This is a genomic window from Polynucleobacter brandtiae, assembly GCF_002797575.1.
GTDB lineage: Bacteria > Pseudomonadota > Gammaproteobacteria > Burkholderiales > Burkholderiaceae > Polynucleobacter > Polynucleobacter brandtiae.
The window spans coordinates 1-57,671 of the sequence record NZ_PGTX01000004.1 but is presented as its reverse complement, the minus strand read 5'-3'; the positions used below and the strand labels follow the sequence as shown (position 1 = coordinate 57,671).

Here is a 57,671-nt window from a genome sequence, read left to right as displayed (position 1 = left end):
CGATCTAAGGCGCCTGGGCCAAAGTTCTCCACCATTACATCGGAAGTCTTGATCATCTTCTCTAAAACTTCTTTACCCTCTTGAGTCTTGGTGTCCAAAGTCAAAGAACGCTTATTACCGTTCAACATCGTGAAATACAACGCATCCACATCTGGAATATCGCGTAACTGACTACGTGTTACGTCACCAGAACCTGGACGCTCTACCTTGATCACATCAGCACCGTACCAAGCCAACAACTGGGTACACGCAGGACCTGCTTGTACGTGTGTGAAATCGATGATGCGAATGCCGTCTAATGGTTTTGTCATTTTTAATTCTCCTTAAGTTGCTACTTATTTATTGCCTAATTTAGCTCAAAAATATTACTGATTCATTACTCTAAAATACTTAATGCTTTGCGGCTGCGGTTGATGGGTTCAGATTAGTTAAACGTCCACTTTCTGTTCCGGCAGTTTCGTCAATCACAGCATTAATCAATGCGGGCTTGCCTTCCGCAATAGCCTTAGTCAGGGCTGTCTCCAGCTCTTCTGGCGTAGTAACGTAGTAACCCACACCACCAAACGCCTCTATCATTTTGTCGTAACGTGCATTCTTAACGAATACAGTTGGTGCGACATCAGCCCCACCAGTTGGGTTGACATCAGTACCACGGTATACACCGTTGTTGTTGAACACAATGGTTGTAATAGGTAGGTTATAGCGGCAAATGGTTTCTAATTCCATACCGCTAAATCCAAAGGCGCTATCGCCCTCAACTGCAATCGTTGGTAAACCACTAGTTACTGCAGCACCGATTGCGTAACCCATACCAATACCCATGATGCCCCAAGTACCCGAGTCAAACCGCTTACGTGGCTTGTACATATCTACAATGGCGCGGCAATAGTCGAGGGTGTTTGCGCCTTCGTTTACCAAATTGAGATCTGGGTTTTTCTTAACAACATCACGAATAGCACGCAATGCGCCATGGAAGTTCATTGGAGAGGCTTCTTTAGCAAGTGTTTCTGCCATCTTCGCCATGTTCTTGTCTTTTTTCTCATTGATGGCATTAATCCATTCAGCACTTGGCTTGGGAACTACTGCAATACCTTTCAAGAGCTCACCAACGCAAGAACCGACATCACCAATCAATGGGGCATCAATTTGCACGTTGCTATCAATTTCATTTGACTGAATATCGATCTGAATAAATTTCTTAGGCTCTTTGCCCCAAGTCTTGCCTTTGCCGTGCGCAAGCAACCAATTTAAACGTGCGCCAACCAGCATCACCGCATCAGCCTCAGCCAACACAAATGAACGGGCTGCAGAAGCCGATTGTGGGTGGTTGTCTGGCAACAAACCTTTAGCCATCGACATTGGCAAGTAAGGAATACCTGATTTTTCGATCAAAGCACGAATATCAGCATCGGCTTGTGCATAAGCTGCGCCTTTGCCCAACAAAATCAATGGACGCTTGGCGCCCTTCAATATATTCAAGGCGCGCTCAACAGCATCAGCTGCTGGGATTTGACGTGGAACTGGATCGATTACTTTAAAGATCGACTTTTTAGCTTCTTCAACCGGCATAGTTTGACTCAGCAATTGCGCTGGCAAATCTAGATACACGCCACCTGGACGACCTGATACCGCTGCACGGATTGCACGTGCAAAGCCAATGCCAATATCTTCAATGTGATTGATGCGATAAGCTGCTTTGCAATACGGCTTAGCAGCATTGAGCTGATCCATTTCTTCGTAGTCGCCTTGTTGCAAGTCCACAATCTCGCGCTCACTTGAGCCACTGATTAAAATCATAGGAAAGCAGTTCACGGTCGCATTGGCAAGTGCTGTTAAACCATTTAAAAAACCAGGAGCCGAAACAGTCATGCAGATACCGGGCTTTTGGGTCATGTAGCCTGCAATTGCTGCAGCATTACCTGCATGTTGTTCGTGGCGAAAGCCAATAAAACGAATGCCTTCAGCCTGAGCCAAGCGGCATAAGTCAGTAATAGGAATACCAACAAGTCCAAAAATAGTATCGAGATCGTTTGCTTTTAAAGCATCAATCACGAGGTGAAAACCGTCGGTTACTGGGGTGTTTTGATTATCTGTTGTCATAAAATATTTAGTTAATTACATCGACTGAACGATCAGTAAGTTCAATACGATTTAGCTTGCGCTAACTGTCTCCAATAAAGTGTTGTTAGGGATGCAACGGTAAGGGCAAACACCCCGATAAGGCTGAGTTGAATCTTAGACTTGGGGGTCTAGTTCATCATTGACTTCGGTCAATTTCCCCCTGAAATCTAGAAACAACTCGCTTTATGGCTACGTAAAGAGCTCTTTATGCTTCGTTTTCATACGGCTTAAAGTCTCTGGGGAGAGATTTAAGTAGGCGGCCAGCTCTTTTTTGGGGAGAAGCTCAAACAATGCCTCATATTTGCGCAAGAAACGCTCCACTCGCCCAGGGGCATCCAGCATATGCAGAGTGATGGTGTGGGCCATGATTTCACTCATTAAGCGCATCACCTCAAACTCAAAACTCTCCTTTAATGGCTGATGCGCATCCAAAAATTCAGCCCACTTCTTCAGGGGCATGCGCGCTACACGAGCCTTAGTAACGCAGGCAATACTGTATGGGGCTGAGGTTTTCAGGCGCCAAGCAGCATAGCTAGTCTCAATGTCTTTCTCAATAGCAAAGCGCAAAATCATCTCTTTAGCGTCAGCGCTTGATACGATCCGCTTCAAAATTCCATCTAAAACGAAATACTGCTCCATTTGATGATCGCCTTGATGGAGCAGGATTTCAGATTTTTTGAGATCTGAAACCTCCAAATGACGCTCCAACTCTGCCAATGTCTCTGAATCCAGGCTTTTGAGCACAGAATTTTGGCTCAGCTGTAGGCGAATCAGGTTTTTTTCGGGGTGCTTGTCTAACGCTGTCATAAATCATTACTCCTAGCCCTATATTGTAGGCTGATTAAGTAATAAAACATCCTCATTTCTAAAACTAAGCTATAGTCAGCGAGTCGTGGTGCTTTATTGCAATGCAATAAAGTTAAACGGGAAACACTAAACGTGTGCTGCCCCCGCAACGGTAAGTAAATACTTTCTAACTTTTAGCTAGATAGTCAGGAGTCTGATTTAGCCACTGTGCGCGTCAATTGCATGGGAAGGCCAGCCTCTGAAATTTACAAGCCCGGATACCGGCCAAGACAGGTGGAATTTTGCGGACGGGGATCCTTCGCGCGCCAGTAAGACTCCCCTCTATCGTGCGATGGAGATGTCTAATTGACGCTCGAACTCTAAAAGTGAAATTCTGTTCGACCCAGCTCGCGGGGAAGTGAGCTTGGTAATTCGAAGGCAGAAGGTTCATCATGAAACAGCAGTTCAGCAGCAGCTCGCGTGCCCTGGTATGCGGCGCATTATTTTCGATAAGTACGGTAGTGTTTGCTCAAAATACCAGCACGGTATCCGTCACAAATTCGTTAGCCCCCTCAAATCCAGTAATCGTTACAGCAACTAGAACTCCAAAATCAGGAAATGACGTTCTAGCAGACTACACGTATATCAGCAGAGAAGAAATTGAAAATTCTGGCCAGTCCAGTCTTCCGGATTTACTGCAGCAACAACGAGGCATACAAATTTCAAGCACTGGTGGGGCGGGAAATATTTCAAGCGTCTACGTCAGAGGAACAAGTAACGGACAGAGTTTAGTTTTAATTGATGGGGTGAAGGTAGATTCCGCAACGGGAGGAGCAGTATGGAACGCAATACCTCTATCGTTAATTGACCATATTGAAATAATTTATGGGCCTCAAAGCACCTTTTACGGCTCTGATGCAATGGGTGGGGTTATTCAAATATTCACAAAAAAAGGTGGCGGACCAACACAATTTGAAGCATCTGCTGGGTATGGAACATACAACACAAGCATAACAAATGCATCACTCTCTGGATCTGCTGGAAAAGATAAAGACTTAAATTATTCAATCGGAGTAAGTCAAGAAAATTCTGCTGGATTTAATACTGTTGCCAGCAACAATAAATACAGCCCAACAACAAGTAGTTACCCATTCCCAACGACGCCCACGGGATACACACGATTGGGCATTACAGGATCGCTCTCAACGTCATGGAGTGCAGGTCAAGAACTGGGTTTAAAAGTATTTTCTAGTAAAAATAATTATCAATACCCTAATACAGTGTTCGACGCTACTGTTGGCCCTTATGGTGAATCTCATCCCGAGACTACTATGGGTGTTAACCAACTGGCAATATTTTCTGCATATTCAAAAAATCAAATAATGGAAAATTGGAGTAGCTTCTTTCAAATTTCAAGCACATCAAACTCCTCGCAGTATCTGAGTTCACAATTTAGTGATAAGTTAAGTACTCCTTCATATGACTTTTTATGGCAGAACGACTTTAAAATCGGCCAAGATAAACTGCAATTACTTCTAGAAAATAATATTCAATATGCCAAATTGAATAACTCGGGTTATTTAACTGGTGGCTGCTCAAATGATTGCACAGTGAATCAATCAAGAACTACAAATTCAATTGCAGGTTCTTATGAACTAAAGCGGGGTAATAATCTTGCAACTTTAGCAGTGAGGAATGATCAAATTTCTCAATATGGTTCACAAGTTACATATAGCGCAGCATATGGATATTTTTTTACAAAAGAGTTAAGAGTAAATGCAAACTATGGAACTGGATTTAGGGCGCCTTCGTTTAATGACCTCTACTACCCTGGTTACGGAAATCTGAATCTAAAACCGGAAACAAGTCGTAATTTTGAAACGGGCATTCATTACGAAACAAGAAGCTACGGCATCCATTTAACTGCGTATCAAAATAGAATTGAAAATTTTATCTTACCAATTGGCGCCTCTGACACAGCTACCTACTATTCTTATTATCAACCTACTAATTTCAGTTTGGTGCAAATTAGAGGCGCATCACTTGGTATGGATGCACGTATAAATGACTTAACACTTAAGGCATCTGCAGACGCAATGAGCACTGTTGACCAAACTACTGGTTTAGATGTTCCATATCGTGCAAATTGGGTTGGTAACCTACTTGCAGACTACAAAATTGGTAAATTAAATTTTGGAACAAACGTGACCATCAATGGTCCAAGATGGGGGGGCGTAAACGATACCCAAACAGCAATTACAAATGCTATGCCAAGTTATGCACTTGTTGGACTATATGGAAGTTATCAAATTGAGAAAAATCTTTCTACGTTCATACGTTGGAATAACGTTTTTAACTCTCAATATCAGACAAACTATGGCTTTAACAACGCCGGATCAAATATCTTTGCTGGTATTCGCTACGCTATCAAATAAGTAAGGGGGGCTTGCAGGGTTTCCAGTCAAGGCTACAATGCCTATATGGAAGAGCAAATCCCCTTCACCGCCCCCCATCAGGTTGATACTGATGTTGCAACGTCTATTGAGCGCGTAGCAAATAAGGTAAAACTGATTACTCAAGCAGTAAAGGCTTTGCATCAAGAGCGCGCGCAGCTGGAAGCTAAAATTGAGGATGCTCAGAAGCGCATTCAGCATATCCTAAGCCGGTTACCAGATCAAAGTGATACGCGTCAAATGAATTTACTTGGTGACGCCCTAACACCTACCACCCCAGAGGATGACAATGAGCCAACAACGCATTGAAGTAAGCCTCGCAGGGCAAAAAATTACACTCGCTACCAGTACGGAGCATGAGCCTTTGTTGCGCGCTGCCTGTACGTTGGTAGACGAACAAATTCAGCTGGCAATCAACGGTGGTAACCGCAGCATAGAGCGTGCCAGTATGATGGCCGCAATCAAAATAGCTGGAGACCTCATTGCCTTGCAACGTAGTCCCCAACCCCTACCCGCTCAAAGCACCTCATCGCATACCAATCCAGAAGAGATGGTGCGTCTTCAAAATGAAATTCATTCCCTAGAAGATCAAGTAGATGCTTTGATGCAAACCCTTTCCCTGCCTGGTTCGCCAAGGCCAATAGTTCCTTGAACCGATGCGCAAGCATCAGGAACGGTTTTTACCTTGTGGGCGTGAGCGTTTTGAACTTACACAGTGGCAACCTTGCGTTGTTCACTCCCTGGATTTCTTAATGCACCCAAAACAGAGTAGCCGCTCCACCTTGAACCTTAGGGTTCGGGATGACGGCCTAGCGGCCAAGGCGGGGAATTCATCATGTCAATAAGCGACATTGCAATGCTAATGCTGTGTGGCAGTATTTCTGGCTTTCTTGCTGGGCTGCTTGGTATTGGCGGCGGCATGATATTGGTGCCATTCATGATTTTGGTTTTTAATCACCTCGGATTCAGCCAAAACATCATCGTACATATGGCTATTGCTACAGGTATGGCAACCATTCTATTCACCACTACTTCGGCCATATGGGCGCATCACAAACATCAATCAATAAACTGGAAGTTAGTTGCCTCATTAAGTCCGGGCTTAGTTATTGGTAGCCTAGTGGGTGGTAGCGAAATTTTTGAGGCAATCAATACCTCTTGGTTATCCCTTTGCTTTGCCCTATTTATTGTGTACACCTCGGTTCAAATGATCATCAATAAAAAACCTACGGCTGGCCGTGAGTTGCCGGGAAGGTTGGGGCTTTTTTCCTTTGGGGCTTTTACAGGCGTGATTGCAAGTCTTGTTGGTGCGGGTGGCGCATTTATAACTGTGCCATTTATGCTGTGGTGTAACGTTAAACCCCACACTGCAATGGCCAGCTCCTCAGGACTTGGGTTCCCAATTGCAGCGGCAGCCACTATTGGGTATATGTACGGTAGTTGGGGTAACCCAAACCTACCCGAAGGATCGCTCGGATTTGTCTATTTACCCGCAGTCATCTGCATTGTGGCAGTGAGTATTTTTACCGCCCCATTAGGTGCAAAAATGGCCCGAAAACTCAATGTTGCTCAGCTTAAACGCATTTTTGGAGTGATGTTATTTTTGCTTGCGGCCTTCATGTTTAACGAAAGCCGCAAGGCATTTGGGTTCTGAGTAGTGCCGACTACTAGCTAGTGTATTGCTCGCGCAGAATGTTCTTTTGAACTTTACCCATAGCGTTGCGAGGCAAGTCAGAAACTACTTCTAAGCGCTTAGGGATCTTAAAGTTAGCAATCTGCGTTTTCAGGGTAGCAATCATCGCCTGAGGATCTAACTTAGCACCCTTCTTTGGAACGACCACCGCCATCACTGCCTCACCAAAATCAGGATGCGGAATGCCAATTACTGCGCTCTCATCAACACCATCCATATCGTCAATAAAGCTCTCAATTTCTTTTGGGTAGACGTTATAGCCACCAGAAATAATCAGATCTTTACTGCGCCCAACAATACATAAATAATCCTTGGGTGCAGTACCACCATTAGCAGCGCCACCCCAGCGACCGACATCACCCGTCTTAAACCAGCCATCCTTAGTAAATTCTTCAGCTGTCTTTTCAGGCATGCGCCAGTAACCCTTAAATATATTCGGACCCTTTACCTGAATACTGCCAATTTCATTTGGACCACAAGGCTTGTTATTTTCATTCACCACCCGAACCTTCACTCCTGGTAAAGGCAAGCCAACTGAACCGCCTATACGACTTCCCTTATAAGGATTAGAGACCAACATCACAGTCTCACTCATGCCGTAACGCTCAAGTATGGGCTGGCCAATTACTTCTTTAAAGGTATTAAAAGTTTCTGTCAGTAGCGGCGCAGATCCAGAAACAAATAACCGCATATTGCTTGTAACCTGCTTAGTAAACCCTTTATCCGCTAACAAGCGCACATAAAAGGTAGGCACACCCATCATGACAGTAGAATTTGGCATGTGATGAATGAGTTGCGCTGTGTCTAAACGTGGCAACCAAATCATTTTGCTACCGTTGATTAATGCGCCATGAGCAGCAACAAACAAACCGTGCACATGGAAAATAGGGAGCGCATGCAATAAAACATCGCCCTTTTTCCAGCCCCAGAATTTTTGCAAAACCTGTGCATTACTGCCTAGATTCCGATGGGTCAGCATCGCGCCTTTACTGCGGCCAGTGGTACCGGAGGTATACAAGATGGCAGCTAAATCATCATCCTTAACGGGTACTGTTTTGAACTGGTCACTTTGATTAGTACAACGCTCTAACAAGGTTCCCGTACGATCCTCATCCAACGTAAAGACCCGCATAGTACCCGCTTTAAAAGCGACTTTAGAAACCCAGGAGAAATTCTTACTACTGCAAACCATCACGGCAGGCTCAGCATTTTCGATAAAGTATTGAATCTCTGCGGCTTGATATGCCGTATTCAGAGGCAAATAAACATAGCCCGCTTTAACAGTAGCCAGATAAAGAAACAGTGCCTCAGGGGACTTTTCAACTTGCGCTGCAATACGTGAACCAGCTGGCAGTTTGAGGCTCTTTAAAAAATTCGCCATCTTGGCAGTAGCACGCTCTAGATCGCTCCAGGAGTAATACAGTCCATCATGCGTTTCTAGTGCACATGCTTGCTTGTCTTTTGGAAAACCTTTTTCCAAGAGAGAATATAAATTCATAAGAGCCTCAAAACCAGTCAGTTAAATCAAATCATTAATCAAGCTTAGCGCCAGAGGCCTTAGCAACGGAAGCCCAACGCTTAATATCCGCAGAAACAAATTTACCAAATGCTTCCCCTGTTAAATTCGGAGTGTCAGAGCCATTATTAGTCCAGATAGTCTTCAGTTCAGGGGTATTGATTGCTTTCTGAATCTCAGCAATCATTTTGTCGACGATAGGTTGTGGTGTACCTTTAGGTGCAAATATACCGTACCAAGTAGAAACCTCATACCCAACCAACCCAGCTTCCGCTGCAGTTGGCACGTTTGGAAAACCAGGTGCGCGCTTTTGTGAGGCTACAGCCAAAGCAACAATGGCACCGTTTTTAATTTGTGGAGCAGAAGAGCCCAGGCCATCAAACTCAACATCCACTTGACCAGCAATCAGGTCTTGCATTGCGGGGCCTGCACCACGGTAAGGAATATGGGTAATGAATGTCTTGGTTAGCATTTTAAATTGCTCGCCAGCCAAGTGGTGTGATGACCCATTACCGGCACTCGCATAATTAAACTTACCAGGATTCTTTTTCAGCAGCTCGATAAATTCTTTTAAGTTTTTAGCCTGTACATTTTTGGGATTCACCACAATGACTTGGGGTGGGTTTGCAATCATTGCAACCGGAATAAAACTCTTCTCAATGTCGTAGTCAAGATTGGGATACATAGATGGTGCAATTGCATGATGCGCTGCGCCAACAAAAAAACTGTAGCCATCAGGGGCCGCCTTGGCTGCAATGGAAGCGCCTAAGGTACCACCTGCACCGCCACGGTTATCAATAATGATTTGCTTGCCTAACTGCTTGGTAAGCTGATTGGCTAATGGTCGAGCAAAAGCGTCGGTACCGCCACCAGCTGGAAATGGGACAACAAAAGTAATTGGCTTATTGGGCCACTCTTGAGCCATGACGGTCAATGGGATTGCGCAGATTAAAAATAAAGCCTTTTTTAATTTACCAAATGAAAATATGGAAAGCTTACTGACTTGATTAAACATGTCTATCTCCTATCTTTTTATCAACTAAGTTGTTGATTTTCTTTAAACAAAAAACTTCTGTACCCCACATTCTAATCGGGACTTATCCTAAATAGGAATAGCATCGCTAAGGGTTAACACAAACAAAAACACTTATTTCATTAGAGGCCTCTAAGGAGCCATAAGACGCCCTACCGCCCTTGAAAACACGATTTCACCATCAGCGAAACGCTCGTGATTATCCTCGACACTACCTAAGTCATAAAGATAGTTCACCATGAGCCCGGCAGATTGACGCAGGCCCTTACGCGACAGATCTCCTGCCCAGTTAATGAGGTGCAATTTAGCGCCATTGCCCAAGTGGAATTTGGCAACCGGATTGCCATTTCGCCCGGTCGACGCAAGCCCTAAATAAATGCTTGCCAAACACATTAGCGCCTCTTTCTCTTTTTCAGTAGCCAAATCAGGATGCCAGCCGGCAGACAGGCGCTCACTCCAGGACTTGCTTTCTAACTGAAGCACAGCTAAAGCGGCATCACGTGCTGTCTTGAGATTTGGCTTCAAACGCTCAGCAGGAACACCATCGCCTAGATTTGCACCTGCAGCAATCCAATCAATAAACCCAGGGATTGGGGAAAGCGTGACAAAGGTTTTGATTGCCGGAAATTCGGCATGCAACTGCTCTGCCACCCGTTTGATTAAAAAGTTACCCATCGACACGCCACGTAAGCCAGGCTCACAGTTACTAATAGAATAAAAAACGGCCACTTTATATTGAGAAACTTGGTCTACCGTTTCCGCTCTTTTATCCACCAAAGGTGTGATCACCGTAGGAATATCCGGTAGTAGTGCCACCTCCACAAAGATAAGAGGTTCACTCGGTAATTGGGGATGAAAGAACGCAAAGCAACGACGGTCGGGCTGTAGGCGACGGCGTAAGTCATCCCAGCCATCAATGGCATGCACTGCCTCATGCTTAATTAGTTTCTCCAGCACATCAGCTGGTGACTTCCAGTCCACCCGATGCATCTTCAGAAAGCCTGGGTTAAACCAAGACGAGAGCAAATGTCGTATATCAAAATCTACTGCGGCTAACTCCGGTCTCTTATCGAGCAGCTGCAATAAGTCGCGTCGCATCTGCACTACTGAAGCAGTACCGTGACTAGCTCGGTTTAAGCGACGAAAAAATTCCTGTCGTGGTGATTCAGAAACCTTTTGTAATTGGATATAGTTGCGTGCGCTCGAGTCCGCAGAAAAATTTTGAGCAGCCTTTAAAACTGCATCTGCCTGAGGATTGAGCTTCTCAAATAAAAACGCAAAAAAGGATCCGTGTTGATCTTTTGTTAATTTTCGATAGTTATTCACAACATCATCAGCCATGCTCAGCGCATTTGATTCTCCGCGCTCAGATATTAGGCGCTTGATTGCATTGTTTGCTTTCGATAGATTGCGGGCTTTGGTTAACTTTTCCAGCATGTCATTCTCTCAATTGAGGGTGAATTAAAGCGATACAAGTGCAAATAGAGGATTCTCTGTGGGAATTCACTGATTTCATGGATTTTAACTACAAAAGATCTAAAAATCTCACTATTTAACTTCTGATAAGCGCTTTTTTCGTACTATTGCCCGCAATCAGGTAAACACCCAGAACAATCATTGGGAGAGAAAGCCATTGACCCATCGAGAGACCGAAGCCCAAGAGACCTAAAAAAGCATCGGGCTCTCTCGCAAATTCAGCCAAGAATCGGCAGACACCATAACCCAGTAGGAAAAAACCCGACACCTGCCCCACTCTGCGCGGTTTACTTGAATACATCCAAAGCAAGACACCCAGACAAAGACCCTCCCCAAAGAGTTGATAGAGCTGCGAAGGATGGCGTGCAACTGAATCCACCATGGGAAACACCATAGCCCAAGGTAAATCTGTTGGCCGACCCCATAGCTCGCCGTTGATGAAGTTTCCAAGGCGGCCAAATGCTAATCCAAATGGGACCAGTGGAGCTACGAGATCGCTAACAAAAAAGAAGGGGACCTTTCGGCGGCGAGCAAACCAAAGTAATGCTGCCAACACACCTAATAGGCCACCATGAAAAGACATGCCGCCTTCCCATATTTTAAGAATGCTGAGTGGGTTTTCAAAATAGTAGCCAGGCATATAAAACAAGGTGTAACCCAAACGCCCTCCAAGGACTACCCCGAGTACGCCTGCAAATAAAAGATCCTCTAAGTCTTTGTAGGTCCAGCCTAGCACTTGATATTGAGAGGCGCGAATACGCAATCGCCCTAATAATAAGAATTGCATAAAAGCCAAGAGATACATCAGACCATACCAATGAATAGCAAATGAGCCAATACGCAATGCGGCGGGATCAAACTGGGGATGTATCAACATAGAAAGGCCTAGCTAGAGACTATCAAACCTTGGATTGGTCGAAATTATGCAATTCATGGCCCAAGTCACGATAGGCTTTATAGCGCTCGCGCCCAGCCAAACGCTCTGCGTCATGAACAGTGACGACTTCCACAATTCTAGGAAAGCGCGTAGCTAATGCAGCCACGTCTTTTGGCATACGCATGCCGAGATGAATCAAGACATCCGCATGGGGCACATTTGCTAAAGCAGGTGAAGAAAAATCGTGCGTCAGCACAATAGGTGTTTCAGCAGCAGCATCATCTTCAATAAAACAATGTGGCAAAAATTCACTGGCCCCGAATGTCCAGAGCAGTTCATCCAACTGCATCAGATCGGCCTTCTCGCCCACCAACACGATATTTCTAACGGGCTGCCCAGTAGGGGTGGCACTCCAAATCTTACGAGTTAAGCGGCAAGCATATTCCAGCTTGTTGCTCACATTGCTATGAAAGTCTATGCGTGCCATCAGTATTTACTGGCCGAGTAAATAATTGACTAGCAGCGGAACTGGGCGACCGGTAGCCCCTTTTGCGGCGCCACTTTTCCATGCAGTACCCGCAATGTCTAAATGCGCCCACTTGTATTTCTCGGTAAAACGAGAAAGGAAGCATGCTGCAGTCACGCTTCCCGCAGGACGACCGCCGATGTTTGCTACATCTGCAAAATTCGATTTCAGTTGCTCATGATAAGCAGCATCCAAAGGAAGGCGCCACACGGTGTCTAAAGAGGCACACCCAGCCTTAGTAAGCGCACTCACTAAACCCTCATCATCTGAAAATACGCCACTATGTACATGCCCCAACGCAATAATGCACGCGCCCGTTAAGGTTGCCACGTCGATGACGGCTTTAGGCTTAAAGCGCTCGACATACGTGAGTGCATCACACAAAATTAAACGACCCTCTGCATCCGTATTGAGAATCTCAATTGTTTGACCCGACATACTTTTCACAATATCGCCCGGACGCGTAGCTTGACCAGAGGGCATATTTTCACAAGTTGGAATAACGCCGATGACATTCTTTTTTAACTTCAATAATGCAGCGGTGTACATCGTACCAATCACAGATGCAGCCCCACACATGTCGTACTTCATCTCATCCATGGCTTCGCCAGGCTTCAAAGAGATGCCACCCGTATCAAAGGTAATGCCCTTGCCCACCAATACGATCGGGGCTTCACCCACTTTACCGCCCTGATGACGCATCACAATAAATTGTGGCGGCATATCAGAACCCTGGGCAACCGATAAAAAAGAACCCATTCCTAGCGCTTCGATTTGCTTGCGGCCTAGAACCTCTACTTTTAGTCCCGTTTTCTTGCTTAAGCCTTGTGCAGTCTTACCTAGATAGGTAGGAGTGCAAATATTAGGCGGTAAGTTTCCTAAATCTTTAGCTAAGTGCATCCCCTCAACGATCGCAGCGCCCTCTAACACGGCCGCTCTCATCTCTTTGGCGCAGGCATCATTACCGGCAAAGGTCAAATAATTAAAGGTATCAGCCTTATCTTTAGCTTTAAATTTCAAGGCCGGCTGTCGGACCCCAAAACGATATGCTTGGTCCCCCGCATATTGAATCGTCAAACGCACTTCCTCGGCAATAAAATCCACACGGTGCCCCATCGCAAAGCTAGGAACAAACCACAAAGCATTTTGAATAGAGCCGCCGCTGAGCTGCTTGAGTGCTGCGCGGGCAATCTTTGAATAGGCATTAAGATTGCGCTCAGGTGCTTTGGCTGTATCTCCAAGGCAAATCAAGAGAATGCGTTTTGCCTTAGTGCCGCTTAAAGCCCATGATTTATCTGCACGCAAGTTACAGACGGAGGCTGATTGGCCATCCAAATCTCCCACAAGATTGGCATGGGTCACTGACCCCCCTAACAACAGGTCTAACTCAGAAAGAAGACCCGATTTAGCCTTAGGCGCACCAAAAGCCTCCAGGTCCAGTTTTGAGTACGCCAAAACCAAACAATCCGTGGACTGGGCCAATAGGGTTGATAGCCCAGCCTTCAGTTGTTTAGGGTGACTGATGTCGGCTTTGGAGAAAATCTTGCTACTAAATTGAATAGTCATGGTCTCAGGCAGTATTTTTAAGTCAATTCAAAGAGGAAAATTTGTATTTATCCATTATCCTCCGACATGAGGTTTCACTTCCTGACTGAGCCAATAAACACCCAAATTACTACAGCCACCACCCACACTCCAATATGATTTTTCACCAGTCCCTTCGCCGCGAGCTCAGTTTTACCACTGGTGGCGTCTTTTTGGTCTTGGTCACCATCATGATTACGACGTTAGTAATCCGAATTCTAGGTTTTGCTGCTAACGGTGCGGTAAACCCAGAGGATGCGCTTGTGCTGATTGCCCTAGCTACCCTGGGGTATATGGCGGTACTACTCACTGTCTCCCTATTTGTCGCCGTTTTGATTGTGCTGGTACGCTGGTATAAAGATTCAGAAATGATTGTGTGGTTTGCAAGCGGACTAAGTGTTGCCAACCTCATCCGACCTATTCTTCAGTTTGCAGCCCCTCTAATCATCATCATCGCCTTACTCGCATTATTTGTTTGGCCTTGGGCTAACCGTGAATCCACTCTAATTAGCCAGCGCTTTCAGCAACGTAGTGATGTGTCCATGGTTGCTGCGGGGCAATTTAGAGAATCAGCTAAGGCAGGACGGGTGTTTTTTATCGAAGCGTTGGATATTGATAAAAGTGAGGTAAAAAACATTTTTGCAGCCGAAACAAAAAATGGACGGCTGAGCATTGCGGTTGCCTCTACCGGCTTTATACAGAATGTGGGTAATGGTGATAAGTCGATCGTACTCAATCATGGTAGGCGCTATGAGGGCATGCCAACTCAACCTGACTTTAGAATTTTAGAGTTTTCAGAGTACACCACTAATATTTATAACAAAGAGGTCTTAGACCCGCCACCTCGGGATAGAGAGAAAATGATTTCTGAATTAATTGGCGATCAGAATCCCAGTGTTATTAATGCAAATAGAGCGGAACTGTTGTGGCGCATTGGGCTACCCTTAATGGCGCTTGGCTTGGTGTTAATTGCCATTCCACTAGCCTATGTCAACCCCAGACTTGGAAGCTATACAGCGATGTTCTATGCGGTATTGATTTATCTCATCTATAGTAATTTATTGAACTTAACGCAAAATTTTGTAGCCCAAGGGAAAGTGAATGCATCGGTGGGTGTATGGCCAATTCATGTGCTCGCTTTTTGCATCGCTTATTTACTGATTCGAAATCGAATCAACCCTTCATTGAAATGGTGGCGCCGTCAACTGCCCGCCTTTTTGACTAGCAAATGAAATATCTTTTCCCTTACATCTATGAGCGTTATTTAGCTAAGCAAATCTACGCTACATTTGGATTTATTTTATTTGCTTTGGTTGCGCTATTTTTATTCTTTGACATCCTGAGTGAGCTTGGCTCTGTAAAAGGTCAATACACCCTCCCCCTAGCACTGTTACACGTACTACTGAAGGCGCCTAGCCGGATATCTGAAATTATTCCGATTGCTGGCTTAATTGGCAGCATTTATGTTTTCGCGATGCTCGCTAGCCAATCCGAATTCACGATTTTACGCATTGCGGGCCTAGACATCAAAAGGGGCTTAACAACACTAGCTAAAATTTCATTACCGTTAATCGTATTGACTTTGATCATGAGTGAATGGCTTGGCCCTTACACCGAAAATTTATCCGATCAAATTCGCATGAAGGCTCTAGGCTCAACCTATAGCTCACAATTTAAAACGGGGATCTGGGTAAAAGATCGCCTGCGAGACGAAGATGGAAGCGGTCCCATCAGACCTGGAGTGCGCTATGTGAATGTCGGAAAAATAGCACAAGATAATGAAATCAAAGATATTCGAATATATGAATTTGATGACGCCTATCGACTACTCTCCATTCGAAGCGCCGCGTCGGGCCGCTTTGATCAAAGTGGCACTTGGGTTCTGGATGACGTTACCGAAACCCGCTTCAAAGAAACCAAGCAATCAGATCCACTTAATCCCGTATATTCAGCACAAACGATTACTCACCCTATCGTGAGCTTGAGCTCCGAAGTAACGCCCCAAATTTTAAGTGTGTTGCTGGTGAGTCCCGAAAAAATGTCGATTTTTAGCCTAGGGCGTTTTATTTCTCACTTAACAGAGAATAAACAGGATACCCAACGCCATTCCATTGCCTTTTGGAAAAAAGTGATTTATCCCTTCACTATTTTTGTAATGCTGACCTTAGCCCTTCCATTCGCCTATTTAAAAGCCCGGGCAGGCGGCGTTGGTCTCAAGGTGTTTGGCGGCATCATGCTTGGCATGAGTTTTCAGTTATTTAATTCCCTCTTTTCAAATGTGGGGCTACTGGGCTCCTGGCCAACCTTACTCACCGCCCTTATTCCTCCTTTGGCCTACTTTATTCTGGCCTTAATAGGCTTGCGCTGGGTCTCCAAAACTTAAGACGTGAAAATCATATAGAATTCACTTTATATACCAATAAATATATAAAGGATGGAATTTAGATGAACTTGCATCAATTTCGCTTTGTGCGCGAAGCTGTAAGGCAGAACTTCAATCTCACCAGCGCTGCCAAAGCACTCTTCACCTCACAACCAGGGGTTTCTAAGGCCATTATTGAACTTGAAGATGAACTGGGCGTGGAAATCTTCAGGCGCCATGGCAAGCGCGTCCGCTCCCTTACTGAGCCTGGAAAACGCATTCTTTTGTCTATTGAACGCATTCTGGATGAGGTAGAGACCTTAAAGCGGGTAGGGAAAGATTTTGCGAGCCAAGACCAGGGGAGCTTTGTTATTGCGACCACGCATACGCAAGCCCGCTATGCGCTCCCCAAAGTACTTACCGAATTCACGAAACGCTTTCCAAAAGTGCGTGTCAGCATTCAACAAGGAAACCCAGGGCAGATTGCAGAGCTACTGATTCATGACCGTGCAGATATCGCCATTGCTACTGAAGGCATCGCCAATACGCCAGGCGTGCTCGCCTTACCTGGTTACCAGTGGCATCACGTCGTCATGGTGCCACTCAGTCACCCCCTCCTTAACCAAGCAACCATCACCCTTGAGGAAATTGCAAAGTATCCCCTGATCACCTATGACAAGGCCTTTGCAGGTCGAAGTAAGATCGACGCCGCATTTGCACAACGCAATTTAAGCCCTGACATTATTTTGGAAGCCATTGATGCAGATGTGATTAAGACCTATGTTGAAACTGGCATGGGTGTAGGTATTGTTGCTGGATTAGCCTATGATGCCGACCGAGATCGTAATCTACGGGTCATTCCTGTGGGACATCTTTTTGGAAACAATGTGACCCATCTAGGCGTCAAGCAAGGCGCTTATCTGCGCTCGTTTGTGTATACCTTTATTGAGCTTTTTTCACCGACACTCACCAAAAAGATCGTCGAGCAAGCTATGACCAACGAGTCAGAAACCTATGAAATTTAGGAATTGGGGTGCTTGGAGCCCATAATCAGTCTACCAAGACTGGTGCCCCGGGGCGGACTTGAACCGCCACGCCTTGCGGCACCGGATTTTGAGTCCGGCACGTCTACCAATTCCATCACCGGGGCAGGTGTTTGCAGAGGAAAAACTGCACTGAAACGAACATCGAGGAAAGAGTGTAACAAAAAAAGTATGCGCAGAGCCGTTATTCACCTGAGAAGCACTTAAAATACGGTCTTCAAGCCAAATTACTCAGAAGGATTTACCCGTATGGCCGGCCATTCGAAATGGGCCAATATTCAGCACCGCAAAGGACGTCAAGACGAAAAGCGCGGGAAGATTTGGACCAAACTCATCAAAGAAATTACTGTTGCAGCTAAATTAGGTGGTGGCGATATTGGCACTAATCCCCGCTTGCGCCTAGCCATTGATAAGGCTAAAGATGCCAACATGCCCAATGACAATGTACAACGTGCTATTTCACGTGGCACAGGTTCGTTAGAGGGAGTGAACTACGAAGAGATTCGTTATGAAGGTTATGGCATTAATGGAGCTGCCATTATTGTTGACTGCCTGACAGATAACCGCACCCGCACAGTTGCTGAAGTTCGTCATGCATTTAATAAAAATGGTGGCAATATGGGCGCTGAAGGTTCGGTTGCTTTTATGTTCAAGCATTGTGGGCAAATGCTTTTTGCACCTGGCTCGAATGAAGATCAAATACTAGAAATTGCACTAGATGCTGGCGCAGATGATGTACTTACACATGATGATGGCTCGGTTGAAGTATTGACGCCGGTACCGGATTTTTCCAAGATTCAGGATGTCCTCATGAATGCAGGCTTAAAGCCAGAATTGGCGACGGTAGCCATGCGTCCTGAAAATGAAATTGCCCTAGAGGGTGATCAAGCCGACAGTATGCAGAAACTACTAGATGCTCTTGAAAACTTAGACGATGTACAAGAAGTATTTACGAATGCCTCTTTCTAGTCATTACCTATTGCGACCAAATTGAAGCTATTTACAATCTTTTTTAATTAACTCTTTATGAAAATTCTTTTAATTGGATCTGGCGGGCGTGAACATGCGCTTGCCTGGAAGTTAGCTCAGTCATCACAAGTGCAAAAGGTATTTGTTGCGCCTGGTAACGGCGGTACAGCTACAGCGAAACAAACAACAGCAGGGATCGAAAATCTGCCGATCTCTGATTTGCAAGATCTCGTAGACTTTGCTAAACGTGAAAATATTCACCTCACTGTTGTGGGTCCTGAAGCCCCACTGGCTGCCGGTATCGTAGATTTATTTCGCGCTAATGGTTTGCGTATTTTTGGACCCACTCAACTAGCCGCACAACTAGAGTCCTCTAAAGATTTTTCTAAAGCCTTTATGAAGCGCCATGGCATTCCTACTGCGGAATATCAAACCTTTTCTAACGCCTTAGAAGCGCATGCCTATATTGAAGCCAAAGGAGCGCCTATCGTTATTAAGGCCGATGGGTTAGCCGCAGGCAAAGGAGTAGTAGTAGCGATGCACTCAGAGGAAGCGCATGCAGCGGTCGATATGATGCTAGCTGACAATAAATTAGGTAATGCTGGCGCACGGGTTGTTATAGAAGAATTCCTTACTGGTGAGGAGGCTAGCTTTATTGTTTTAGTCGATGGTAAAAATATTCTAGCCTTAGCAACTAGCCAAGATCACAAGCGCTTACTCGATGCAGATCAGGGTCCTAATACAGGCGGCATGGGGGCTTACTCTCCTGCCCCAGTTGTCACTCCAGAAATTCATGCGCGTGCATTGCGTGAAGTCATCATGCCAACCGTAAAAGGGATGCAAGCTGACGGTATTCCCTACACAGGATTTTTATATGCAGGGCTCATGATTGCACTCGATGGAAAAATCAAGACTCTAGAGTTTAATTGCCGTATGGGCGATCCAGAGACGCAACCTATCATGGCTCGCTTGCGTAGTGATTTAGTTAATGCACTGGATCACGCTGTGGATGGAACACTCAATGAGGTAGAGCTAGAGTGGGATCGTCGAACTGCCTTGGGGGTTGTCCTTGCAGCCCACAACTATCCAGAAACACCGCGTAATGGTGATGTCATTACGGGCATTACGCAAGATACCGAAGATCAATTAACCTTTCACGCGGGTACTAAGCTGCAAGATGGTCAGCTAGTGACCTCTGGTGGACGAGTTATGTGTGTCGTTGGCTTATCCGATACTGTTCGCGGCGCACAACAAAAAGCTTACGAGGCGATTGCTAAGATTCATTTTGATGGGATGCAATACCGTAACGATATTGGCTATCGTGCGGTTAAATAAATTCTGATTAGTTGCTTACCTAGTTACATCGCCCCTATTCACCTCCTATAAAAAAGTATTCGCCCTTGTCATCAAGCACTCAAAACCCGATTGATATTGCAGTCCTCAAAGCCTACTTCTTAGGCCTGCAAGATCGCATCACCAGCGCAATGAGCGGCCTTGATGGCAAAGCGTTTGTGGTGGATGCCTGGGAAAAGCCAGCAGATAGCAAACTTCAAGGTTATGGCCGTACCTGTACCCTGGATGGTGGTAATATTTTGGAGAAAGGTGGCGTAGGGTTTTCTCATGTCCGCGGTGATCAAATGCCACCCTCAGCCACGCATCACCGTCCTGAGGTTGCGGGCCGTAGCTTTGAAGCAATGGGGGTTTCATTAGTATTTCATCCATATAATCCGAAGATACCCACCACCCATATGAATGTGCGCTGTTTTATAGCGCAAGCACCTGATAAAGAGCCAGTCTGGTGGTTTGGTGGCGGTTTTGATCTCACACCCTATTACGGCATTGATGAAGACTGCAGACATTTTCATCAAACGGCTAAGGATGCTTTAGATCCCTTTGGTGAAACCCTCTATCCCCAGTTTAAAAAATGGTGTGATGAATACTTTTACCTGAAGCATCGTGATGAGCCCCGCGGTATCGGCGGCGTTTTCTTTGATGATTTTAATCAGTTGGGATTTGAAGATAGCTTTGCAATGACGCGCGCCGTTGGTGATGCTTTTATTGATGCTTATTTGCCGATCGTAAAACGTCGCTACCAAGACAGCTTTACGCCCGAAGAAAAATCGTTTCAAGAATATCGTCGCGGTCGCTATGTGGAATACAACCTACTTTTTGATCGTGGAACTATTTTTGGTCTCCACTCTGGCGGCAGGACAGAGTCGATCTTGATGTCGATGCCCCCAGTAGTGCAATGGTGGTACAACTGGCAACCACAAGCAGGAACGCCGGAAGCTAAGCTCTACGACCACTACTTAAAGCCACGCGACTGGTTAGCCTAAATGGTATTACCTACCTCAGATATCGTAAAAAAAATTGGCATTTTAGGCGGCACTTTTGATCCACCCCATCTTGGCCATCTCCAGCTTGCAGCCCATTTTTCCAGGGCACTCCATTTGGATGAGTTACTACTCATTCCTAGTGGGCAGCCGTGGCAAAAAGGATTGGATGTCACGCCCGCAGAAATTCGTTTGCAGTTAACCGAGGCAGCGGGCATTGATTTAGCGAAAACATTCCTTTATGCAAAGATCCCCACGCTGATTGGAATTGACCGTATCGAAATAGATCGTCCCGGTCCAAGTTATGCGATTGATACGGTCAAAGCGCTGCGTGAACGCTTTGGCGGCAATGCGAGCTTATGCTGGATCATGGGCGCAGATTCATTAATGCAGCTCGATACTTGGAACTCCTGGGATCAAATCTTAAATTATGTGAATTTAGGTGTAGCCAGCAGGCCACAGCATGCGCTTTCTGATGAAATGAGCCCTAAAATCCAGCAATTACTTACTAAACACCAAACTAACGACCCTCAAGCTCTTGAAAATAATCCTTTTGGCCTCATTTACATAGACAATAGTCTTTTAGTAGATATTTCTTCAACCGAACTTCGTGCGCACTTAAAAAGCGTCCTTACTAGCGCTACGGCTGCTAAATCTATTCCATCTCACACGCTAGACCGCATCATGAATCTGGGCTTATACAAGCAATCAAGCTAAGATCACCCTATACATAGAAAATTAAAGAAAAATAGCAAAGAAAATATGGACTTAACAAAATTACAACGTGTCGTGATCGATGCCCTAGAAGACGTCAAAGCGCAGGATATTCGGGTGTATGACACCACCGCGTTAACCGACCTATTTGATCGCGTCATTATTGCTACCGGCTCAAGCAATCGCCAAACCCGCTCATTAGCCATGTCAGTCAAAGAGGATGTCAACGCCAAGGGCGGTGAAGTCATTTCCGTCGAGGGTCTTGAAACTGGGGAGTGGGTATTAGTAGATTGCGGCGATATTGTTGTGCATATCCTGCAGCCTGCATTACGGGCTTATTACCAGCTGGAAGGTATGTGGGGTGCTAAACCTGTCCGCGTCAAGCTTGCTGCTGATAAAGGACTTGTGAAAGCTAGCGAGCCAGAGGACGACGAAGAGTAGTCATTGCCTGATGCGCTTAACTATTGTTTCTGTTGGTCACAAAATGCCGGACTGGGTTGCCATGGCAACTCAGGACTACATCAAACGGATGCCATCGGATTGCAGTATTGAAATAAAAGAGATTAAGCCAGACCTCACGCCGGCAAAAGAAGCGCTCAAAATTGCGGTCGCTATTCCCAAGGGATCTCGAGTCATTGCACTGGATGAGCGCGGTAAAGATCAAAGTACGCAACACCTTGCTACTCATTTAGCTAATTGGCGTCAAGAGGGCTTTGATATTACTTTTTTGATTGGTGGGGCTGATGGCCTCGATGCCAGCCTAAAAGAGGGCGCCCAGGAAATGTGGCGTTTATCAAGTCTGACACTACCGCATGCAATGGCTAGAGTCATCCTGGTAGAGCAACTTTATCGGGCTTGGACTATTTTGCAAGGTCACCCCTACCACCGCGAGTAAATCCCATGTTTTCTTATATTTATCTAGCATCACAAAGCCCTCGGCGCCAAGAATTACTCAAGCAGATTGGGGTTCAATTTGAGATGCTCATTGCATCAGCAGAGGAAGATACTGAGAGCCTCGAGATTTCCCTCTCCAATGAAAAAGCAGATGACTATGTTCAACGCGTCGCACTTGCTAAAAGTGCTATTGCGTTAGAACGTTGGAAATCAAGCGGGAAGCCTTGGGCACCGATCTTATGTGCCGATACTACCGTTAGCCTACCAAACTGCCCTGATGGAGCAATTCTCGGAAAACCAATAGATGCAAAAGATGCCGTCAGAATTTTACGGATGCTCAGCGCCAAGACTCATGAGGTGTTGACCGCGGTTGTTCTGATAACAGATCCAGTAAGCGAGCCATTGCACCTAGTGCAGGTATCAAAAGTACAGTTTTGCCCTCTAACAGAGGAGCAAATTAGTCGCTATATCGCCAGTGGTGAGCCCTTTGGAAAAGCGGGTGCTTATGGCATTCAAGGTTTTGGAGGGGCATTTATCTCCTCTATTCAAGGAAGCTATAGCGGTATCATGGGTTTACCTATATTTGAAGTTCATCAATTATTAGATTTAGCCAAAGTCGCCCGCATATGAATGAAGAAATTCTGATCAATATTACCCCCCAAGAAACTCGGGTAGCCTTGATACAACAGGGCGCAGTGCAAGAGCTTCAAATTGAGCGAACCCGTCAGCGAGGTATTGTTGGCAATATCTATTTGGCGAAAGTAGTTCGCGTACTTCCGGGAATGCAGTCTGCCTTTATTGAGGTCGGATTAGAGCGCACTGCCTTTATGCATGTTGCCGACATCACGCAAAATAACCCACAAGCCCAGATTGAAAAGTTGTTATTTGAAGGGCAAAATGTTTTAGTTCAAGTTCTCAAGGATCCACTGGGAACTAAGGGGGCTCGACTCACTACACAACTCAGTATTGCTGGACGCAACTTGGTGTACCTGCCACCCGCAGGCACGGATGCTGCGGCCGAAAAATATATTGGCGTATCCCAAAGAATTGATCAGCCCGACGAGCGCGAAGCAATAAAGATCCGTTTAGCTGGCCTGATGCCCGCAGATGAAAAGGGGGGGATCATTGTGCGCACAAGTGCACAAGATGCCAGTGATACCGAACTTCAACATGACATGCATTATCTTCGCACCACCTGGGAAAAAATTCGGGAGGCGGTAAATCATCATGCCGCACCAAGCTTACTGTACCAAGATCTCAGTCTTGCAGAACGAGTGCTACGCGATGTTGCTGGCGAACAAACTACGCAGATTCGGGTAGATTCCGCTGAAAACTTTGAGAAACTGAAGGCATTTGCCACGCTGTATATGCCCAACTTATTGAATAAGTTGACTCTTCATCGTGGAGAACGCGCCCTATTTGATTTATTTGATGTAGATACCGAGATTAATAAAGCACTTGGCCGCAGAGTAGACCTGAAGTCTGGTGGCTACTTAATGATTGATCAAACCGAGTCCATGACGACGATCGACGTCAACACCGGCAGCTATGTTGGCGCGCGAAACTTAGATGACACTGTATTTAAAACCAATCTAGAGGCGGCCCAAGCTATTGCACGTCAATTACGTTTACGTAATCTTGGTGGAATCATCATTATTGATTTCATCGACATGCTAAGTAAAGATCACCAGGCATCTGTTTTATATGAGCTCAATCGCAATTTAGAGCGAGATCATGCGCGAACGTCAGTGAATGACTTTTCAACACTAGGCCTAGTAGAAATGACACGTAAACGGACTCGAGAATCCCTTGCCCATATCACCTGCGAACCCTGCGCTACCTGCCAGGGTAAAGGTGAAATGAAAACAGCCCAAACGATTTGCTATGAAATCCTTCGAGAAATTGTGCGTGAGCATCGCCAATTTAATCCCCGTGAATTCCGAATTGTGGCCGCTCCAGATGTGATTGATCTATTTTTGGAGGAAGAAAATCAATTTCTAGCTCAATTAGGTGACTTTATTAATAAGCCCATCACACTGCAGGCAGAGGGCAGCTTCCGCCAAGAGCAATACGATATTGTCTTAAGCTAACTATTAAGAGGTGCACTTGAATATTCTACTAACTGGGGGAATGGGCTATATTGGCAGTCACACTGCGGTGCTTTTAGCTTCTGCTGGCTATTACGTTCACATTTACGATAACCTGTGCAATAGCAAAGCCCAAACCCTAACTCGTATTCAAGAGCTATCTGCGAAAACCGTAGGGTTTACTGAGGGTGACATACGCGACACAAAAAAGCTTAGTCAAGTTTTACGGGATCAAAAAATTGATGCTGTGATTCATCTGGCTGGCTTGAAGGCTGTTGGGGAATCATCTCAAAAGCCAATCGAATACTATGCCAATAATGTACAAGGCAGCATTAGCTTAATACAAGCAATGCAGTCCGTCGGTATTAGTACTTTAGTGTTCAGTAGTAGCGCTACCGTCTATGGAGACCCCATTTACTTGCCTTATGACGAGGCACACCCAACCTCGCCAACCAATCCTTATGGTCGCAATAAGCTCCAGATAGAAGAAATTCTGAGAGATCTTGCTGGGAGTGACAAAACCTGGAAAATTGCTTGCCTCAGATATTTCAATCCTGTTGGCGCGCACGAATCAGGGCTTATCGGTGAAGATCCTAACGGCATCCCCAATAATCTGATGCCGGTAATTGCACAGGTTGTTAATGGAAAATTGCCGAGCTTAAATATCTTTGGGAATGATTACGAAACTGAAGATGGCACTGGAAAGCGGGACTACATTCATGTGGTCGACTTGGCAGAAGGTCATTTAGCCGCGCTGACATGGCTAAAGGACAGTCCTGGTTGTCATGCATTCAATCTAGGCAGTGGAAATAGTCGTAGCGTTATGGAGCTACTCCACCACTTTGAAAATGCATCAGGCCAAAAGATTCCTTATCAGGTGGTGGGACGTCGGCCTGGAGATCTTGCGGAGTACTACGCTAAAGCCAATAAAGCTCGAGACCTTCTTGGCTGGGAGACAAAAAGAGACTTACCCGAGATTTGCAATAACACTTGGCTTTGGATTAAAAACAATAGAGCATCCTAGGCATTCGAGAACTGAATACGGTGTAGATTGGCATACAAGCCATCCTTTGCTATCAATTCTTGATGTGAGCCATTCTCAATCACCCGTCCATGCTCGAGCACCACAATGCGATCAGCATGCTCAATGGTAGAGAGTCGATGTGCAATGACTAACGTGGTCCTGCCGGCCATTAATCGCTCTAGCGCATCCTGCACCTGACGCTCTGATTCAGAGTCCAAGGCGGAGGTTGCCTCATCTAGAATCAAGATAGGTGCATCCTTATAAATTGCCCTGGCAATCGCTAAGCGTTGACGCTGTCCACCAGACAATCGATTTCCGTTATCGCCGATCTGCGTATCGATACCTTGAGGCATTTCTTTCATCAGCGCTGATAAATTAGCAGCCTCTAATGCGTCAATCACGCGTCCACGATCAATTCCCTCTGGGCCTAATGCACCATAGGCTACATTCGCCGCAATACTGTCATTAAATAAAATAACATCTTGACTAACAAATGCCATTTGCTTGCGGACATCTGAGAGCACGATCTCCTCCAGGGAAATATCGTCCAGATAGATATGGCCACTAGTCGGGCTGAAAAAGCGAGGCAATAGATTTACTAAGGTCGATTTTCCGCCGCCAGAAGGGCCCACAAATGCCACCACTTCACCAGCCTTAATATCTAAATTGACATTACGCAGCGCATCTTGACGACCTGACTCTTGTTGATAAGAAAATCCTACTTCTTCAAATCGAATGGCGCCCTTTGCTTTTATGAGGGATTTCATATTGAGCTTACGAGACTCATCTTCCTCAATGGGTTGATCCATTAAATCAAAAATCATTTCGGCCGCAGTCAAGCCACGTTGCAAGGGTTGGTTAATATCTGCTAAGTGTTTAATTGGTGAAATAACTAACATCATGGCAGTAACAAACGCGGCAAAACCGCCAACCGTAGTACCCTCCGAGGCTGATTGCATCAGGGCAATCACCAGCACCACAGAAAGTGCCATCGAAGCAATCAACTGCGTAATCGGTTGATTCAGTCCTCCAGCTACCGCAGCCTTCAAGGAGAATTGGCGTAAGCGCTCTGCTTTTTCCATAAAACGATGCATCTCATATTGCTCTGCCCCGTGTACCTTCACAATCTTGTAACCAGCAGCAGATTCTTCTACGATATAAGCCAGTTCACTGGTCAGATTTTGCTGCTGGCGATTGAGCGAACGTAAACGTTTGTTGATCTTACTCATGACAAACGCAATGATTGGAAAAATGACCAGCACCACTAAGGTTAACTGCCAATTTAAATAAATCAAATAACCAATGAGGCCTACTACCGTGAGGGAATCCCTCACCAGACTAATTAACATACTGCCTAAAATACTCAGTACGTTGTTGACTTCGAACACCACAGCGTTAATGAGGCTGGAAGCTGAGTTCTTTTGAAAGAAAGTAGTACTAGCACGTAACAGCGTTTGAAACATTTGCTCTCGTAATTTCAAGAGCACCGCATTAATGACCCGAGTTAATAAATAGTTAGATAAAAATTGAGCCAGACTTCGTACCAAAGCAAGTCCCACCAAAAATACGGGCACTTGCCATAATTTGCCATCCATCTCACCAGTGAAACCTCGATCAAGCAAGGGCTTCATCAGCGCAGGAATTGATGTTTCAGCGGCGGCCACAAAAGCCATAGCTAATAAAGACCCAATAATCATGCCCAAATGGGGTTTGAGATATTGAATTAAGCGATTTAGGGCGGTACGGTCTTGAGCATTCATATAATGAATTATGCCCACCTTATCCGTCATCCTCATCACCCGCAACGAAGAAGCCAATTTGGCCGATTGTTTAGCCTCTCTAGAGGGTATTGCTCAGCAAATCGTAGTGGTTGATACCAGTAGCACTGATAAAACCCTAGAAATTGCTCAAAAATACGGCGCATTGATCTCTACACCAGCAGATTGGCCTGGTTTTGGGCCACAAAAGAATCGTGCCCTAGACTTAGCAACCGGCGATTGGGTTCTATCCCTTGATGCCGATGAAAGACTCAGCCCAGCCCTGAGAAGCGAAATTTTGATGGCTATGCATCACCCGGCCCCGGTAGATTGCTTTGCGATCCCTCGGCTGTCTTGGTATTGCGGGCGATTTATCCGTCATTCTGGTTGGAATCCTGACTTTGTCGATAGGCTATTTAAACGGGGCACAGCGCGCTTCTCCAATGATCTAGTGCACGAGCGTCTAATACCCAATGGTGAGGTCGCCAAATTACAGAGCCCAATGCTGCACTTTAGCTTTATGAACTTCTCGCAAGTGCTGGAAAAAATTGACCGCTATTCAACAGCTTCTGCAGAGCAAGCCTACAACAAAGGCACTAGAAGTAACCCACTAAAGGCAATACTGCATGGATTTTGGGCCTTTATTCGAACTTACCTTATCAGGGCAGGCTTTCTAGATGGCTACCAAGGTCTGGCTTTAGCGCTCTCAAATGCAGAAGGCAGCTACTACCGCTACATTAAAATTTGGCACATGCAAAACCAAGAAAAAAAATGAAAATCAGTGTGATTGTTGCAACCTACAACCGAATGGATGCGCTCAATTTTGTACTGCAATCATTAGAGCAGCAAACAGATGCCGATTTTGAAATCATCATCGCTGATGATGGGTCTAAAGAAGAGACTCGCGATTTTATTAATCAATTTAAAAAATCCTCCAAACAAGCAATACGTCATGTATGGCAAGAGGATTTAGGATTCCGCTTATCCAAAATACGAAACCTTGCAAGCGCACAAGCTAAAGGTGAGTATCTCGTTTTTTTAGACGGGGACTGTATCGTACAACCTGATTTTGTCAGCCAACATCGTAGTCTTGCCGAAGAAGGCTATTTCGTCACTGGCAGCAGAGCATTGCTGAGTGCAGATTTAACCCAACAAATACTTTCTTGGGCTCACTGGGACTTTGATCGTTTCTTGAGTCACCTCCTGATCTATCGCCTGTCAAGTGGAATCAATAAATACTGGCCCCTTAAGATCAAATTAGGTGATGGGCATTGGCGACACTACAAAAAATTTGTTTGGCGGCGTATTAAGGGGTGCAATATGGCCTGCTGGAGGAAAGATGCTCTGACTATTGATGGGTTCGACGAGGGCATGACTGGCTGGGGTCATGAAGATGCTGATTTTGTTTTTAGGCTTCAAAATAATGGTTTGATACGTAAATCAGGATCTTGGTCTACGGAGGTTTTACACCTGCATCACCAAATCAGCGATCAGTCTAATGCGGCAGAGAATGCCCGTCGCGTACGAGAAAAGATTCTTGCCAAAACAACACAAAGCAGCAAAGTTTAGCCATTAGCATGAGTCTATTTTCAAATCTACAGCCTAAAAAAGTATTATTTATTGCGACTCGCCAGATTGGTGATGTCCTGGTGACTACCCCATTAATTTCTAAAGCACGCGCACTATGGCCTGATGCTGAGTTTCATTTTTTAGGATACCGCGGTAAGCTAGAGATGCTGAAGGGCAATCCAGATATCGCTCAAACGATTGAAACCTCAGATCGCCCTGGGATTTTAGAGTACCTCACCTTATTCTTCCGTCTTTTTCAACGCTATGATTTAGCTTTTGTGACACAACCCAGTGATCGTGCATATGCCTATGGACTAGTGGCAGCTCGAACTAGAGTCGGCATATTAGGTGGACATCCCCAAGGCCTGACCGAGCATGACAAGCTTAAGAAAAACAAAAGTGATCAACAAAATCTCTGGAAGAAAGCAATCAGCCTACACACGATCAATGTAGATTACTTTCATCAACATGTCATTATTGAAAAACTTCGTCTTTTAGACATATTCTTTCAAGATACAGAATCCCTATTTAGTCAGCCGATTTCAGTTCGCCCGCCTATTGGAGAAGCAATCACTGCCAGGATCGTCAACCAACTTAATCCACCTTATATCGTGATGCATCCTGGGCCTCTGACAGCCTATAAGCGTTGGCCTTTAGCTTATTGGCAAACTCTCATTACCTGGGCTGTAAAACAAGGTTGGCAAGTGATATTAAGTGCATCTCCAGCAAAACAAGATCTTGATCTCAATCGCGATATCCTCTCTTTATTGGATTTAGAAACTAGTCAACAGGTGGTTGATACCGCCGGGCAGCTATCCCTCTCTCAAGCTGGCTCACTGATTCGTGGAGCAATAGCTTATGTGGGGGTAGATACTTCCATTACACATTTGGCTGCAGCCTGCAACACACCCACCATTGCCTTATTCGGCCCAACACCACCTACAAATTTTGGACCATGGCCAAATGGCTTTATTGGCAAGCAGCCTTATCAATTAAGAGCGCGCACTCAGACGGTCGGCAATGTCACCATTTTGCAAGGTCCTGGAACTTGTGTGCCCTGTAGAAAAGCAGGTTGTGACGACCACGTCAACAGCAAAAGTGAATGCCTCAATCAACTAGAGCCTACTCAAGTGATTGAAGCGCTAAAAAATGCTACTCAGCTATAAATATTGAACTTGTGCTGAATTTGGCTGTTTGGCAGACAGTATTTGATTGAGGCTATGCAGGCAAGCATCATCTGGATAAATACGAAGCTCTTCAGGAAACTGCATTAAGCAAGCGCCGCCACTAGTTGTCACGGCAGCAGTCAATATGAGACCTTTGATGCCCTCGTTTCCAGCCGATATCGCTGGAACTGCAGGGCCTAATTTAGGATCACGCACTCGCGCACTCATCAGGTAAGGGCCAAGCTGACTCCGCAGCGATCTCAAGTCAATGCCTGTATCAATCTTCAGATGCACATTGCGAGCAAACCGCATACGGGCACCCGTAATATTCATCACAGCCTCTGAGACAATTCGTACTCCGCCAGAAAATTTATCTGGACTGACGTTGACTTTGGCCACCAAGAGCTCGTCCTCTTTGAGCCAAGAACGATTTGGCTCGTACACTTCACTGTAGAGCGTTACCTCAAGAGCAGCTGAACCATCATCGATGGTGGCAATCATCATACGACCCCGCTGCCCCGTGAGCATTCGTGCCGAGGTAATGATTCCGGCGATCAATTGATCCTTGCCTTCAGTTACTTTTGCAAGTGACTGACGTATGAAATGGGTTGTCTCATCGCGATAGGCATCAAACATATGCCCCGTAAGACAAAGCCCAAGCGCAGTCTTTTCTTCTTGTAGGCGCTTTTTTTCCGACCAAATAGGTTCGCGAACTAACTCCGGTAAATGACTGTCTGCTTCGCCCGCCACTTCAAATAAACTAACTTGATTAATTGAGGCTTCTGCTTGCTCAGCCGCTTCGATCGCTCGGGCCAAAGAGGCCAGCAAAGTTGAGCGGATATCGTAGAGATTACCCCCTGCAGGTATCGAGTCTTTATATAAGCTGTCAAAGGCTCCAGCGCGCATCAGTGCTTCGATAGCACGACGATTGACTTGGCGACGATCCACTCGGGCACAAAAATCAAATAGATCCTTAAATGGACCACCCTTCTCGCGCGCCTTCACAATCACTTCAATCGCTGCTTCACCAGTGCCCCGAACGGCGCCAAGTCCATATCGAATATGACTTAGCGGTTCACCTGAGGCAGCATTAGGTGCGCGTAATGGGGTAAACACATAGACCCCAGTATTGATATCTGGTGAGAACACTCGGATCTGATTTACCAAACAATCGTCATACAAAATTTTGATCTTGTCAGTGTCATCCATTGCAAGCGATAAGTTAGCCGCCATAAATTCGGCAGGGTAATAGGCTTTTAACCAAGCAGTTTGATAGGCTAAAAGCGCATAAGCAGCGGCATGCGATTTGTTAAATCCATAACCCGCAAAGCGCTCCATCAAATCATAAATTTCGTTCGCCTTACCTTCAGCAACACCGCCTGCTTTTGCACCATCACTAAAAATCTTGCGGTGCTGCGCCATCTCTTCCGGTTTTTTCTTACCCATCGCTCGGCGCAGCATGTCCGCACCACCCAATGAATACCCACCAATCATCTGAGCCATCTGCATCACCTGCTCTTGATACACCATGATGCCGTAGGTCTCTTCCAGCACAGACTCAATACGGGGATCGGGATACTCCACCTTCTGACGACCATGCTTTCGCTCAATAAAATCGGGTATCAAATCCATTGGGCCTGGACGATACAAGGCAACGAGCGCGATGATATCTTCAAATCGGTCTGGCTTGGCCTCACGAAGCATGCCTTGCATACCTCGGCTTTCCAGCTGAAAGACCGCAACCGTATTGGCATTTTTTAATACTTCAAATGCTTTTTGATCATTTAAGGCAATCTCACCAATATTCCAGTCCTGGCGCTCCGAGTGAAGCGTTTGAATCCACTTCTCAGCAGCCGCCAAAATAGTTAGGGTCGTTAAGCCCAAAAAGTCGAACTTGACTAAACCAATCGACTCCACATCATCTTTATCAAACTGGCTAATAACGGAGTTACTACTTTGATCTTTTGAATCTTTTGCTTCTTGTGTATAAAGCGGGCAAAAATCCGTTAGGCGTCCAGGGGCAATCAGAACACCACCGGCATGCATGCCAACGTTACGGGTCATGCCCTCTAGTTGTTGCGCCAAGGACAAGAGCTGACGCACCTCATCTTCATTTTTCTCCCGCTCAGCTAATTGCTTCTCCTCTTTCTTGGCTATTTCAATGGTCATGTATTGACCTGGCTTATTCGGAATCAATTTCGCTATACCATCGACGAAGTTATATCCCTGCTCTAGCACACGACCCACGTCTCGAATTGCCGCTCGAGCCGCCATCGTGCCAAAAGTAGCAATCTGGCTGACTGCGTCCTTGCCATACTTGTCTTTTACATACTGAATAACGCGATCGCGCCCATGCTGGCAAAAGTCAATATCAAAGTCGGGCATCGATACCCGCTCTGGATTGAGGAAGCGCTCAAACAGTAAGTTGTAACGCAGTGGATCCAGATCGGTAATGCCTAGCGAGTACGCGACTAAAGAGCCCGCCCCAGATCCACGGCCTGGGCCAACTGGCACCCCATTATTTTTAGCCCAGTTAATAAAGTCCGCAACAATCAAAAAGTAGCCTGGAAAACCCATCTGGGCAATGGTCTTCACCTCAAAAACTAGGCGCTCTTGATATCGCTGCTGCTCTTGAGTGCGCTCTTCTACATCCGGGAAGTTGCGCACCATATGACGCTGTAAGCCAACTTCAGACTGCTGCAATAGATAGTCGTCAAGCGTAATGCCCGGCGGGGTCGGAAAGTCTGGCAGGCGTGGCTGCCCTAGCACTAGAGATAAATTGCAACGCTTGGCAATTTCTACTGAATTGGCTAGGGCTATTGGTAAATCAACGAACCGCTGCGCCATCTGCGCTTGCGATAGAAAGTATTGCTCATCATTAAATTTCTTTGGACGACGTGGATTACCTAAGAGCTCGCCTTCAGCAATACACACCCGCGCCTCATGCGCAATGAAATCACTCTGCTGCATAAACTGAACGGGATGTGTGGCAACAATAGGAAGATCTAGCTCACTAGCGAGATGGCATGCCAGCTGAAGCTGCTGCTCATCTTGGGGGTGACCTCCGCGCTGCACTTCAATATAAAAAGCATCTGGAAATAAGGTGCTCCAGCGTTTGGCTGCCGCTATTGCCTGAGCGTCTTGCCCCGCCAAGAGTGCCACACCAACATCACCCCAGCGGCCACTAGACAGGGCAATCAGTCCGTAAGCCAGGGTTCGTTTGGCCGCTTTATCTTCGGCTTTGGAAGCGGGCTCATTGAACCACTCAGCATCAATCTCGGCGCGGCCGCGCGATTGATTTTCTAAGGAAGCCTTACTGAGTAATTGGCAAAGATTTAAGTAGCCAGAATGATTTTGAACTAAAAGCAGTAAACGAAAAGGTTGATCAGGATCCTGAGGGTTGCTAATCCAGACATCTGCCCCTGCTATAGGCTTAACACCACCGTTGCGAGCAGCAGTATAAAAACGAATCAAACCAAATAAATTACTTAAGTCTGTGAGGGCCAACGCCCCCATTTGATCTTTTTCAGCAGCGGCAACAGCATCGTCAATGCGAACGATGCCATCCGTAATCGAAAATTCGGAATGAACGCGTAGATGAACAAAATGGGGTGAAGCCATGAGATCATTTTAGCTGTGAACAGATCCCAAAACCCCTCACCCTTATTTAACGGCTATCGGGGCCGCTTTGCTCCCTCCCCAACCGGCCCGTTGCATGCTGGATCGCTAGTAGCCGCCCTAGGAAGTTGGCTAGATGCCCGAAAAAATCAGGGTAAATGGCTCCTCCGAATAGAGGATGTTGATGCTCCCCGCTGCGTTTTCGGGGCAGATGATGAAATCAAGCGCCAATTGCTTGCCTGTGGCCTCTACTGGGACGAAGAGCCTACTTGGCAGTCTAGCCACTTGGAGCGCTATCAAACGGCTCTAGAGCGCTTAAATGACCTCCATTTGATCTACGCTTGTACCTGCTCTAGGCAGATGATCGCTAACGTCTTGAGGACCCCGAAAGCTCGGGATGTCACTACCCCCCGAAACCAGGATGTTATTTATCCCGGAACCTGCAGACCTCGAGGTGAGAAGGTGCATCGGCCCATGAGTGATGCTCTGTCTAATGCGGCTTGGAGATTAGCGCTGCCACAAGATCTATTGATTGAATTTGAAGATGTAGCCCTTGGTAATCAAGCACAATGCTTAAGTTCGGAAGTAGGGGATTTTGTATTACGCCGACGAGATGGCTTGTTCACCTACCAACTGGCTGTTGTTGTTGATGATGCACAACAAAGCATCAGTCATGTCGTGCGCGGTCACGATTTGCTGAGCAACACAGGGCGTCAGATACACCTACAAAATTTATTGGGCTTTAAGACACCTCAATACTTACATTTGCCGTTAGTACTAGATGCCAACGGTGAGAAGTTAAGCAAACAAACTTTAGCAACGGCTATTGATACACAAGATAAAAAACAGGTGCTAACTGAGTTACGCAAAGCAGCAAACCACTTAACTCACTTTGGCTTAAGAAATCTTCCCGATCAAAAAGATATATCCATTGCAGAGTGGCTATTAGCAGCCACTCGCGCCTGGAACCGGCATGGCAAGCTTACTTCTTCTTAAAACCACCAAGTAACGCCCCAACGGAGGGCTTGGCAGGAGTAATTCCTACTTTGATTTCTGCAGGCTTAGCATTGATACCATCAGCAGTATCTGCGACAGTCACTTTCGGTGCTGAAGCTTCATAGGGCTGATAAAAGAAGGGGTCTACTACTTGACTGGGCGACTTGGAAGCATAAGTTGAAGCGCCAGATGATGACCCTGTCGATCTAGATCTAGATCTAGATGCTGAAGTTGAAGTTGATCTTGATTCTGTTGAAGATGAATGACCTGAAGTATTACTTCCCGGTAAAGCTGCGACATCAAGCTTACGCTTCATGAGCTTTTCAATATCGTCTAATAAGCGTTTTTCACTGGCATCCACTAAAGCGATTGCGTCGCCCTTACTACCTGCGCGCCCTGTGCGGCCAATACGATGGATGAAGTCTTCGGCATTAAACGGTAACTCATGGTTAATCACGCAAGGCATCGATGGAATATCCAAGCCACGTGCAGCAACATCTGTCGCTACCAAGGCTTCAATGGCACCGGATTTAAATGCATCTAAAGTCAGAGTACGTTCACCCTGGCTCTTATCCCCATGAATCGCGCCGGCCTTAATGCCATCTCGCTCTAAAGATCGTGCTAAGCGGGCGCAACCTAAGCGACTATTGGTAAAAATGATGCATTGACGCGATAAACCCTGCAGCGTTCTGGCCTCTAGGACCCTAACAATCGCCTGTTGCTTATCTGCGCTAGCCACCATATGGACTACTTGCTTAACCGTATCCGCTGCCGCATTTTGACGAGCCACTTCAACAGTTACCGGGGTACGTAGATAACTTTGCGCTAGCTTCTTAATCTCTGGAGAGAATGTGGCTGAGAACAACAGGGTTTGGCGTTGCGCTGGAATGAGATCAATAATGCGTTGTAGATCGGGTAAAAATCCCATATCTAGCATTCGATCTGCTTCATCTAAAACTAAAATTTCTACCTGCGAAAGATTGGCTACCTTTGACCCTAGATGATCAAGCAAGCGGCCTGGTGTAGCGATCAAAATCTCAACACCACCACGCAGCGTAGTGACTTGTTCTTTCATATCCACACCACCATAAACAACAGCGGAGCGAAGATGGGTGTGCCGTGAATAGCTGGCAGCATTTTCTGCAACCTGAACTGCTAACTCGCGCGTAGGCGTGAGCACTAAGGCGCGAATAGGGTGGCGCGCAGGAGAGGAACTACTACTGGCGTGACGCAAAATTTGCTGAATGATGGGCAAAACAAAAGCGGCTGTTTTACCGGTACCCGTCTGGGCTGCACCCATCAGATCACGCCCAGCCAGCACGTGAGGAATGGCTTGCGCTTGAATTGGAGTCGGGATGGTGTAACCCTGCTCAGACACCGCTTTTTGAATCTGCGGGTCTAGGCCAAAGTCAGCAAAAGTAATTGTTACTTCGGGAGTTGCGGACTGCGCATCTTCCGTTGGGGTATTTATTTCAGGAACAGTATTTATCAAAGTAACTTACAGAATGGCTGCAATGCCGGCTTTTGCAGTTTCGGCATCCTCAGTCGATTTAACGCCGGAAACGCCGACTGCGCCGATGGTAAAACCATTCACATCGATATTGACGCCACCTTCTAACATGCCCGAAATATGTGGGGCAGATAAAAAGGAAATACGTCCGTTATTAATAATCTCTTCGTAAACGCGGCTTTCGCGTTTACCCATTGCAGCGGTGCGCGCTTTTTCTTGAGCAATATAAGAAGAAACTGGCGCGCAACCATCGCGACGAATTAAACCCAATACATGGCCGCCATCATCACAAACGGCGATCGTTACTGCCCAGTTATTGGCTGCAGCATGTTTATCCGCTGCATCCAAAATCTTTTGGACGTCTGCTTGAGTTAAGTAAGGTTTAGTAGCCAACATGATTATTCTTTCGATCTCTAATGCTATTGATATATGTAGTGAATTATAGGTGGAATCTGCTCACTAGGCCCTATTTTAGGAACTCTTGAGCAGCTACAACACCACTGGCCTTGGGTTTATAGCCCATTGCGCCCAAACTCATCTCTACGCCACTTAAGGCTGCCATTAAGCTCAGCTCGTTGCAATCGCCTAAATGGCCAATACGGAAAGCTTTCCCTTTGATCTTACCCAAGCCCGTTCCCAGAGATAAATTGAACTTTTCCAAGGCATGCTTACGTAAGAGATCGGCATCCATTCCCTCGGGTACAGCGATGCAAGTCAGTACTGGTGAATAACAATCTTGATCTAAGCTCTGATTCTCTAAGCCCCAAGCATCGACAGCATGTCGACACGCAGCTGCTAAACGTTGGTGACGAGCAAAGATGGCCTCTAAGCCCTCGGTCATCATCATGTCCATCGCTTCATGCAAGCCGTACATTAAGTTGGTACTCGGCGTTGTAGGCCAGTAGCCCGTTTTATTGGACTCTAAAATTTCATCCCAAGCCCAATAGGATTTAGGCGTTTTATTTACTTTACTAACCTCAATCGCACGTGGTGACAAGGCATTAAAACCGATACCCGGTGGCAACATCAAGCCCTTTTGAGAGCCAGATACTGTCACGTCCACACCCCAGTCGTCATGGCGATACTCCGCCGAACCTAAGCCAGATACGCTATCCACAATCAATAAAGCGGGATGCTTAGCCGCATCAATTGCTTTGCGCACTGCCGCTATGTTGGAAGTGACTCCAGTGGATGTTTCGTTATGCACAACACAAACTGCTTTAATTTGGTGCTGCGTATCTTTACGTAACCGCGCCTCAATGACATCTGCATCCACACCCCAGCGCCAAGTATCTTGATCAGGCTTACCTACAACCTCAACACTTAAACCAAGACGTACCGCAAGTGTGCGCCATAAGTTAGCAAACTGACCTGTTTCATAAAAAAGAACATGATCACCCGGATTCAGAACGTTTACTAAGGCGCCTTCCCATGAGCCTGTTCCAGATGCTGAGTAAATGATGACTGGCTGCTTAGTCTGAAAAATCTTCTTGATACCCTCAAGTACCTGCAGACCAAACACCCCAAACTCAGGCCCACGGTGGTCAATGGTTTGATAGCTAATGGAGCGCAATACGCGCGAAGGCACAGGGCTTGGACCGGGAATATGAAGAAAATGGCGTCCAGAGAGGTGATTATCAAGTTTTAGCATGGGGAGTCTCGCTTGTTTTTATAGTTAATCTTAATAGTCAGTGTATGACAATTTTTCTGAATTTACAATTTTGTATACAAAATATTCTCATTTTTTGATCAAATTTAGCTAAAATTTGAATGAATGCTCAGTTATAGTAATTGTGTATACAAAAAAGAGATGTTGAATATGATGGTTATCACTCCACCTAGCACCCAAAATTTACCCGAGGTCACCTTTCAGAAATTGAAAGCCTTGTTGGTCGAAGGCGTCATTACTCCTGGCAGCAAACTCAATGAGCGCGAGTTGGCAGAGCAACTCCATGTGTCACGTACCCCTATTCGGGAGGCCATTCGTCGTTTAGCAGCTGATGGTTTGGTGGAGCTCATTACCAATCGGGGGGCTATTGCCGTCCAACTCACCAGGGATGACATTATTCATACCTTTGATGTCATTGCCAATTTAGAGGGCTATTCGGGAGAATTGGCGGCGCAAAACATTAGCAGTAAAGCCCTGACCGAACTAGAGGCTCTGCAATACGAAATGATGGCCTCTTATGCACGCCGAGATCTGTCGAGCTACTACCGCTTGAATTTACAGATCCACAATGCCATTAATTACGCCGCGAACAATCCTGTATTAAGCCAGCTATTTACCCAAGTAAATGCCCGCATCGAAGCATTACGCTTTCGCTCCAACCAAGACGGCGTGAAATGGGAAAAGGCGGTTGAAGAGCATCAAGAAATGCTCAATGCATTAAAAGCACATGATAGTAGCCGCATGCGCAAAGTCATGATGCAACATGTCATGAATAAACGGGATGTCGTCATCCAACTCATCGACTCTGAAACTACAGAAAAACTACCCGCATGAATAAGCCCCTTGATATCAAATCATTACTGGTTGATCAATCGCAGCTAGCAAAGCGCCTTAACAAAGAAACGTCGGGTGAAGTCATGACGGATATAGCCAGTCGTGGGCGCTATGCGACTGACGCCTCTATCTACCAAGCAGTGCCAGTGGCCGTCTTTGTTCCCAAGACTGCAGAAGACATTGCCAGCGCCATCCAAATATCAGCTGAGCTTGGTGTGCCCGTTCTGCCTCGAGGTGGAGGTACAAGCCAATGTGGTCAAACTACGGGCACTGCCCTAGTCGTTGATAACAGTAAATACTTCCGTAAGTTAATACACACTGACCCAGTGAAGGCCACTGCTACTGTTGAGCCAGGCATCGTGCTGGACCATCTAAATGCAGCTTTAAAACCGCATGGCCTCTGGTACCCCGTAGATGTTTCTACGGGTGGACAAGCCACAATTGGTGGCATGGCAGGCAATAACTCCTGTGGCAGTCGCTCGATTGCCTACGGCAATATGGTGCACAACGTGCTGGGCATCGATGCATGGCTCTCTAACGGACAGGTAGCTAATTTCGGAAATTATGGTCAAAGTACGGGTGAAGCTAAAAAATTAGGGCACTTTGTTCAACAGCTTGCTAATCAACTTCAACCAGAAATAGAGGCTCGCTTTCCGAAAGTATTGCGACGGGTTGCTGGCTATAACCTTGATATCTTTCATCCACAGAGCGAGCTTCCTTACACGGGTGATGGCAGTGTCAATCTGGCCCATTTATTAGTGGGCAGTGAAGGTACCTTAGCCTACTTTAAATCACTTGAGTTGAAATTAGCACCACTGCCGCAACATAAAGTATTAGGCGTTGTGAACTTCGCGAGCTTCTTTAAAGCAATGGACGGTGCGCAGCATATTGTCAAGCTGGGACCGACGGCAGTAGAGCTGGTGGATCGAACCATGATTGATCTGGCACGTCACAACCCAAGTTTTAAAAAGACAATTGAAACAGCATTGATTGATGCGAACAGTCAAACACCTGAAGCCATTTTATTGGTCGAGTTTTCGGGTGAGTCACATGCACCGTTATTAGATAAACTCCGGTCCTTAGAAACGCTCATGGGCGATTTAGGCATTCCGGATTCGGTGGTACTGATGTCCGATGTAAGCATGCAAAAGAATTTATGGGAAGTTCGCAAAGCTGGCCTCAACATCATGATGAGCCTCAAAGGTGACGGCAAGCCAGTAAGCTTTATTGAAGACTGTGCTGTACCACTAGAAAGCCTTGCTGAGTACACCCAAGCACTTACAGAGGTGTTTTCAAAATATGGGTCGAGAGGCACTTGGTATGCACATGCCTCAGTGGGCACATTGCATGTCCGCCCCATTTTGGATATGCGTCGCGATGGCGCCCAAAAGATGCGCGCTGTTGCCCAAGAAGCTTCTGCATTGGTTCGTAAATATAAGGGCGCGTATAGCGGTGAACATGGAGATGGTCTGTGTCGTGGGGAATGGATTTCTTGGCAATTTGGCCCCAAGATCACCGAAGCCCTTTCAGAAATCAAGCAGGCATTTGATCCCAAGGGATTATTTAACCCTGGAAAGATTGTGGATCCACCCAAGATGGATGACGCCCGCTATTTCCGCTATCCACCAAGTTATAGAGTCATTCCTTTACAGCCCGCACTCGATTGGTCTGCTTGGAATGTTCAAAATGATCCCGTAACAGAGGCAACGACTGCGCCTGGGACCGGCGGTGATCCGGCCATGGGCCTAGCCAAAGCGGTGGAGATGTGTAACAACAATGGTCATTGTCGTAAGTTTGACGCAGAAGTCATGTGCCCTAGCTATCGTGTAACCAGAGATGAAAAGCACCTGACTCGAGGCCGCGCTAATACCCTAAGGCTTGCCCTATCTGATCAATTAGACCCATCGAAAGATGCCTCTGCATCCCCAATAGGCAGCGATGCCATTAAAGAAGTCATGGATCTATGCGTTAGCTGTAAAGCCTGTCGCCGTGAATGTCCAACGGGTGTTGATATGGCAAAGATGAAAATTGAGTTCTTGTCTGCCTACAAAAAACGGGCTGGTCATTCTTTGCGTGACCTAGCCGTTGCATATTTACCTCAATATGCTTCCATGATTAGCGCCGTGCCAGGGTTGGCTACGCTACTCAATCTGCGCAACCGAATTTCAATCATTGCTAAGCTTCAAGAGCGACTGATGGGTATTTCTGCCCAAAGAAGTTTGCCTATCTGGAAAGCAAAAACTTTTTGGAGCAATCAAAAAATCAATTCCACTTACCATTTCACGCCGGAAGAGTTGGCTCGAGAGGATGGCAATGGTAATCAAGGCGTGGTCTTATTGGCAGACACCTTTAATGCCTACTTTGAAGATGATAATTTGCAAGCAGCATTAACGGTCCTCAAGGCAGCAGGCTATCGAGTCCACATTCCACAAAAAACTCTAGAGCAGCGTTCAAAAACAAGTACCAGCACCAGTACCAGTACTTGCTCTAAGGAATTTTGCTGTGGTCGCACCTACTTAGCTACTGGCATGATTGATAAAGCAAAAGAGGCATTAGGCGAACTAGTGAATCACTTGGCCCCTTTTGCTGAAAAAGGCATTCCGATTATTGGTCTAGAGCCCTCTTGCTTATTTACCTTGAAGGATGAAGCCCTAGTCATGGGATTTGGTGATAGCGCTATTACTGTTAGTAAACAAGCGCAGCTTTTAGAAGAATTTTTAGCGCGTAAAGCAACAGCAGGCCAACTTAAATTGACTTTAAAGTCGGCAACGCGCCCTGTTTTACTCCATGGGCACTGTCATCAAAAAGCATTTGCAGCCCTGACTCCGGCTCTAGAACTACTGAGATTAATTCCCAATGCCGATCCCAAACTGATTGAATCTTCTTGCTGTGGTATGGCCGGCAGTTTTGGTTATGAGGCAGAGCATATCGAAGTATCTAAGCAAATGGCAGAACTGAGTCTCTTACCTGCTATTCGCAAAGCGCCTGATAGTTGGGTGGTGGCTGATGGAACAAGTTGTCGTCATCAGATTGCTGATGGGGCGCAAAGGGATGCTGTACATATTGCCAAAATACTAGCAGCCCACCTTTAAAACTAAGCCAGTACATACTTAGCGCATCACTCCGTAGGACACCATCAAAATCGTTCCAGTCAATAAGGCTGGAACGAGCCGCCGTGTTGGTTTAGATACCATCACACCAATACTCAAAGCGCAAATTAATAACCGAATCCATACCGGTACGGTTGCCAGTAAACCCAAGGGCATCAATATTAATCGGATCGTTAAGGCTGCCACCATGGCATAAGTGACTGCAGCGAGCCAGCGAAAGATTTCACTATCTTGATTGATGCTCTTTGAGAGAAAGACGCCAATGGCTCGACAAACATAAGTTCCAATGGTCGCCCCTGCTAGAGCAATCCATAAACCCCAGCCTTGCAGCACGGTATTCATCAACCTAACATCCCCACTCTTTTGCGTAAGCACTTTCGATCAATAAAATAGGCAATTGTTCCAGCTACCAAGCCTGTAGAGAGCAAGCTAGTGTCTCGGTCTAACAAAAAGAATACGGGGCCTAGTGCACACCCAAGAAAAATTGCGATTCGATTAATCCAAGGCTTAACCTCAGTAAAGGTAAGCATAAAGAATAAGGGGTTAATGAAGACGAGGCCTAGTGTGATGGCTACAGGAACCATACCTGCTAAAAAGAATCCCAGAATCGTTCCTGGAATAGAGATGATCCAGCATAGCAAGCCCAGACCAACGAAATAACTGAGGCGATGCTTGACTTCAATCGTATGAAATTCACGCATCGAAATCGCCCATGCGGTCATTGCTAATAGGTGGACTGAGGCATACAGGCTATGGTTACGATCTTTTTGGTCAAACTGTGGAAAGAGCGTCACCGTCATCGTGATAAATCGAGTGGAGGTTAATGTCACCGCTAGCGCAATAGCTAAAACAGAGGAGCCCGTCGTTGCCATCTCTAACAACACCACCTGGCCAGGTAAGGCAAACATGAAGAAACTGGTAGCGCTGGTAAACCAGACATCTAGGCCGTTGGTTTTGCCCATGGCCCCAAAACCCACCATGCCAGCAAAGAGCACCATTGCTGGGGCGCCTGCGGCATCACGGATGCCCGACCAAAAAGCATCATGGCCACTTTTGAAGCGTTGTAGAACTGAGGCCCCTAACGCTATTTCGCTAGGATCACTGGAGGGCTGATCAGTTTTACTCATAACTTATTGTAAGCCCAGCGCCCATTGAATATGCTCAGCCACCAAGATGTCAGCGGATGGTAAGGCTAGGGTTAAGGCTTCCCGAATGTTGATCTGCTCAGTAGCGTCCGCCTTTATATCCAACAGCGCGTTGCCTAAGGCTATAGCTAAATTTCTACGCCACCGAGAATAACCAATCCGACGAATCGCACTACCCTCATGACGCTGATTAAATTCTTGCTCGGTCCACGACCATAAATGTAAGAGACTAGACTGACCAAGGCCATGACGCTCAGCAAAGTCGGGCAATGCGCTACGTTGCGCAAATTTATTCCAAGGGCAAATCAATTGGCAATCATCGCATCCGTAGATGCGATTACCCATGGCACGACGAAACTCTATCGGAATAGCATCTGGGTTTTCAATCGTCAAATAAGAAATACAGCGCCGTGCATCTAATTGATAGGGTGCCGTAATTGCCTGCGTTGGGCAAACCTCAATACATGCCTGACAAGAGCCGCAATGGGATTGCTCTTCTTGATCAATCGGCAAGGGGATATCTACTAAGATTTCTCCCAAAAAAAAGGTAGAGCCAGATTCACGATTGAGTAATAGGGTGTGCTTTCCACGCCAACCTAAGCCTGCCTTACGAGCCAATTCCACCTCCATTAATGGTGCTGAATCGGTAAAAACACGATAGCCAAAAGCACCAATACGCTGCTCAATCAGCGCGGCAAACTCTTGCAAACGATTACGCATCACCTTGTGATAATCCCGCCCACGGGCATATAAGGAAACCACCGCCTGGGCTGGATCGGTAAGTCGCTTCCACTCTTGATCAAAATCGACTGTCGGAGCAAGGTAATTCATAGTGACGCAGATAACCCGTACAGTGCCAGGAACCAATACTTCTGGGTCAGCCCGCAGATGCGCCTGACGTGCCATGTATTCCATCTTGCCATGGCGCCCCTGCTCTAGCCATTCTTGTAAGCGCTCGGTAGCGGATCCCAGTTGAGTATCAGTAATACGCAAGCCGTCAAAACCCAGTTTTCGAGACTGCTCATTAAGCCATTCTCTTAGACCGGCTTGTTCTGTAATAGGGGCTATTGGGTTAGAAGACATCAAGATTACGGAATCGGGCCTAATAATTGAATACACTAAGGAAATGGCTCAAGATACTTTCACACAACATTGTAGGCAAGAAGCAGAAACAGCCGCTTTATCTGAGCAGCTTGCCCTCAGTCTTCATCGATTTTTTCATCTCGAACCGCACAGCCACCTCAATATTGCCCTAGAGGGAGATTTAGGGGCTGGCAAGACTACTTTTGCCCGTTATCTAATTCAAGGACTGGGATATGTAGGTCGTGTAAAAAGTCCCACTTACACCTTATGTGAGCCCTACCCTTTTATCTGTCATACCAGCAGCCTGATAGCCAATCATTTTGACCTGTATCGGATGCGAAGTCCCCTGGAGTGGCAAGAAGCGGGTTTTGCCGAGCAGTTTGATGAGCCTGGGTTTTGCCTAGTGGAGTGGCCAGAAAAAGCAGAGGGTACGCTACCGGCATTTGATATTCAGATTCAGCTTATTGCCGATGGTGAGGAGCATGAAAGAACCATCAAAATACAGGCTCAATCTCCTGGCGGAGTGTGCATATTCAACATGCTGCATTCTCTTCATCAAAATAATTGATGCAAAAGGCTTCAGTCAACACCTCTAGAAGAAAATATCTCAGCACCTCGGCGAAGCTGATGGGCTTTATTTTTCTTTTTAGTGAAATCGATATTGCTTGGGGCGCTAAGATTTTAGGGGTGCGTATCTGGCCTGCCGAAGACTACACCCGTATTACGCTAGAGTCAGATAAAGCGCTGCCTATTACACAGCAATTGCTTAGCAACCCCGATCGCCTAGTGGTTGATGTTCAGGGCATGGAGTTCAATTCCACACTCAAAGATTTGGTGGCTAAGGTAAAGCCAAATGATCCTTACGTTTCTCAAATTCGGGTTGGTCAGTTTCAGCCTGGTGTGGTTCGCTTGGTTTTTGACTTGAAAGAGCCCGTCAAGCCCCAGCTCTTCACCCTAGACCCAGTTGCAGAATACCAATATCGGATGGTCCTTGACCTATATCCAGCAATACCTCCAGATCCATTGATGGAGTTAGTTAAAAGTAGCGCCCGCAAAGAAAGTGCCCTAGAAAAGGCCAATGAAGAAATTGATCTGATTGCACAATTTGCAGCTAAAAAAGAAAAAGAAGCACCAAGAGGCCCTGTAGCGCAAGCGATACCAGATCTAAAAGAACGTACTACTCAAAGTAAGCCGTATCAGCGGCTAATTACCATTGCAATAGATCCGGGTCATGGCGGAGAAGATCCCGGTGCCATCGGAACCATGGGCTCTAAAGAAAAACATATCGTCCTCTCTATCGCAAAACGCTTACGCGAGAAAATTGAGGGTGAAGCCTATATGCGCCCTTTCCTAACAAGAGATGGTGACTACTTTGTGCCGCTCCATGCCCGGGTGCAAAAAGCACGGCGCGTTGAGGCTGATCTGTTTGTGTCTATTCATGCCGATGCATTCATTGAGCCTAGAGCAAAAGGGGCCTCAGTATTTGCACTGTCTCAAATGGGTGCCAGTAGTACGATGGCACGATGGATGGCTAATAAAGAAAATTCTTCAGACTTAATCGGCGGTATCAATATTAAAACCCAAGATAAGCAAGTAGCCAATCTTCTATTAGATATGTCTACTACCGCACAAATCAAGGATTCACTGCAAGTCGGTCGATCGATCCTCAAGCAAATCGGAGGATTTGCATCCCTCCATAAGGGCAATGTAGAGCAGGCGAGCTTTGCGGTTCTGAAGGCGCCGGATATCCCCTCAATTTTGGTAGAAACTGCGTTTATCAGCAACCCACAAGAAGAAGCAAGGCTGAATGATGATGCCTATCAAGATCGGATCGCTGAGGCAATTTTGAGGGGAATTAAGGAGTATTTCTCAAAAAATCCACCTGTTGCCAGAAGAACAAATGCTTAATGTGCTTGTATATATAAGGCATAGAAGGAGTCCCACCCAATCTCAGGGGAAGCGAGTGAACTTCTTGCTATAATTTCACTCTTTACTGGGTCGGTAGCTCAGTCGGTAGAGCAGCGGACTTTTAATCCGTTGGTCGCGAGTTCGAATCTCGCCCGACCCACCAGCTTTACTAAGCCTCGCTTTTGCGGGGCTTTTTTATTACCTGCACTATCCTCTCAAATACCTATTCAAACCTTGTTTTTGGGTCATTTTTTCCACTAGGGAAAACAAACCTAAATCTACTAAAATGGTCACATGCCATCTAAATTTGCCAACCAATTTCAGGTCCGCCAATACAACGTTTCTAACGCTGTGGCTTCGGCTCTAATTGAGGGCATTGCTCCAACCAAGCAGCTAGAGCAAAACCTCGCTGATTACGTTGCTGGCAAAAAGACTATTGCGCAATTGATAGAAGAAACCAAAGAACGTTTTGACATATATCGCCCCAAATGATGTTAGCAACAAATAAAAAAATTATTATTATTGCTGGTCCTAATGGAGCCGGCAAAACAACCTTTGCCAAAAACTTTTTACCGCAAGAAGCGCATACATTTCGTTTTATTAATGCCGATCTTATAGCCGCTGGCTTGGCACCCTTTAAGCCTGAATCCGTTTCATTTAAAGCTGCGCGCTTAATGCTAAATGAATTAGATGAGTACACCAAAGCTGGTGAAAGCTTTGCTTTTGAAACCACTTTATCTGGCATGCATTATCTGCAGCGCATTCAGGAGTGGAAAGATCTGGGCTACATCGTTAAACTCTGGTTTATCTCACTAAGCTCCCCTGAGTTAGCTATTTCTCGTGTGGCGGAACGCGTGGCACAGGGAGGGCATAATATTCCTGAAGATGTCATTCGCAGGCGCTACAAAGCGGGATTAGAAAACCTCTCAAAATATCAAAAAGCTGTAAACTCATGGGTATTACTTGATGGCGATCTAACAGAATTAGAAAAAATTGCTCAGGGCTAAAATGATTATTCCAACTCAAGATATCCGCAATTCACCAGACCCTGATATTTCCGGGTCCTACTTTGCTATTAAACGCGCTAGACAAGCAGCGGTAGACTTGGCAATTCAAACTAATACCGCAATCGTGACCACAGTTAACGGCAAGATTGTTCGGATCCCCGCTGCAGAACTCATTAAGCAGCGGCAACTTACGCCCTAAACATGCTTGGTCGCGAGTTCGAATTTCGCCCGACCCACCATATAGAATCAGGCTTTGCGGGTGATTTACCCCGTGCAAACCAATATCTTTTCAGATTAATCCGTGGGCTCTCAGATATTTCTATATTGAAACTGGCTCAACGGTCCATATGTCAATCGCACACTTTGATTATTTGTTCTAAGTGTAATTTATGAAATTAATCCAAAACTTACCAAACGACTGATCATTTACAGCAGCCATCTAGCACCTAATTTACCCTTAGCACAGTTACAAGTTGTTACGGTTGAGGTTTACTGGAAAACATAATGCCAGTCTCGATTTAAGACATTGACCTTTGGCCATGTTTAGCAATCCTTTAAGGTGAAGATTATCAAAAAGCCTCTCTTTAGGAGTGGTACTAAAAATCAGGGCAGTTCAGACCTAACCAAAAAAAATAAAAAAATCACAGTCAATAGAACACTTTTTTAGAGTGCTACACCACATCGATTTATCTGTGTTTTTGAAGAGGTGCAACTACTTTTAATCTATTTTTCGCTCAAGAAATACAAAAGCCTCCCTTTAGTAATTCAAGCGGTAGAACCCATGCGCGATATAAACCCCACCCACCAGCAGCAAAGAGTAATAAAGCAGCAAAATATCGCATCCAAGAATATTGACCGATTTGAGTCAAAACTGCAGAGAATTTAGAAATTAATAATAAGTTGGGTAAAGTACCCAAACCAAATGCAAATAGCAGTGCTGCACCAGTAAGAATGTCACCAGATAAAAAGGCTATTGGTAGAACGCTGTAAACCAAACCACAAGGCAGTAAGCCCCAAAGCATGCCGCTAAACCAGCGAGATGGCCTTGTAGCTAAGTGGCCAAAATATCTCGTCCAAAAAGTGGCAACTTGAGTACTTAACCATCGGCTACCTGGTAGGTTTCTTGATTTCTTAACCCAGAGAAGTCGTAAACCCATCAAAATTAATATCGCTGAAGTAATGACAAATAAAAATCTCTGAATAGGCAAAATATTTTGTTGCCAAACAATGAGGCCCAACCAAGCCGCCAAGCCGCCCAAAAGGGTATATGTTGTGATGCGCCCAAGATGCATTACTAGTTGGGAATAAAAAAGATCCGATTTAGCCCTCAAGGGAACTTCTTGGGCTATGGGGCGCTCAATTCCTGCAGCAATACCGCCGCACATGAGGGCGCAATGCCAGCCACTTACCAATGCACCCAAAAAAACTGCTGCCAGGAGACTCACAGTAAGCATGGATTACTTAAAATAAAAAGCAGGAAAAAGAGATCCTTCATACTTATAAGAATAAACTGTCAAGACAGTGATTACAAAATGAATTACAAGCCAACCGATACCCACAACAATAAATGCTCAATATGTGTGCTGGGTCAATTTTGCCTTCCGGTTGGGCTTAAAAGCGCCGATGTCTCTAAAATTGATGAACTCATCAAAGAACGAGTTCACCTCAAAAAAGGGGAAAGCCTTTACCGTCATGGCGAAGCCTTGAACTCCTTGTATAGCATTCGCTTTGGCACCCTCAAAACAGAACATTGTCTGCAAGACGGCCGCCAGCAAGTCATTGGGTTTCATTTACCAGGAGAAATTATGGGTCTAGATGGTATTGGGAACGGATACTATCAATCCAACGCCATCGCCCTAGAAGAGAGTGAAGTTTGCATTATTCGCTATGAAGCCTTCGAGGATCTAGCCCATGAAATACCAGACTTACAAAATCAATTCCATCGAATCATGAGTCGAGAGCTAACTCAAGATCAGCGCCACATGCTTTCACTTGGCACAATGCGTGCTGAGGAAAGATTGGCCACCTTCCTACTCAACTTTTCCCACCGTTTAACGGTACGCGGTTATCTTAACAATGAATTCGATTTACGCATGAGCCGCGAAGAGATAGGCAGCTATCTGGGTATGAAGATTGAAACTGTCAGTCGCATGCTCTCACGGTTCGTAGAAGCAGGACTTATTCAGATTAAGCAACGCCATATTAAACTTATTGATATGGATGCACTATATGTGCTCGCGGCTATTGAAAATTCTGATAGAAATTACTGTAAACCAGTATTTTCTCCAACACAAAACTAGATCAGTTCGGAGTCAACCTCTTTACTAGAGGTCGATTGAATACCGGGCAGAATATAAGCCGTCAGAGCGCTTGAGGTTGCGCAAAAGATCCAGATCACAAAAAAACCGATGGTGTAAATTCCCTCGTCTGAAATCTGTGAATGGTAGCCAAAAAATAATAAGTCTTGTGGATGAAACACTGTAAATAACAGCCCCTCTGCAATACCCGAAATCAAGAATGAGGGCCATAAAATCCAAATAAGTAAACGATATTTCATTTGCTAGCCTGCACTTCTCTGGTTTGCTCCACCTTAAAACCTTGCTTAACCACACCTTGCCTTAATGGCTTATCCACATATAGGTTAAGTGCTAGCCAAATAGTAATTGCGCAAGCAATCATGGCTACTGCTGGGCCACTAATTAATAGCCAAGGCCATAGCTGCCGCCACCAGGGTTTAATCATTTGCTGTTCAGTCATGAATATCCTATCTGACTTAAATTCAATTAACGGGGAATAATAAAAGTTGATTTTTCATTTCGAACTCTTTCAATCGACTGATTTTTAATGATTTCCTCTGCAGCAATATTGAAATAAATAGGGTAATTTCCTGGTTTGTTCGCATCTAAGTCAGTGCTAACTTTCACTGGGATCAATTGATTGCTTGCAGCATCTACTGTGAATTGCGTAATTTCTTTTCCTTTTGAATCCAAAATAGTAAGGGGCTCTAGACCTAAAGCCCTCAACTCAACCAGCATGGGATGCTCAGAGGCATTCATAATCTGGATGCGATAAATATTCTCAATACGCACGCCATCTACTTCACGTGCTAAGGCGCCTCTATCCCGCATTACATCTACTCGCAGGGGATTACGAATCATTAAGGAAATTAAAAATAGTGAGGACAGCACTGTAATGAGTGCAATATAAAACAGCACTCTTGGGCGAAAAATATGTTTTAACGCGTTTTGGTTTAACTCCTGGCCCTCAATGGCACGTTCAGTGGTGTAGCGAATTAACCCTTTTGGATAATTTATTTTTTCCATCACCTGATTGCATGCGTCAATACAAGCACCACAGCCTATACACATATATTGCAAGCCATCTCGAATATCAATCCCAGTAGGGCAAACTTGTACGCAAATACTACAATCGACACAGTCGCCCAAATCTAAGGCGTGCTGATCATCGGTCCTATGTCGACTTCCCCGCGGTTCACCTCGTACCTTGTCGTAGGTAACCAAGAAAGTATCTTTATCCACCATGACACTTTGAAAGCGCGCATAGGGGCACATATACTTGCAGACTTGCTCCCGCATAAAGCCAGCATTACCCCAGGTAGCAAAGCTATAAAAGCAAAGCCAAAATAATTGCCAAGGTCCTAGTGCTCCATGCAAAATAGATTGAGCGAGTGTTTCAATGGGTGTGAAGTAACCAATAAAAGTAAACCCAGTCCAAAATGCGATAAGGAGCCAAAGAAAGTGCTTAGTGAGTTTAAGGCGCCACTTTCTGAGCCCCCATGGCCACTCTTCCCCATCTAATCGAATGCGGGCAAAGCGGTCTCCTTCGACCTTGCGCTCAATCCACATGAAAATTTCGGTATAGACCGTCTGGGGGCAGGCATATCCACAGAATAGACGCCCTGCCACTGCCGTAAATAAAAAGAGGGCCAAAGCTGAAAGAATTAATAACAGTGTCAGGTAAATGACATCTTGCGGCCAAAGCACTAAGCTAAAGATATAAAACTTACGCTGAATTAAGTCAAAGAGGACAGCTTGACGATCATTCCAGCTTAACCAAGGCAAACCATAAAAAAGGAGTTGAGTAACCAAGACAAGTATGATACGCCAGCGTGCAAAGAGCCCAGTGACAGACCGTGGATATATTTTTCGTCGGACTTCATACAAAGATTGTTCAATAACTTCAATCGGTATTGGCTTTCCTCTAGGCATTTGACTAAAGATTGGTTACTTTGATTGAGGAGTTTTTCTATTGTTTGATAACCCCCAAACATAGGCCGTTAGTAAGTGTAATTTTTCAGGGCTTAATACCTTATCTTGAGCAGGCATCATCGCCATACGCCCTTTAGTGATCGTTTCAATAATGGTGACCTCTGACCCACCATACAGCCAAATATTATCGGTTAAGTTAGGCGCACCGATAAATATATTACCCTTGCCATCAATGCCATGACAGGCCACGCAGTTAGCTTTAAATACCTCGGCACCCCGTTCAGATCTGCTCTGATTATTCGACAACTCAGAGAGACTACGGACATAGTTGGCAACGTCTGCTATCTGCTTTTGATCCAGCTGAGGAAATGGTGGCATGACTCCAGAGCGGCCATTGGTTAAAGTAGTTTTAATATTCTCTGGTGAGCCGCCATAGAGCCAATCCCCATCAGTCAAATTGGGAAAGCCCTTGGAGCCACCAGCATCAGAACCATGACACTGTGCGCAAGAATTTAAAAATAAGCGTTGCCCCATGTCACGGGCCTTAGAGTCTCCTGCAACCTGCTCGATATTCATCTCAACATATTTTGCATATATCGGCTTCAAATCGTCATTTGCAGTTGTCATTGATTCCACTAATTCACCATTAGCACTCCACTTCAATAGTCCAGGAAATGTTCCAAGACCCGGATATAGAACAAGGTATACCAGGGCAAAAATGCAGGCCATCAGGAACATCCACATCCACCAACGGGGCAATGGATTATTAAGTTCTCGTAAATCCTCGTCCCATACATGTCCTGTATCAGCAACAGCGCCATCAGCCGTAAGAATGACATTGGCCTTACGTTGAGTAAACAATAACCAGATACACCAAACAATACCGGCCAACGTTACCAACGCAATATACAAGCTCCAACCCGCGCTCAGAAAGTCACTCATGATTCATCCTTGCTAAATTCATCAGGAAGATCAAATGGAAGTTCGGCTGATTCTTGATTTGCAGGTTTTCTTTTTGCAGACCAGGCCCACCAAACTATCCCTAAAAAAAAGACTAGGCCAAGTACAGTTGAAATTGCGGAGAGGTAGGAGTTAATATTATTCATAGTGTATCTATTCCGATTGATTACTTCGTCTCGACCTCATTAACGATGATGTATCTGCGATTAATACCAAGGCCTTGAAGATAGGCAACTAAGGCATCTAATTCCGTCTTACCCTCTAACTCTTGGGGCGCATTCGCAATTTGCTCATCTGTATAAAGGATACCTAGGCGGCGCATTGCAAGTAAGTGCGACTGAATAGAGCTTGCATCGGCTGCATTATTTGCTAACCATGGATAGGCAGGCATATTTGACTCGGGCACTACATCGCGCGGATTATTTAGATGAATCTGATGCCAAGCGTCAGAGTATCGTCCACCAACACGAGCTAAATCAGGGCCGGTGCGCTTGCTACCCCATAAGAATGGGTGGTCATAGACAGACTCGCCAGCAAGAGAATACGGGCCATAACGCTCAACTTCGGATCGTAGCGTACGAATCTGCTGTGAGTGGCAACCTACACATCCTTCACGCTGATAGATATCACGTCCGGCTAAACGCAAAGCCGAGTACGGCGTCACCCCAGGACTAGGCTCGGTAGTAGTATGCTGAAAAAATAAAGGCACAATTTGCACAAGACCAGCTACTGAAATAGCGGCAATGGTAGCAATGATTAACCAACCTACATTGCGCTCAAGCGTTTCATGGGAAAAAAATCGACGTTGTTCTGACATATTTTTATCCTTGGTGAGAGAGGTTTAATGCTTGCGGAATAGGTGCATCAATGAATTTCTTGTGCGCGACTGTTTTATAGACGTTGTAAGCCATCAGTAACATGCCGCCTAGATAACACAAGCCACCGATAAGTCGAATTACATAGAAAGGATATGTTGCTTTTACTGACTCCACAAAACTATAAGTAAGCGTGCCATCTACTTCAAAAGCTCTCCACATCAAACCTTGCATCACCCCTGCTATCCACATAGCTGCTATATAAATAACTACACCAATAGTGGCAATCCAAAAATGCAGCTCAATTAGCTTAGTGCTATACATATCTCTTTGACCGACTAAGCGCGGTATCAAATAATATAAAGAGCCAATAGTGATCATTGCCACCCAGCCTAATGCACCAGAATGTACATGCCCAATAGTCCAATCGGTATAGTGCGACAAGCTATTGACGGTCTTGATTGACATCATTGAGCCCTCAAAAGTAGACATGCCGTAAAAGGACAATGCGACTACCAAGAATTTCAAAATAGGATCTGTCCGTAATTTATGCCAAGCACCAGATAAAGTCATGATGCCGTTAATCATTCCACCCCATGAAGGTGCCAACAGGATGAGAGAGAACACCATGCCTAAGGATTGCGTCCAATCTGGCAAAGAACTATAGAGTAAGTGGTGCGGACCCGCCCACATATATGTAAAATTTAAAGCCCAAAAATGGACTATAGATAATCGATAAGAATAAATGGGGCGATCTGCTTGCTTGGGTATGAAGTAATACATCATCCCTAAGAAGCTTGTAGTCAAGAAAAAGCCCACTGCATTGTGACCATACCACCACTGAATCATCGCATCTTGGGCCCCACCATATGCTGAATATGACTTGAATAAGCTCGCTGGCATTTCAATATTATTTACAATATGTAAAACCGCAATGGTCAATATATAGGCACCGAAAAACCAGTTTGAAACATAAATATGCTTCGTCTTACGCTTGATTAAGGTTCCAAAGAATACTATTGCATAAGCCACCCAGACAACTGTGATCAGTAAGTCGATAGGCCACTCTAATTCGGCATATTCTTTTGAAGTAGAAATACCCAAGGGTAAGGTGATAGCCGCTAAAACAATCACTGCCTGCCAACCCCAAAAGGTAAATGCTGCTAACTTATCGCAAAATAAACGAACCTGACAGGTGCGCTGAACGATGTAGTAGGAAGTAGCGAAAAGCGCAGAGCCGCCAAAGGCAAAGATCACCGCATTGGTATGTAATGGGCGTAAACGTCCGTAACTTAACCACGGAATATTGAAGGTAATTTCAGGCCAAACGAGCTGAGCCGCAAGAATAACCCCCACCAACATGCCGACGATTCCCCACAGCACTGTAACAATGGCAAATTGGCTGACAACTTTGTAATTAAAGTTATCTTGATTACCCCCAACAGTAAGCCACATGGTTTCTCCCTTATTGATGACCAAATATCGACTAAGCTAAATAGACTGATTTGATTATCAAATAAGGTATATAGATCAATTTGATCTATATCAAAAACTAAGCGGCTTTGTCATCCTTTTGTGAAGTCGGGGCATCTTCATCCATCAAGATAGATTCACCTGGCCCTACTAAATCATCAAACTGACCGCTCTTAATAGCCCACCGCAAAATCCAAACCAAGAGGCCGATAAGTATTAGCGACAAGGGAATGAGAACGAAAAGACTTTCCATCTTTTTAGTTTATGCTTTTCTGAGACGCCAAGCATTTAAGGTCACCGCCAAAGAAGATAAAGACATACCAACACCTGCGATCCAGGGATTAACTAAGCCCATCATGGCAAACGGAATGGCAATCAGGTTATAAATTAATGCCCACAATAGATTTTGTTTAATAATTATCTGGGTTTTATCAGCCAGTAGTAATGCTCGTGCCAACGGCTCCAAAGAGCTTGCCGTTAAAACAGCATCTGCACCAGCAGCCGCCAATGGCGCTCCAGAACCTATGGCAACCGATACACTTGCACGCGCTAAGAGCGGCGCATCATTTACGCCATCACCAATGGCCCAGACAAGAGCACCTTGCTTTTGAAGGCCCTCAATATATTCATATTTTCCCTGAGGGGTGCATCCCCCCACATAACTTTTAATACCTACATGAGATGCCCACCATGCAACCGTGTTGGGATCGTCACCCGATACTAAATGAACGTGAATGCCCCTAGATCGAGCGGCTTTTAACAAACTTTCTAAGCCAGCACGTGGCGTGTCTAAAAAAATAAAACTAGCGATCAATCCACTGGCATCACTTAAATGCACTTCCCCATACGGCCCAAGTTTCGCTATTTTTTTCACTCCTATCCAGCTTGCACTCCCCAGTCGATAGGGGCCTGAGCTTAGCCCTTGTCCCAAATGATTCATGACTGGTTTGGCTAGTGTAAGGGGGCATTTCAGCTCCTTCTCAGCCACGCGAAGTAGGGCAAGTGCTAGGGGGTGACGCTGCCCTGATTCCAATCCTGCTGCCAAAGCCAACACATCGTGACGAGTGTGGGTATTCCTGTGATAAACAATCTCCAATAACTCGGGCAGGCCCATGGTCAATGTGCCAGTCTTATCCAATACTAAATCTGTTACATTTGCTAATTCTTCCATAACGTGACCGCGAATTATTAAAAGGCCTTGCTTAGTAACCGCACCCTGAGCTGCAGCCACTGCGGTTGGCACTGCAAGTGATAATGCGCAAGGGCAGCTCACTACTAAAACAGAAACAAGTACCGTCCATGCTTTGCTTGGATCAATCCATAACCAAACAGCAGAAGTAATAAAAGCAGTCAATATTAGGCAAAGAACAAAATAACCAGCCCACTTTTCAGCAAGACTAACCATTCTTGGCTTTGTAAGTAAGGCCTTATCCAGAAGCGCAGCAATACCAGCGATCCGAGTTGACTGACCTACAGCATCTACTCTCATCAATAGGGGATTCAAAATATTGTGTGTGCCGGCATAAACAGCATCACCAATCCTCTTATAAACCGGCTTAGATTCCCCACTAAGCAATGATTCATCTAAAGCGCTCTCGTTTTCAATCAAAATACCGTCTACAGGAATAATGTCGCCTGGAGAAACCCGTAATACATCTCCTGGCCTACAATTAACTACCGGCACAATTGTTACTTGAGTCGAACCAGGGTAATTAGTCAGGTGATCGCAAATTGCAGGTAATTGCTTTGCCAATGCCTCCGCCCCCCCTTGTGCGTCTTGTCTAGCCAATAATTCAACATAACGAGCGGCTAAGATGAAAGCAACGAACATGGTGATGGAATCGAAATAGATCTGGCCAGTACCGCTCATGAGATTTATAGTCCCCACGGTAAACGCCAAAGCTAAAGCTAGGGCAATTGGCACATCCATACCCAATATATGAGTCTTGTGAAAAGACTGCATGCTACGCCAAGCCGTCTGAAATATTGGCCCCGCAGAATAGATAATCACAGGCACTGTTAGTGCCCAGCTTGTCCAATTCAATAGCAAACCATGTTCAGAAGCAATATCTGCACCTACATAGGTAGGCCAGGCATACATCATGACTTGCATCGTCCCCAATAGAGCTACACCAAGGCGTGCAAGCAGTGACCGTCTCTCCTCCTTCGCCCTCTCTATCAATAAAGAGGGTTCAAAAGGCCACGCCTCATAACCAATACGCTCAATTTCAAATAGCAATCTAGCTAAGCTGATTTTCTCTGGGGAAAAACGCACCATCACTTTTTGAGTAACGTAGTTTATTTGGATATCTAGAACACCTACCAACCGCCGTAAATGATGCTCGCATAACCAAACACAGGCAGCGCAACGGATTTTTTCTAACCGTAAAGTTGTTTCTAAAACACCAGCATCCCCATAGGGCCTAGTAAATCTATTTCGTAAAGAAAGGTCATCATAAGGTTTAAGCTTTTCTGGAATCTCATTGAGGGCTAAGTACGCCTCCGGCTTTATATTCACTTGTGAACGCTTGGAATAAAAGATCGACAAGCCATCCCTATGAATTGTTTGGGCAATAGCCATACAACCAGCGCAGCAAAATTGGTGAATTACACCGCTTAGACTTGCCTCAACTAACTCCTTTGGCTCTATTGCGCTTAAGCAGTGATAGCAAGTTGAGGCTAACTCTTTACTCATGAAGTCATTGTCCAAGGAATAGATCAAATCCTTTTGATCTAAATCAAAAGTCGGATGTTTTTTATAAGTCAACGTAGACTCAAAAGCAAAGTGGAATACGGCACAAGGACCGGTAAAACACCAATCTATGGTTTTAAATCTCAATCTTTTGCGAAGCTGGTTAGTAAGTCCTTCTTGGATCATTCGCTGCCTGATGTAGCTCTATTGAGGATCTAGAAATTGCCATTGAAACTTATAGCGTTCAAAAGACAAAATTCCCCACCGTTACTTAAAGTAAGGCTTGTGCACTACCTCAAGGTTTAAATCATTAATCCAATCAATAGAACTGTATTTAATAGTACTTGAGGTCCTCTGCCTTACCCCAGAAAACCTTATAAGAATATGCTGTGCAAGCCAATATCAGAGGCAATACAACAACTGCACCCCAGAAAATCATCCAAGCGCAATCGTAATTGTTGGAAAGGTAATCCTCCCCTTTTTAACTGCTCTCAGAGGTAGAGTAAGTTAAGCAACCATGGCCAGTCGCTGTTTCGGGGTAATACCGCCCAATGCCATATTTGGACGTTCATAGTTATATTTATACATCCATTGCGTTGCGAACTCTTGAACTTCGTTAATGCTGTCCCAGTAATGCTG

General features: G+C 45.5%; 54 protein-coding genes, 2 tRNA genes, 1 other RNA gene, 2 pseudogenes and 1 riboswitch (1 of these 60 running past the window's edge). Of the genes and pseudogenes, 30 read left to right on the top strand and 29 right to left on the bottom strand.

What is annotated here, in order from left to right:
- From frc to B0G85_RS08360, 3 genes are all read right to left on the bottom strand, one after another.
- Positions 1-311: the start of a formyl-CoA transferase gene (gene frc, locus B0G85_RS08370; RefSeq protein ID WP_100380011.1), read on the bottom strand. Its footprint begins 940 nt before the window's first position; 311 of the gene's 1,251 nt are visible here — the first part of the coding sequence; its start codon is at positions 309-311; the stop codon falls past the left edge of the window.
- A gap of 79 nt (positions 312-390) precedes the next feature.
- Positions 391-2,100, bottom strand: coding sequence for an oxalyl-CoA decarboxylase (gene oxc / locus B0G85_RS08365; RefSeq protein ID WP_100380010.1), 1,710 nt, complete (start codon positions 2,098-2,100; stop codon positions 391-393).
- A 210-nt stretch (positions 2,101-2,310) separates the two neighbouring features.
- Positions 2,311-2,928, bottom strand: a complete 618-nt coding sequence (locus B0G85_RS08360; RefSeq protein ID WP_100380009.1) for a Crp/Fnr family transcriptional regulator — start codon at positions 2,926-2,928, stop codon at positions 2,311-2,313.
- A 69-nt stretch (positions 2,929-2,997) separates the two neighbouring features.
- Positions 2,998-3,211: riboswitch (cobalamin riboswitch) on the top strand.
- A 148-nt stretch (positions 3,212-3,359) separates the two neighbouring features.
- Here B0G85_RS08360 and B0G85_RS08355 point away from each other — a divergent pair.
- The 5 genes and pseudogenes from B0G85_RS08355 to B0G85_RS08335 all read left to right on the top strand — a co-directional run bounded on the left by B0G85_RS08355 (position 3,360) and on the right by B0G85_RS08335 (position 7,014).
- Complete coding sequence (locus tag B0G85_RS08355; RefSeq protein WP_100380008.1) at positions 3,360-5,342, top strand: TonB-dependent receptor domain-containing protein; 1,983 nt, start codon at positions 3,360-3,362, stop codon at positions 5,340-5,342.
- A gap of 45 nt (positions 5,343-5,387) precedes the next feature.
- Positions 5,388-5,669 (top strand): hypothetical protein, encoded by a 282-nt coding sequence (locus B0G85_RS08350; RefSeq protein ID WP_100380007.1) that lies wholly within the window; start codon positions 5,388-5,390, stop codon positions 5,667-5,669.
- Positions 5,644-5,889 (top strand): annotated as a pseudogene (locus B0G85_RS10455) (cell division protein ZapA); the annotation flags it as partial. The gene B0G85_RS08350 and the pseudogene B0G85_RS10455, both read left to right, overlap by 26 nt.
- An 84-nt stretch (positions 5,890-5,973) precedes the next feature.
- Positions 5,974-6,192: non-coding RNA, 6S RNA (ssrS, locus tag B0G85_RS08340), on the top strand.
- 3 nt (positions 6,193-6,195) lie between these two features.
- Entirely contained in the window at positions 6,196-7,014 is an 819-nt protein-coding gene (locus B0G85_RS08335; RefSeq protein ID WP_100380080.1) for a sulfite exporter TauE/SafE family protein, read from the top strand.
- A 13-nt stretch (positions 7,015-7,027) separates the two neighbouring features.
- On the opposite strand, the gene B0G85_RS08330 is transcribed toward B0G85_RS08335, so the two are convergent.
- The 6 genes from B0G85_RS08330 to B0G85_RS08305 form a co-directional block, all read right to left on the bottom strand.
- Entirely contained in the window at positions 7,028-8,551 is a 1,524-nt protein-coding gene (locus B0G85_RS08330; RefSeq protein ID WP_100380006.1) for a malonate--CoA ligase, read from the bottom strand.
- Between the two features lie 34 nt (positions 8,552-8,585).
- Complete coding sequence (locus B0G85_RS08325; RefSeq protein ID WP_232726006.1) at positions 8,586-9,494, bottom strand: Bug family tripartite tricarboxylate transporter substrate binding protein; 909 nt, start codon at positions 9,492-9,494, stop codon at positions 8,586-8,588.
- A gap of 240 nt (positions 9,495-9,734) precedes the next feature.
- A complete protein-coding gene (locus B0G85_RS08320; RefSeq protein ID WP_100380004.1) occupies positions 9,735-11,039 on the bottom strand; it encodes a malonyl-CoA decarboxylase in 1,305 nt (434 codons plus the stop codon).
- A 115-nt stretch (positions 11,040-11,154) separates the two neighbouring features.
- On the bottom strand, positions 11,155-11,955 hold the full coding sequence (gene lgt / locus B0G85_RS08315) for a prolipoprotein diacylglyceryl transferase (protein WP_100380003.1): 801 nt from the start codon (positions 11,953-11,955) through the stop codon (positions 11,155-11,157).
- A 22-nt stretch (positions 11,956-11,977) separates the two neighbouring features.
- Entirely contained in the window at positions 11,978-12,442 is a 465-nt protein-coding gene (locus B0G85_RS08310) for a DNA polymerase III subunit chi (protein WP_100380002.1), read from the bottom strand.
- A gap of 6 nt (positions 12,443-12,448) precedes the next feature.
- Complete coding sequence (locus tag B0G85_RS08305) at positions 12,449-14,041, bottom strand: leucyl aminopeptidase (protein ID WP_415836316.1); 1,593 nt, start codon at positions 14,039-14,041, stop codon at positions 12,449-12,451.
- A 140-nt stretch (positions 14,042-14,181) separates the two neighbouring features.
- Here B0G85_RS08305 and lptF point away from each other — a divergent pair, with 140 nt between their 5' ends.
- From lptF to B0G85_RS08290, 3 genes are all read left to right on the top strand, one after another.
- Entirely contained in the window at positions 14,182-15,297 is a 1,116-nt protein-coding gene (gene lptF, locus B0G85_RS08300; protein ID WP_100380000.1) for an LPS export ABC transporter permease LptF, read from the top strand.
- A complete protein-coding gene (gene lptG, locus B0G85_RS08295; protein WP_100379999.1) occupies positions 15,294-16,448 on the top strand; it encodes an LPS export ABC transporter permease LptG in 1,155 nt (384 codons plus the stop codon). The genes lptF and lptG overlap by 4 nt, the downstream gene beginning before the upstream one ends.
- A gap of 62 nt (positions 16,449-16,510) precedes the next feature.
- On the top strand, positions 16,511-17,452 hold the full coding sequence (locus B0G85_RS08290) for a CysB family HTH-type transcriptional regulator (RefSeq protein ID WP_100379998.1): 942 nt from the start codon (positions 16,511-16,513) through the stop codon (positions 17,450-17,452).
- Between the two features lie 40 nt (positions 17,453-17,492).
- Here the strand turns inward: B0G85_RS08290 and B0G85_RS08285 are convergent.
- A tRNA-Leu gene (locus B0G85_RS08285) sits at positions 17,493-17,577 on the bottom strand.
- A gap of 142 nt (positions 17,578-17,719) precedes the next feature.
- Here B0G85_RS08285 and B0G85_RS08280 point away from each other — a divergent pair.
- The 9 genes and pseudogenes from B0G85_RS08280 to galE all read left to right on the top strand — a co-directional run bounded on the left by B0G85_RS08280 (position 17,720) and on the right by galE (position 25,491).
- Complete coding sequence (locus B0G85_RS08280) at positions 17,720-18,439, top strand: YebC/PmpR family DNA-binding transcriptional regulator (RefSeq protein ID WP_100379997.1); 720 nt, start codon at positions 17,720-17,722, stop codon at positions 18,437-18,439.
- A gap of 57 nt (positions 18,440-18,496) precedes the next feature.
- Positions 18,497-19,774, top strand: coding sequence for a phosphoribosylamine--glycine ligase (gene purD, locus B0G85_RS08275; protein WP_100379996.1), 1,278 nt, complete (start codon positions 18,497-18,499; stop codon positions 19,772-19,774).
- An 89-nt stretch (positions 19,775-19,863) separates the two neighbouring features.
- Positions 19,864-20,775, top strand: a complete 912-nt coding sequence (gene hemF / locus B0G85_RS08270) for an oxygen-dependent coproporphyrinogen oxidase (protein WP_100380079.1) — start codon at positions 19,864-19,866, stop codon at positions 20,773-20,775.
- On the top strand, positions 20,776-21,489 hold the full coding sequence (locus B0G85_RS08265) for a nicotinate-nucleotide adenylyltransferase (RefSeq protein ID WP_100379995.1): 714 nt from the start codon (positions 20,776-20,778) through the stop codon (positions 21,487-21,489). It begins immediately after the preceding gene.
- A gap of 45 nt (positions 21,490-21,534) precedes the next feature.
- A pseudogene (gene rsfS / locus B0G85_RS08260) lies at positions 21,535-21,924 on the top strand (ribosome silencing factor); the annotation flags it as partial.
- 13 nt (positions 21,925-21,937) lie between these two features.
- Positions 21,938-22,381 (top strand): 23S rRNA (pseudouridine(1915)-N(3))-methyltransferase RlmH, encoded by a 444-nt coding sequence (gene rlmH, locus B0G85_RS08255; RefSeq protein ID WP_100379993.1) that lies wholly within the window; start codon positions 21,938-21,940, stop codon positions 22,379-22,381.
- 5 nt (positions 22,382-22,386) lie between these two features.
- Complete coding sequence (locus B0G85_RS08250; RefSeq protein WP_100379992.1) at positions 22,387-23,010, top strand: Maf family protein; 624 nt, start codon at positions 22,387-22,389, stop codon at positions 23,008-23,010.
- On the top strand, positions 23,007-24,470 hold the full coding sequence (gene rng / locus B0G85_RS08245) for a ribonuclease G (protein WP_100379991.1): 1,464 nt from the start codon (positions 23,007-23,009) through the stop codon (positions 24,468-24,470). The genes B0G85_RS08250 and rng overlap by 4 nt, the downstream gene beginning before the upstream one ends.
- Before the next feature lie 16 nt (positions 24,471-24,486).
- Positions 24,487-25,491 carry a UDP-glucose 4-epimerase GalE gene (gene galE, locus B0G85_RS08240; RefSeq protein WP_100379990.1) on the top strand — a complete coding sequence of 335 codons (1,005 nt, stop codon included), beginning with the start codon at positions 24,487-24,489 and terminating at the stop codon, positions 25,489-25,491.
- Here the strand turns inward: galE and msbA are convergent.
- Complete coding sequence (msbA, locus tag B0G85_RS08235; protein WP_100380078.1) at positions 25,488-27,251, bottom strand: lipid A export permease/ATP-binding protein MsbA; 1,764 nt, start codon at positions 27,249-27,251, stop codon at positions 25,488-25,490. The two genes, galE and msbA, sit on opposite strands and share 4 nt — an antisense overlap.
- A gap of 10 nt (positions 27,252-27,261) precedes the next feature.
- Between msbA and B0G85_RS08230 the strand changes: the two genes are divergently transcribed.
- Genes B0G85_RS08230 through B0G85_RS08220 form a run of 3 tightly spaced genes read left to right on the top strand, consistent with a single transcriptional unit; the run spans position 27,262 to position 29,983 of the window.
- On the top strand, positions 27,262-28,023 hold the full coding sequence (locus B0G85_RS08230; RefSeq protein ID WP_100379989.1) for a glycosyltransferase family 2 protein: 762 nt from the start codon (positions 27,262-27,264) through the stop codon (positions 28,021-28,023).
- Positions 28,020-28,817 (top strand): glycosyltransferase family 2 protein, encoded by a 798-nt coding sequence (locus B0G85_RS08225; RefSeq protein WP_100379988.1) that lies wholly within the window; start codon positions 28,020-28,022, stop codon positions 28,815-28,817. Before B0G85_RS08230 ends, B0G85_RS08225 begins: the two co-directional genes overlap by 4 nt.
- Before the next feature lie 8 nt (positions 28,818-28,825).
- Complete coding sequence (locus tag B0G85_RS08220; RefSeq protein ID WP_100379987.1) at positions 28,826-29,983, top strand: glycosyltransferase family 9 protein; 1,158 nt, start codon at positions 28,826-28,828, stop codon at positions 29,981-29,983.
- On the opposite strand, the gene dnaE is transcribed toward B0G85_RS08220, so the two are convergent.
- Positions 29,978-33,604, bottom strand: a complete 3,627-nt coding sequence (dnaE, locus tag B0G85_RS08215; protein ID WP_100379986.1) for a DNA polymerase III subunit alpha — start codon at positions 33,602-33,604, stop codon at positions 29,978-29,980. The two genes, B0G85_RS08220 and dnaE, sit on opposite strands and share 6 nt — an antisense overlap.
- A 15-nt stretch (positions 33,605-33,619) precedes the next feature.
- Here dnaE and gluQRS point away from each other — a divergent pair, with 15 nt between their 5' ends.
- Positions 33,620-34,597: a tRNA glutamyl-Q(34) synthetase GluQRS gene (gluQRS, locus tag B0G85_RS08210; protein ID WP_232726001.1), complete on the top strand. Its 978-nt coding sequence runs from the start codon at positions 33,620-33,622 to the stop codon at positions 34,595-34,597.
- Here the strand turns inward: gluQRS and B0G85_RS08205 are convergent.
- The 3 genes from B0G85_RS08205 to B0G85_RS08195 all read right to left on the bottom strand — a co-directional run bounded on the left by B0G85_RS08205 (position 34,584) and on the right by B0G85_RS08195 (position 37,758).
- Positions 34,584-36,089: a DEAD/DEAH box helicase gene (locus B0G85_RS08205; RefSeq protein ID WP_100379984.1), complete on the bottom strand. Its 1,506-nt coding sequence runs from the start codon at positions 36,087-36,089 to the stop codon at positions 34,584-34,586. The two genes, gluQRS and B0G85_RS08205, sit on opposite strands and share 14 nt — an antisense overlap.
- A gap of 6 nt (positions 36,090-36,095) precedes the next feature.
- Positions 36,096-36,500 (bottom strand): GlcG/HbpS family heme-binding protein, encoded by a 405-nt coding sequence (locus tag B0G85_RS08200; protein ID WP_198508786.1) that lies wholly within the window; start codon positions 36,498-36,500, stop codon positions 36,096-36,098.
- A 73-nt stretch (positions 36,501-36,573) separates the two neighbouring features.
- Positions 36,574-37,758 carry a pyridoxal-phosphate-dependent aminotransferase family protein gene (locus B0G85_RS08195; RefSeq protein WP_100379982.1) on the bottom strand — a complete coding sequence of 395 codons (1,185 nt, stop codon included), beginning with the start codon at positions 37,756-37,758 and terminating at the stop codon, positions 36,574-36,576.
- Between the two features lie 168 nt (positions 37,759-37,926).
- Here B0G85_RS08195 and B0G85_RS08190 point away from each other — a divergent pair, with 168 nt between their 5' ends.
- Positions 37,927-38,610, top strand: a complete 684-nt coding sequence (locus tag B0G85_RS08190; RefSeq protein ID WP_100379981.1) for a GntR family transcriptional regulator — start codon at positions 37,927-37,929, stop codon at positions 38,608-38,610.
- Positions 38,607-41,702 (top strand): FAD-binding and (Fe-S)-binding domain-containing protein, encoded by a 3,096-nt coding sequence (locus B0G85_RS08185; protein ID WP_100379980.1) that lies wholly within the window; start codon positions 38,607-38,609, stop codon positions 41,700-41,702. Before B0G85_RS08190 ends, B0G85_RS08185 begins: the two co-directional genes overlap by 4 nt.
- A gap of 18 nt (positions 41,703-41,720) precedes the next feature.
- On the opposite strand, the gene B0G85_RS08180 is transcribed toward B0G85_RS08185, so the two are convergent.
- The 3 genes from B0G85_RS08180 to queG are packed head-to-tail and all read right to left on the bottom strand — an operon-like array spanning position 41,721 to position 43,948.
- A complete protein-coding gene (locus tag B0G85_RS08180; RefSeq protein WP_100379979.1) occupies positions 41,721-42,062 on the bottom strand; it encodes an AzlD domain-containing protein in 342 nt (113 codons plus the stop codon).
- On the bottom strand, positions 42,062-42,847 hold the full coding sequence (locus B0G85_RS08175; RefSeq protein ID WP_100379978.1) for an AzlC family ABC transporter permease: 786 nt from the start codon (positions 42,845-42,847) through the stop codon (positions 42,062-42,064). The genes B0G85_RS08180 and B0G85_RS08175 overlap by 1 nt, the downstream gene beginning before the upstream one ends.
- A gap of 3 nt (positions 42,848-42,850) precedes the next feature.
- Positions 42,851-43,948: a tRNA epoxyqueuosine(34) reductase QueG gene (gene queG / locus B0G85_RS08170; RefSeq protein ID WP_100379977.1), complete on the bottom strand. Its 1,098-nt coding sequence runs from the start codon at positions 43,946-43,948 to the stop codon at positions 42,851-42,853.
- Between the two features lie 43 nt (positions 43,949-43,991).
- Between queG and tsaE the strand changes: the two genes are divergently transcribed.
- The 6 genes from tsaE (at position 43,992) to B0G85_RS08140 (ending at position 47,062) form a co-directional block, all read left to right on the top strand.
- Positions 43,992-44,516 (top strand): tRNA (adenosine(37)-N6)-threonylcarbamoyltransferase complex ATPase subunit type 1 TsaE, encoded by a 525-nt coding sequence (gene tsaE / locus B0G85_RS08165; RefSeq protein ID WP_100379976.1) that lies wholly within the window; start codon positions 43,992-43,994, stop codon positions 44,514-44,516.
- Complete coding sequence (locus B0G85_RS08160) at positions 44,516-45,856, top strand: N-acetylmuramoyl-L-alanine amidase (protein ID WP_100379975.1); 1,341 nt, start codon at positions 44,516-44,518, stop codon at positions 45,854-45,856. The genes tsaE and B0G85_RS08160 overlap by 1 nt, the downstream gene beginning before the upstream one ends.
- An 87-nt stretch (positions 45,857-45,943) precedes the next feature.
- Positions 45,944-46,019: transfer RNA gene (locus B0G85_RS08155), tRNA-Lys, on the top strand.
- Positions 46,020-46,150: 131 nt separating this feature from the next.
- On the top strand, positions 46,151-46,348 hold the full coding sequence (locus B0G85_RS08150) for an antitoxin VbhA family protein (RefSeq protein WP_100379974.1): 198 nt from the start codon (positions 46,151-46,153) through the stop codon (positions 46,346-46,348).
- A complete protein-coding gene (locus B0G85_RS08145) occupies positions 46,345-46,863 on the top strand; it encodes an ATPase (protein ID WP_100379973.1) in 519 nt (172 codons plus the stop codon). The genes B0G85_RS08150 and B0G85_RS08145 overlap by 4 nt, the downstream gene beginning before the upstream one ends.
- Before the next feature lies 1 nt (position 46,864).
- Positions 46,865-47,062, top strand: a complete 198-nt coding sequence (locus B0G85_RS08140) for a hypothetical protein (RefSeq protein WP_100379972.1) — start codon at positions 46,865-46,867, stop codon at positions 47,060-47,062.
- 535 nt (positions 47,063-47,597) lie between these two features.
- Here B0G85_RS08140 and B0G85_RS08135 read toward each other — a convergent pair.
- Positions 47,598-48,317, bottom strand: a complete 720-nt coding sequence (locus tag B0G85_RS08135; RefSeq protein ID WP_100379971.1) for a sulfite exporter TauE/SafE family protein — start codon at positions 48,315-48,317, stop codon at positions 47,598-47,600.
- Between the two features lie 78 nt (positions 48,318-48,395).
- On the opposite strand from B0G85_RS08135, the gene B0G85_RS08130 reads away from it, so the two are divergent.
- Entirely contained in the window at positions 48,396-49,163 is a 768-nt protein-coding gene (locus tag B0G85_RS08130; protein WP_100379970.1) for a helix-turn-helix domain-containing protein, read from the top strand.
- On the opposite strand, the gene B0G85_RS08125 is transcribed toward B0G85_RS08130, so the two are convergent.
- The 10 genes from B0G85_RS08125 to B0G85_RS08080 form a co-directional block, all read right to left on the bottom strand.
- On the bottom strand, positions 49,160-49,420 hold the full coding sequence (locus tag B0G85_RS08125; RefSeq protein WP_100379969.1) for a hypothetical protein: 261 nt from the start codon (positions 49,418-49,420) through the stop codon (positions 49,160-49,162). The two genes, B0G85_RS08130 and B0G85_RS08125, sit on opposite strands and share 4 nt — an antisense overlap.
- Positions 49,417-49,620 carry a hypothetical protein gene (locus B0G85_RS08120; RefSeq protein ID WP_100379968.1) on the bottom strand — a complete coding sequence of 68 codons (204 nt, stop codon included), beginning with the start codon at positions 49,618-49,620 and terminating at the stop codon, positions 49,417-49,419. The genes B0G85_RS08125 and B0G85_RS08120 overlap by 4 nt, the downstream gene beginning before the upstream one ends.
- Before the next feature lie 26 nt (positions 49,621-49,646).
- A complete protein-coding gene (ccoG, locus tag B0G85_RS08115; protein ID WP_100379967.1) occupies positions 49,647-51,092 on the bottom strand; it encodes a cytochrome c oxidase accessory protein CcoG in 1,446 nt (481 codons plus the stop codon).
- 15 nt (positions 51,093-51,107) lie between these two features.
- Positions 51,108-52,034 (bottom strand): cytochrome-c oxidase, cbb3-type subunit III, encoded by a 927-nt coding sequence (gene ccoP, locus B0G85_RS08110; protein ID WP_100379966.1) that lies wholly within the window; start codon positions 52,032-52,034, stop codon positions 51,108-51,110.
- Complete coding sequence (locus tag B0G85_RS08105; RefSeq protein ID WP_100379965.1) at positions 52,031-52,198, bottom strand: cbb3-type cytochrome oxidase subunit 3; 168 nt, start codon at positions 52,196-52,198, stop codon at positions 52,031-52,033. Before B0G85_RS08105 ends, ccoP begins: the two co-directional genes overlap by 4 nt.
- A 20-nt stretch (positions 52,199-52,218) precedes the next feature.
- Positions 52,219-52,869, bottom strand: coding sequence for a cytochrome-c oxidase, cbb3-type subunit II (gene ccoO / locus B0G85_RS08100; protein WP_100379964.1), 651 nt, complete (start codon positions 52,867-52,869; stop codon positions 52,219-52,221).
- 4 nt (positions 52,870-52,873) lie between these two features.
- Positions 52,874-54,322, bottom strand: a complete 1,449-nt coding sequence (gene ccoN, locus B0G85_RS08095) for a cytochrome-c oxidase, cbb3-type subunit I (RefSeq protein WP_100379963.1) — start codon at positions 54,320-54,322, stop codon at positions 52,874-52,876.
- 97 nt (positions 54,323-54,419) lie between these two features.
- Positions 54,420-54,593 carry a cbb3-type cytochrome oxidase assembly protein CcoS gene (gene ccoS, locus B0G85_RS08090; protein WP_100379962.1) on the bottom strand — a complete coding sequence of 58 codons (174 nt, stop codon included), beginning with the start codon at positions 54,591-54,593 and terminating at the stop codon, positions 54,420-54,422.
- A 9-nt stretch (positions 54,594-54,602) separates the two neighbouring features.
- Complete coding sequence (locus B0G85_RS08085; protein WP_100380077.1) at positions 54,603-57,035, bottom strand: heavy metal translocating P-type ATPase; 2,433 nt, start codon at positions 57,033-57,035, stop codon at positions 54,603-54,605.
- A gap of 504 nt (positions 57,036-57,539) precedes the next feature.
- Positions 57,540-57,671 (bottom strand): integrase core domain-containing protein (locus B0G85_RS08080; RefSeq protein WP_157799255.1); only part of this gene is annotated, 132 nt, incomplete at its 5' end.

Bases quoted from the DNA above. Each gene is read 5' to 3' on its own strand.
- B0G85_RS08135 (WP_100379971.1), bottom strand. From the start codon at position 48,317: ATGCTTACTGTGAGTCTCCTGGCAGCAGTTTTTTTGGGTGCATTGGTA.
- B0G85_RS08310 (WP_100380002.1), bottom strand. From the start codon at position 12,442: ATGGCACGCATAGACTTTCATAGCAATGTGAGCAACAAGCTGGAATAT.
- B0G85_RS08190 (WP_100379981.1), top strand. From the start codon at position 37,927: ATGATGGTTATCACTCCACCTAGCACCCAAAATTTACCCGAGGTCACC.
- B0G85_RS08355 (WP_100380008.1), top strand. From the start codon at position 3,360: ATGAAACAGCAGTTCAGCAGCAGCTCGCGTGCCCTGGTATGCGGCGCA.
- ccoN (WP_100379963.1), bottom strand. From the start codon at position 54,322: ATGTGGCTTACTGTTGGGGGTAATCAAGATAACTTTAATTACAAAGTT.
- B0G85_RS08225 (WP_100379988.1), top strand. From the start codon at position 28,020: ATGAAAATCAGTGTGATTGTTGCAACCTACAACCGAATGGATGCGCTC.
- ccoG (WP_100379967.1), bottom strand. From the start codon at position 51,092: ATGCCTAGAGGAAAGCCAATACCGATTGAAGTTATTGAACAATCTTTG.
- B0G85_RS08160 (WP_100379975.1), top strand. From the start codon at position 44,516: ATGCAAAAGGCTTCAGTCAACACCTCTAGAAGAAAATATCTCAGCACC.
- B0G85_RS08180 (WP_100379979.1), bottom strand. From the start codon at position 42,062: ATGAATACCGTGCTGCAAGGCTGGGGTTTATGGATTGCTCTAGCAGGG.
- lptG (WP_100379999.1), top strand. From the start codon at position 15,294: ATGAAATATCTTTTCCCTTACATCTATGAGCGTTATTTAGCTAAGCAA.
- B0G85_RS08250 (WP_100379992.1), top strand. From the start codon at position 22,387: ATGTTTTCTTATATTTATCTAGCATCACAAAGCCCTCGGCGCCAAGAA.
- B0G85_RS08195 (WP_100379982.1), bottom strand. From the start codon at position 37,758: ATGCTAAAACTTGATAATCACCTCTCTGGACGCCATTTTCTTCATATT.
- B0G85_RS08125 (WP_100379969.1), bottom strand. From the start codon at position 49,420: ATGAAATATCGTTTACTTATTTGGATTTTATGGCCCTCATTCTTGATT.
- queG (WP_100379977.1), bottom strand. From the start codon at position 43,948: ATGTCTTCTAACCCAATAGCCCCTATTACAGAACAAGCCGGTCTAAGA.
- dnaE (WP_100379986.1), bottom strand. From the start codon at position 33,604: ATGGCTTCACCCCATTTTGTTCATCTACGCGTTCATTCCGAATTTTCG.
- B0G85_RS08290 (WP_100379998.1), top strand. From the start codon at position 16,511: ATGAACTTGCATCAATTTCGCTTTGTGCGCGAAGCTGTAAGGCAGAAC.
- lgt (WP_100380003.1), bottom strand. From the start codon at position 11,955: ATGTTGATACATCCCCAGTTTGATCCCGCCGCATTGCGTATTGGCTCA.
- B0G85_RS08360 (WP_100380009.1), bottom strand. From the start codon at position 2,928: ATGACAGCGTTAGACAAGCACCCCGAAAAAAACCTGATTCGCCTACAG.
- B0G85_RS08150 (WP_100379974.1), top strand. From the start codon at position 46,151: ATGCCATCTAAATTTGCCAACCAATTTCAGGTCCGCCAATACAACGTT.
- B0G85_RS08105 (WP_100379965.1), bottom strand. From the start codon at position 52,198: ATGAATAATATTAACTCCTACCTCTCCGCAATTTCAACTGTACTTGGC.
- rng (WP_100379991.1), top strand. From the start codon at position 23,007: ATGAATGAAGAAATTCTGATCAATATTACCCCCCAAGAAACTCGGGTA.
- rlmH (WP_100379993.1), top strand. From the start codon at position 21,938: ATGCGCTTAACTATTGTTTCTGTTGGTCACAAAATGCCGGACTGGGTT.
- B0G85_RS08140 (WP_100379972.1), top strand. From the start codon at position 46,865: ATGATTATTCCAACTCAAGATATCCGCAATTCACCAGACCCTGATATT.
- tsaE (WP_100379976.1), top strand. From the start codon at position 43,992: ATGGCTCAAGATACTTTCACACAACATTGTAGGCAAGAAGCAGAAACA.
- B0G85_RS08120 (WP_100379968.1), bottom strand. From the start codon at position 49,620: ATGACTGAACAGCAAATGATTAAACCCTGGTGGCGGCAGCTATGGCCT.
- ccoS (WP_100379962.1), bottom strand. From the start codon at position 54,593: ATGGAAAGTCTTTTCGTTCTCATTCCCTTGTCGCTAATACTTATCGGC.
- B0G85_RS08185 (WP_100379980.1), top strand. From the start codon at position 38,607: ATGAATAAGCCCCTTGATATCAAATCATTACTGGTTGATCAATCGCAG.
- B0G85_RS08330 (WP_100380006.1), bottom strand. From the start codon at position 8,551: ATGAATTTATATTCTCTCTTGGAAAAAGGTTTTCCAAAAGACAAGCAA.
- B0G85_RS08325 (WP_232726006.1), bottom strand. From the start codon at position 9,494: ATGGCTCAAGAGTGGCCCAATAAGCCAATTACTTTTGTTGTCCCATTT.
- oxc (WP_100380010.1), bottom strand. From the start codon at position 2,100: ATGACAACAGATAATCAAAACACCCCAGTAACCGACGGTTTTCACCTC.
- B0G85_RS08280 (WP_100379997.1), top strand. From the start codon at position 17,720: ATGGCCGGCCATTCGAAATGGGCCAATATTCAGCACCGCAAAGGACGT.
- ccoO (WP_100379964.1), bottom strand. From the start codon at position 52,869: ATGTCAGAACAACGTCGATTTTTTTCCCATGAAACGCTTGAGCGCAAT.
- msbA (WP_100380078.1), bottom strand. From the start codon at position 27,251: ATGAATGCTCAAGACCGTACCGCCCTAAATCGCTTAATTCAATATCTC.
- B0G85_RS08265 (WP_100379995.1), top strand. From the start codon at position 20,776: ATGGTATTACCTACCTCAGATATCGTAAAAAAAATTGGCATTTTAGGC.
- B0G85_RS08145 (WP_100379973.1), top strand. From the start codon at position 46,345: ATGATGTTAGCAACAAATAAAAAAATTATTATTATTGCTGGTCCTAAT.
- B0G85_RS08230 (WP_100379989.1), top strand. From the start codon at position 27,262: ATGCCCACCTTATCCGTCATCCTCATCACCCGCAACGAAGAAGCCAAT.
- B0G85_RS08130 (WP_100379970.1), top strand. From the start codon at position 48,396: ATGAATTACAAGCCAACCGATACCCACAACAATAAATGCTCAATATGT.
- ccoP (WP_100379966.1), bottom strand. From the start codon at position 52,034: ATGAGTGACTTTCTGAGCGCGGGTTGGAGCTTGTATATTGCGTTGGTA.
- B0G85_RS08320 (WP_100380004.1), bottom strand. From the start codon at position 11,039: ATGCTGGAAAAGTTAACCAAAGCCCGCAATCTATCGAAAGCAAACAAT.
- B0G85_RS08335 (WP_100380080.1), top strand. From the start codon at position 6,196: ATGTCAATAAGCGACATTGCAATGCTAATGCTGTGTGGCAGTATTTCT.
- B0G85_RS08085 (WP_100380077.1), bottom strand. From the start codon at position 57,035: ATGAGTAAAGAGTTAGCCTCAACTTGCTATCACTGCTTAAGCGCAATA.
- lptF (WP_100380000.1), top strand. From the start codon at position 14,182: ATGATTTTTCACCAGTCCCTTCGCCGCGAGCTCAGTTTTACCACTGGT.
- purD (WP_100379996.1), top strand. From the start codon at position 18,497: ATGAAAATTCTTTTAATTGGATCTGGCGGGCGTGAACATGCGCTTGCC.
- B0G85_RS08175 (WP_100379978.1), bottom strand. From the start codon at position 42,847: ATGAGTAAAACTGATCAGCCCTCCAGTGATCCTAGCGAAATAGCGTTA.
- B0G85_RS08350 (WP_100380007.1), top strand. From the start codon at position 5,388: ATGGAAGAGCAAATCCCCTTCACCGCCCCCCATCAGGTTGATACTGAT.
- B0G85_RS08220 (WP_100379987.1), top strand. From the start codon at position 28,826: ATGAGTCTATTTTCAAATCTACAGCCTAAAAAAGTATTATTTATTGCG.